General features: G+C 64.6%; 69 protein-coding genes and 1 tRNA gene (1 of these 70 only partly in view). 30 read left to right on the top strand and 40 right to left on the bottom strand.

Translation table 11 applies throughout. The features are described 5' to 3' along the window. Positions 1 to 78, bottom strand: partial view of a prolipoprotein diacylglyceryl transferase gene (gene lgt, locus FHR19_RS16905; RefSeq protein ID WP_184030981.1) — the beginning only. It extends 789 nt beyond the left edge of the window; the window shows 78 of its 867 coding nt (coding positions 1-78); its start codon is at positions 76 to 78; its stop codon lies beyond the left edge, outside the window. Positions 79 to 244: 166 nt separating this feature from the next. Here lgt and FHR19_RS17795 point away from each other — a divergent pair, with 166 nt between their 5' ends. Beyond that, a complete protein-coding gene (locus tag FHR19_RS17795; RefSeq protein ID WP_246359609.1) occupies positions 245 to 643 on the top strand; it encodes a winged helix-turn-helix domain-containing protein in 399 nt (132 codons plus the stop codon). 37 nt (positions 644 to 680) lie between these two features. After that, entirely contained in the window at positions 681 to 1,169 is a 489-nt protein-coding gene (locus FHR19_RS17790; RefSeq protein WP_343053321.1) for a restriction endonuclease, read from the top strand. 2 nt (positions 1,170 to 1,171) lie between these two features. On the opposite strand, the gene FHR19_RS16895 is transcribed toward FHR19_RS17790, so the two are convergent. Next, positions 1,172 to 1,735, bottom strand: coding sequence for a TlpA family protein disulfide reductase (locus FHR19_RS16895; protein WP_343053320.1), 564 nt, complete (start codon positions 1,733 to 1,735; stop codon positions 1,172 to 1,174). Between the two features lie 16 nt (positions 1,736 to 1,751). On the opposite strand from FHR19_RS16895, the gene argH reads away from it, so the two are divergent. Genes argH through FHR19_RS16875 form a run of 4 tightly spaced genes read left to right on the top strand, consistent with a single transcriptional unit; the run spans position 1,752 to position 5,422 of the window. Next, positions 1,752 to 3,125 carry an argininosuccinate lyase gene (gene argH, locus FHR19_RS16890; RefSeq protein WP_184030979.1) on the top strand — a complete coding sequence of 458 codons (1,374 nt, stop codon included), beginning with the start codon at positions 1,752 to 1,754 and terminating at the stop codon, positions 3,123 to 3,125. Further along, the gene (locus tag FHR19_RS16885) at positions 3,125 to 3,364 is read left to right on the top strand and encodes a hypothetical protein (protein ID WP_184030977.1); all 240 of its coding nucleotides are present in this window, start codon (positions 3,125 to 3,127) and stop codon (positions 3,362 to 3,364) included. The genes argH and FHR19_RS16885 overlap by 1 nt, the downstream gene beginning before the upstream one ends. Beyond that, on the top strand, positions 3,364 to 4,620 hold the full coding sequence (gene lysA, locus FHR19_RS16880) for a diaminopimelate decarboxylase (RefSeq protein WP_184030975.1): 1,257 nt from the start codon (positions 3,364 to 3,366) through the stop codon (positions 4,618 to 4,620). The genes FHR19_RS16885 and lysA overlap by 1 nt, the downstream gene beginning before the upstream one ends. Position 4,621: 1 nt before the next feature. Next, the gene (locus FHR19_RS16875) at positions 4,622 to 5,422 is read left to right on the top strand and encodes a precorrin-2 dehydrogenase/sirohydrochlorin ferrochelatase family protein (RefSeq protein ID WP_184030972.1); all 801 of its coding nucleotides are present in this window, start codon (positions 4,622 to 4,624) and stop codon (positions 5,420 to 5,422) included. On the opposite strand, the gene FHR19_RS16870 is transcribed toward FHR19_RS16875, so the two are convergent. The 7 genes from FHR19_RS16870 to FHR19_RS16840 all read right to left on the bottom strand — a co-directional run bounded on the left by FHR19_RS16870 (position 5,402) and on the right by FHR19_RS16840 (position 10,059). Then, positions 5,402 to 5,767 carry a hypothetical protein gene (locus tag FHR19_RS16870; RefSeq protein WP_184030970.1) on the bottom strand — a complete coding sequence of 122 codons (366 nt, stop codon included), beginning with the start codon at positions 5,765 to 5,767 and terminating at the stop codon, positions 5,402 to 5,404. The two genes, FHR19_RS16875 and FHR19_RS16870, sit on opposite strands and share 21 nt — an antisense overlap. A 70-nt stretch (positions 5,768 to 5,837) precedes the next feature. Beyond that, the gene (locus FHR19_RS16865) at positions 5,838 to 6,374 is read right to left on the bottom strand and encodes an NADPH-dependent FMN reductase (RefSeq protein ID WP_184030968.1); all 537 of its coding nucleotides are present in this window, start codon (positions 6,372 to 6,374) and stop codon (positions 5,838 to 5,840) included. Between the two features lie 10 nt (positions 6,375 to 6,384). Further along, positions 6,385 to 7,083: a lysophospholipid acyltransferase family protein gene (locus FHR19_RS16860; protein ID WP_184030966.1), complete on the bottom strand. Its 699-nt coding sequence runs from the start codon at positions 7,081 to 7,083 to the stop codon at positions 6,385 to 6,387. Next, positions 7,083 to 7,622, bottom strand: coding sequence for an ElyC/SanA/YdcF family protein (locus tag FHR19_RS16855; protein WP_184031105.1), 540 nt, complete (start codon positions 7,620 to 7,622; stop codon positions 7,083 to 7,085). The genes FHR19_RS16860 and FHR19_RS16855 overlap by 1 nt, the downstream gene beginning before the upstream one ends. Before the next feature lie 2 nt (positions 7,623 to 7,624). Then, a complete protein-coding gene (locus FHR19_RS16850) occupies positions 7,625 to 8,494 on the bottom strand; it encodes a cell division protein FtsX (protein WP_184030964.1) in 870 nt (289 codons plus the stop codon). Next, positions 8,491 to 9,198: a cell division ATP-binding protein FtsE gene (ftsE, locus tag FHR19_RS16845; RefSeq protein ID WP_184030962.1), complete on the bottom strand. Its 708-nt coding sequence runs from the start codon at positions 9,196 to 9,198 to the stop codon at positions 8,491 to 8,493. Before ftsE ends, FHR19_RS16850 begins: the two co-directional genes overlap by 4 nt. Before the next feature lie 81 nt (positions 9,199 to 9,279). Beyond that, complete coding sequence (locus tag FHR19_RS16840; RefSeq protein WP_184030960.1) at positions 9,280 to 10,059, bottom strand: DUF1134 domain-containing protein; 780 nt, start codon at positions 10,057 to 10,059, stop codon at positions 9,280 to 9,282. Between the two features lie 197 nt (positions 10,060 to 10,256). Here FHR19_RS16840 and FHR19_RS16835 point away from each other — a divergent pair. From FHR19_RS16835 to FHR19_RS16825, 3 genes are all read left to right on the top strand, one after another. Beyond that, positions 10,257 to 10,346 (top strand) — tRNA-Ser (locus tag FHR19_RS16835). A 187-nt stretch (positions 10,347 to 10,533) separates the two neighbouring features. Next, complete coding sequence (locus FHR19_RS16830) at positions 10,534 to 11,850, top strand: phage integrase central domain-containing protein (protein ID WP_184030958.1); 1,317 nt, start codon at positions 10,534 to 10,536, stop codon at positions 11,848 to 11,850. Positions 11,851 to 12,303: 453 nt separating this feature from the next. Then, positions 12,304 to 12,888, top strand: coding sequence for a hypothetical protein (locus tag FHR19_RS16825; protein ID WP_184030955.1), 585 nt, complete (start codon positions 12,304 to 12,306; stop codon positions 12,886 to 12,888). Positions 12,889 to 12,897: 9 nt separating this feature from the next. Here FHR19_RS16825 and FHR19_RS16820 read toward each other — a convergent pair whose 3' ends face one another. Then, on the bottom strand, positions 12,898 to 13,590 hold the full coding sequence (locus FHR19_RS16820; protein ID WP_184030952.1) for a helix-turn-helix transcriptional regulator: 693 nt from the start codon (positions 13,588 to 13,590) through the stop codon (positions 12,898 to 12,900). A gap of 63 nt (positions 13,591 to 13,653) precedes the next feature. Between FHR19_RS16820 and FHR19_RS16815 the strand changes: the two genes are divergently transcribed. Next, positions 13,654 to 14,097: a helix-turn-helix domain-containing protein gene (locus FHR19_RS16815; protein WP_184030950.1), complete on the top strand. Its 444-nt coding sequence runs from the start codon at positions 13,654 to 13,656 to the stop codon at positions 14,095 to 14,097. Between the two features lie 9 nt (positions 14,098 to 14,106). Here the strand turns inward: FHR19_RS16815 and FHR19_RS16810 are convergent, their stop codons facing one another. Both FHR19_RS16810 and FHR19_RS16805 read right to left on the bottom strand, forming a co-directional pair. Beyond that, positions 14,107 to 14,478 (bottom strand): hypothetical protein, encoded by a 372-nt coding sequence (locus tag FHR19_RS16810; RefSeq protein ID WP_184030948.1) that lies wholly within the window; start codon positions 14,476 to 14,478, stop codon positions 14,107 to 14,109. Then, positions 14,475 to 14,963, bottom strand: coding sequence for a hypothetical protein (locus tag FHR19_RS16805; protein WP_184030946.1), 489 nt, complete (start codon positions 14,961 to 14,963; stop codon positions 14,475 to 14,477). The genes FHR19_RS16810 and FHR19_RS16805 overlap by 4 nt, the downstream gene beginning before the upstream one ends. Positions 14,964 to 14,995: 32 nt before the next feature. On the opposite strand from FHR19_RS16805, the gene FHR19_RS16800 reads away from it, so the two are divergent. The 3 genes from FHR19_RS16800 (at position 14,996) to FHR19_RS16790 (ending at position 16,592) form a co-directional block, all read left to right on the top strand. Next, positions 14,996 to 15,388 (top strand): hypothetical protein, encoded by a 393-nt coding sequence (locus FHR19_RS16800; RefSeq protein WP_184030944.1) that lies wholly within the window; start codon positions 14,996 to 14,998, stop codon positions 15,386 to 15,388. Positions 15,389 to 15,392: 4 nt separating this feature from the next. After that, entirely contained in the window at positions 15,393 to 16,238 is an 846-nt protein-coding gene (locus FHR19_RS16795; protein WP_184030942.1) for a hypothetical protein, read from the top strand. A gap of 105 nt (positions 16,239 to 16,343) precedes the next feature. Further along, complete coding sequence (locus tag FHR19_RS16790; protein WP_184030940.1) at positions 16,344 to 16,592, top strand: hypothetical protein; 249 nt, start codon at positions 16,344 to 16,346, stop codon at positions 16,590 to 16,592. On the opposite strand, the gene FHR19_RS16785 is transcribed toward FHR19_RS16790, so the two are convergent. The 6 genes from FHR19_RS16785 to FHR19_RS16760 form a co-directional block, all read right to left on the bottom strand. Next, positions 16,593 to 16,967, bottom strand: a complete 375-nt coding sequence (locus tag FHR19_RS16785; protein ID WP_184030938.1) for a hypothetical protein — start codon at positions 16,965 to 16,967, stop codon at positions 16,593 to 16,595. It lies immediately after the preceding gene. Positions 16,968 to 17,041: 74 nt separating this feature from the next. After that, on the bottom strand, positions 17,042 to 17,470 hold the full coding sequence (locus FHR19_RS16780; RefSeq protein WP_184030936.1) for a M15 family metallopeptidase: 429 nt from the start codon (positions 17,468 to 17,470) through the stop codon (positions 17,042 to 17,044). Positions 17,471 to 17,473: 3 nt separating this feature from the next. Then, positions 17,474 to 17,968, bottom strand: coding sequence for a hypothetical protein (locus tag FHR19_RS16775; RefSeq protein WP_184030934.1), 495 nt, complete (start codon positions 17,966 to 17,968; stop codon positions 17,474 to 17,476). Continuing rightward, entirely contained in the window at positions 17,965 to 18,162 is a 198-nt protein-coding gene (locus FHR19_RS16770; protein WP_184030932.1) for a hypothetical protein, read from the bottom strand. The genes FHR19_RS16775 and FHR19_RS16770 overlap by 4 nt, the downstream gene beginning before the upstream one ends. 11 nt (positions 18,163 to 18,173) lie before the next feature. After that, positions 18,174 to 18,440: a hypothetical protein gene (locus tag FHR19_RS16765; RefSeq protein WP_184030930.1), complete on the bottom strand. Its 267-nt coding sequence runs from the start codon at positions 18,438 to 18,440 to the stop codon at positions 18,174 to 18,176. Then, a complete protein-coding gene (locus FHR19_RS16760) occupies positions 18,437 to 19,006 on the bottom strand; it encodes a hypothetical protein (protein ID WP_184030928.1) in 570 nt (189 codons plus the stop codon). Before FHR19_RS16760 ends, FHR19_RS16765 begins: the two co-directional genes overlap by 4 nt. Before the next feature lie 82 nt (positions 19,007 to 19,088). On the opposite strand from FHR19_RS16760, the gene FHR19_RS16755 reads away from it, so the two are divergent. Beyond that, a complete protein-coding gene (locus FHR19_RS16755; RefSeq protein WP_184030926.1) occupies positions 19,089 to 19,700 on the top strand; it encodes a hypothetical protein in 612 nt (203 codons plus the stop codon). Here the strand turns inward: FHR19_RS16755 and FHR19_RS16750 are convergent. Genes FHR19_RS16750 through FHR19_RS16740 form a run of 3 tightly spaced genes read right to left on the bottom strand, consistent with a single transcriptional unit; the run spans position 19,697 to position 21,470 of the window. Beyond that, positions 19,697 to 19,870, bottom strand: coding sequence for a hypothetical protein (locus FHR19_RS16750; protein WP_184030924.1), 174 nt, complete (start codon positions 19,868 to 19,870; stop codon positions 19,697 to 19,699). The two genes, FHR19_RS16755 and FHR19_RS16750, sit on opposite strands and share 4 nt — an antisense overlap. An 11-nt stretch (positions 19,871 to 19,881) precedes the next feature. After that, positions 19,882 to 21,111, bottom strand: a complete 1,230-nt coding sequence (locus FHR19_RS16745; protein ID WP_184030921.1) for a beta propeller repeat protein — start codon at positions 21,109 to 21,111, stop codon at positions 19,882 to 19,884. 2 nt (positions 21,112 to 21,113) lie between these two features. Continuing rightward, positions 21,114 to 21,470: a hypothetical protein gene (locus FHR19_RS16740; protein WP_184030920.1), complete on the bottom strand. Its 357-nt coding sequence runs from the start codon at positions 21,468 to 21,470 to the stop codon at positions 21,114 to 21,116. A gap of 102 nt (positions 21,471 to 21,572) precedes the next feature. Here FHR19_RS16740 and FHR19_RS16735 point away from each other — a divergent pair, with 102 nt between their 5' ends. Next, a complete protein-coding gene (locus FHR19_RS16735; protein WP_343053318.1) occupies positions 21,573 to 21,797 on the top strand; it encodes a DUF6771 family protein in 225 nt (74 codons plus the stop codon). Positions 21,798 to 21,822: 25 nt separating this feature from the next. Further along, positions 21,823 to 22,446, top strand: a complete 624-nt coding sequence (locus FHR19_RS16730; RefSeq protein ID WP_184030918.1) for a hypothetical protein — start codon at positions 21,823 to 21,825, stop codon at positions 22,444 to 22,446. A 13-nt stretch (positions 22,447 to 22,459) separates the two neighbouring features. Here FHR19_RS16730 and FHR19_RS16725 read toward each other — a convergent pair whose 3' ends face one another. From FHR19_RS16725 to FHR19_RS16665, 13 genes are all read right to left on the bottom strand, one after another. Beyond that, positions 22,460 to 24,445, bottom strand: coding sequence for a sigma-70 RNA polymerase sigma factor region 4 domain-containing protein (locus FHR19_RS16725; RefSeq protein ID WP_184030916.1), 1,986 nt, complete (start codon positions 24,443 to 24,445; stop codon positions 22,460 to 22,462). 116 nt (positions 24,446 to 24,561) lie between these two features. Then, complete coding sequence (locus FHR19_RS16720) at positions 24,562 to 25,377, bottom strand: hypothetical protein (protein WP_184030914.1); 816 nt, start codon at positions 25,375 to 25,377, stop codon at positions 24,562 to 24,564. After that, entirely contained in the window at positions 25,377 to 25,985 is a 609-nt protein-coding gene (locus tag FHR19_RS16715; protein WP_184030912.1) for a hypothetical protein, read from the bottom strand. Before FHR19_RS16715 ends, FHR19_RS16720 begins: the two co-directional genes overlap by 1 nt. Next, a complete protein-coding gene (locus FHR19_RS16710; protein WP_184030909.1) occupies positions 25,982 to 27,829 on the bottom strand; it encodes a hypothetical protein in 1,848 nt (615 codons plus the stop codon). Before FHR19_RS16710 ends, FHR19_RS16715 begins: the two co-directional genes overlap by 4 nt. Further along, positions 27,829 to 28,317: a hypothetical protein gene (locus tag FHR19_RS16705; RefSeq protein ID WP_184030907.1), complete on the bottom strand. Its 489-nt coding sequence runs from the start codon at positions 28,315 to 28,317 to the stop codon at positions 27,829 to 27,831. Before FHR19_RS16705 ends, FHR19_RS16710 begins: the two co-directional genes overlap by 1 nt. Next, entirely contained in the window at positions 28,317 to 31,115 is a 2,799-nt protein-coding gene (locus FHR19_RS16700; RefSeq protein WP_184030905.1) for a tape measure protein, read from the bottom strand. The genes FHR19_RS16705 and FHR19_RS16700 overlap by 1 nt, the downstream gene beginning before the upstream one ends. 28 nt (positions 31,116 to 31,143) lie before the next feature. Next, positions 31,144 to 31,455: a hypothetical protein gene (locus FHR19_RS16695; protein WP_184030903.1), complete on the bottom strand. Its 312-nt coding sequence runs from the start codon at positions 31,453 to 31,455 to the stop codon at positions 31,144 to 31,146. A 71-nt stretch (positions 31,456 to 31,526) separates the two neighbouring features. Beyond that, positions 31,527 to 31,982 (bottom strand): hypothetical protein, encoded by a 456-nt coding sequence (locus tag FHR19_RS16690; protein WP_184030901.1) that lies wholly within the window; start codon positions 31,980 to 31,982, stop codon positions 31,527 to 31,529. Between the two features lie 50 nt (positions 31,983 to 32,032). Then, positions 32,033 to 32,815, bottom strand: a complete 783-nt coding sequence (locus FHR19_RS16685) for a hypothetical protein (protein ID WP_184030899.1) — start codon at positions 32,813 to 32,815, stop codon at positions 32,033 to 32,035. A gap of 10 nt (positions 32,816 to 32,825) precedes the next feature. Beyond that, positions 32,826 to 33,281 carry a hypothetical protein gene (locus tag FHR19_RS16680; protein ID WP_184030896.1) on the bottom strand — a complete coding sequence of 152 codons (456 nt, stop codon included), beginning with the start codon at positions 33,279 to 33,281 and terminating at the stop codon, positions 32,826 to 32,828. 115 nt (positions 33,282 to 33,396) lie between these two features. After that, positions 33,397 to 33,729, bottom strand: coding sequence for a hypothetical protein (locus tag FHR19_RS16675; RefSeq protein ID WP_184030892.1), 333 nt, complete (start codon positions 33,727 to 33,729; stop codon positions 33,397 to 33,399). Between the two features lie 71 nt (positions 33,730 to 33,800). After that, on the bottom strand, positions 33,801 to 34,175 hold the full coding sequence (locus tag FHR19_RS16670) for a DUF2190 family protein (RefSeq protein WP_184030889.1): 375 nt from the start codon (positions 34,173 to 34,175) through the stop codon (positions 33,801 to 33,803). A 41-nt stretch (positions 34,176 to 34,216) separates the two neighbouring features. After that, positions 34,217 to 34,534: a hypothetical protein gene (locus FHR19_RS16665; protein ID WP_184030886.1), complete on the bottom strand. Its 318-nt coding sequence runs from the start codon at positions 34,532 to 34,534 to the stop codon at positions 34,217 to 34,219. A gap of 62 nt (positions 34,535 to 34,596) precedes the next feature. Between FHR19_RS16665 and FHR19_RS16660 the strand changes: the two genes are divergently transcribed. The 3 genes from FHR19_RS16660 to FHR19_RS16650 all read left to right on the top strand — a co-directional run bounded on the left by FHR19_RS16660 (position 34,597) and on the right by FHR19_RS16650 (position 35,906). Then, positions 34,597 to 34,911 carry a hypothetical protein gene (locus FHR19_RS16660; protein ID WP_184030883.1) on the top strand — a complete coding sequence of 105 codons (315 nt, stop codon included), beginning with the start codon at positions 34,597 to 34,599 and terminating at the stop codon, positions 34,909 to 34,911. 151 nt (positions 34,912 to 35,062) lie between these two features. Further along, a complete protein-coding gene (locus FHR19_RS16655) occupies positions 35,063 to 35,572 on the top strand; it encodes a hypothetical protein (protein ID WP_184030880.1) in 510 nt (169 codons plus the stop codon). A gap of 94 nt (positions 35,573 to 35,666) precedes the next feature. Continuing rightward, on the top strand, positions 35,667 to 35,906 hold the full coding sequence (locus tag FHR19_RS16650; RefSeq protein ID WP_184030877.1) for a hypothetical protein: 240 nt from the start codon (positions 35,667 to 35,669) through the stop codon (positions 35,904 to 35,906). Positions 35,907 to 35,948: 42 nt separating this feature from the next. Here FHR19_RS16650 and FHR19_RS16645 read toward each other — a convergent pair whose 3' ends face one another. Then, positions 35,949 to 36,341 (bottom strand): hypothetical protein, encoded by a 393-nt coding sequence (locus FHR19_RS16645; protein WP_184030874.1) that lies wholly within the window; start codon positions 36,339 to 36,341, stop codon positions 35,949 to 35,951. Positions 36,342 to 36,481: 140 nt separating this feature from the next. Between FHR19_RS16645 and FHR19_RS16640 the strand changes: the two genes are divergently transcribed. From FHR19_RS16640 to FHR19_RS16620, 5 genes are all read left to right on the top strand, one after another. Beyond that, positions 36,482 to 37,051 carry a hypothetical protein gene (locus tag FHR19_RS16640; protein ID WP_184030873.1) on the top strand — a complete coding sequence of 190 codons (570 nt, stop codon included), beginning with the start codon at positions 36,482 to 36,484 and terminating at the stop codon, positions 37,049 to 37,051. A 2-nt stretch (positions 37,052 to 37,053) separates the two neighbouring features. Further along, complete coding sequence (locus FHR19_RS16635) at positions 37,054 to 37,917, top strand: hypothetical protein (RefSeq protein WP_184030872.1); 864 nt, start codon at positions 37,054 to 37,056, stop codon at positions 37,915 to 37,917. A 32-nt stretch (positions 37,918 to 37,949) separates the two neighbouring features. Beyond that, positions 37,950 to 38,714: a DUF4145 domain-containing protein gene (locus FHR19_RS16630; protein WP_184030871.1), complete on the top strand. Its 765-nt coding sequence runs from the start codon at positions 37,950 to 37,952 to the stop codon at positions 38,712 to 38,714. A 73-nt stretch (positions 38,715 to 38,787) separates the two neighbouring features. Continuing rightward, positions 38,788 to 39,246: a hypothetical protein gene (locus tag FHR19_RS16625; RefSeq protein WP_184030870.1), complete on the top strand. Its 459-nt coding sequence runs from the start codon at positions 38,788 to 38,790 to the stop codon at positions 39,244 to 39,246. 72 nt (positions 39,247 to 39,318) lie between these two features. Further along, complete coding sequence (locus tag FHR19_RS16620; RefSeq protein WP_184030869.1) at positions 39,319 to 40,392, top strand: BsuBI/PstI family type II restriction endonuclease; 1,074 nt, start codon at positions 39,319 to 39,321, stop codon at positions 40,390 to 40,392. Here FHR19_RS16620 and FHR19_RS16615 read toward each other — a convergent pair. Further along, the gene (locus FHR19_RS16615; protein ID WP_184030868.1) at positions 40,303 to 41,811 is read right to left on the bottom strand and encodes an Eco57I restriction-modification methylase domain-containing protein; all 1,509 of its coding nucleotides are present in this window, start codon (positions 41,809 to 41,811) and stop codon (positions 40,303 to 40,305) included. The two genes, FHR19_RS16620 and FHR19_RS16615, sit on opposite strands and share 90 nt — an antisense overlap. 115 nt (positions 41,812 to 41,926) lie before the next feature. Between FHR19_RS16615 and FHR19_RS16610 the strand changes: the two genes are divergently transcribed. The 3 genes from FHR19_RS16610 (at position 41,927) to FHR19_RS16600 (ending at position 45,037) form a co-directional block, all read left to right on the top strand. Then, entirely contained in the window at positions 41,927 to 42,730 is an 804-nt protein-coding gene (locus tag FHR19_RS16610; RefSeq protein ID WP_184030867.1) for a DUF3800 domain-containing protein, read from the top strand. A 637-nt stretch (positions 42,731 to 43,367) separates the two neighbouring features. Beyond that, positions 43,368 to 44,465 (top strand): hypothetical protein, encoded by a 1,098-nt coding sequence (locus FHR19_RS16605; RefSeq protein ID WP_221228604.1) that lies wholly within the window; start codon positions 43,368 to 43,370, stop codon positions 44,463 to 44,465. A gap of 11 nt (positions 44,466 to 44,476) precedes the next feature. Next, positions 44,477 to 45,037 carry a hypothetical protein gene (locus FHR19_RS16600; protein ID WP_184030861.1) on the top strand — a complete coding sequence of 187 codons (561 nt, stop codon included), beginning with the start codon at positions 44,477 to 44,479 and terminating at the stop codon, positions 45,035 to 45,037. A gap of 195 nt (positions 45,038 to 45,232) precedes the next feature. On the opposite strand, the gene FHR19_RS16595 is transcribed toward FHR19_RS16600, so the two are convergent. From FHR19_RS16595 to FHR19_RS16580, 4 genes are read right to left on the bottom strand one after another with little or no spacing between them, the layout of a single operon-like run. Continuing rightward, a complete protein-coding gene (locus FHR19_RS16595; protein ID WP_184030858.1) occupies positions 45,233 to 45,709 on the bottom strand; it encodes a hypothetical protein in 477 nt (158 codons plus the stop codon). 2 nt (positions 45,710 to 45,711) lie between these two features. Then, positions 45,712 to 46,407, bottom strand: a complete 696-nt coding sequence (locus FHR19_RS16590) for a hypothetical protein (RefSeq protein ID WP_184030856.1) — start codon at positions 46,405 to 46,407, stop codon at positions 45,712 to 45,714. Continuing rightward, on the bottom strand, positions 46,400 to 46,687 hold the full coding sequence (locus tag FHR19_RS16585; protein ID WP_184030854.1) for a hypothetical protein: 288 nt from the start codon (positions 46,685 to 46,687) through the stop codon (positions 46,400 to 46,402). Before FHR19_RS16585 ends, FHR19_RS16590 begins: the two co-directional genes overlap by 8 nt. After that, positions 46,684 to 46,983, bottom strand: coding sequence for a hypothetical protein (locus tag FHR19_RS16580; RefSeq protein WP_221228603.1), 300 nt, complete (start codon positions 46,981 to 46,983; stop codon positions 46,684 to 46,686). The genes FHR19_RS16585 and FHR19_RS16580 overlap by 4 nt, the downstream gene beginning before the upstream one ends. Before the next feature lie 800 nt (positions 46,984 to 47,783). Between FHR19_RS16580 and FHR19_RS16575 the strand changes: the two genes are divergently transcribed. The 3 genes from FHR19_RS16575 to FHR19_RS16565 all read left to right on the top strand — a co-directional run bounded on the left by FHR19_RS16575 (position 47,784) and on the right by FHR19_RS16565 (position 52,868). Further along, positions 47,784 to 48,884 carry a calcium-binding protein gene (locus tag FHR19_RS16575; RefSeq protein ID WP_184030852.1) on the top strand — a complete coding sequence of 367 codons (1,101 nt, stop codon included), beginning with the start codon at positions 47,784 to 47,786 and terminating at the stop codon, positions 48,882 to 48,884. 90 nt (positions 48,885 to 48,974) lie between these two features. Then, positions 48,975 to 49,841: a hypothetical protein gene (locus FHR19_RS16570; protein WP_184030850.1), complete on the top strand. Its 867-nt coding sequence runs from the start codon at positions 48,975 to 48,977 to the stop codon at positions 49,839 to 49,841. A gap of 45 nt (positions 49,842 to 49,886) precedes the next feature. Continuing rightward, the gene (locus tag FHR19_RS16565; RefSeq protein WP_184030848.1) at positions 49,887 to 52,868 is read left to right on the top strand and encodes a peroxidase family protein; all 2,982 of its coding nucleotides are present in this window, start codon (positions 49,887 to 49,889) and stop codon (positions 52,866 to 52,868) included. Positions 52,869 to 53,085 lie beyond the last annotated feature (217 nt).

Below are 53,085 nucleotides of genomic sequence, written 5' to 3'. Positions count from 1 at the left end.
GTCGAGCGCCACCGGATCGAGCCCCAGCGACCGATAATCGAGATAGCCGCCGGCAGCGGCAAGCGTGGTTACTAGCAAGCGGCGGGTCCTTCGCGAGCGATGCGTGCGGAGGGTGCTTTAGGGGGAATGGGGGGGCGTGTCATGGGGGGATGGGTCACTGCTCGCGAACGGAAGTGCTTCGCGCCCGACGGATTTCGCTTATGACATACTGGCCCACGACCAAAGCACCTGCTGGAGCAAACAGTTGCCCATTCCCGACTATCAAGCGCTGATGCTGCCCGTCCTGAAGATTGCGGCAGCGGGCACAACGAGGGTTCCAGAAGCTGCGGATAAAATAGCAAGCGCTTTGGGACTGACCGAGGCCGAGCGTGAGGAGCTTTTACCCAGCGGTAAGCAGCGGGTCCTGCATAACCGTATCCACTGGGCGAAGTTTTACATGGGCAAGGCGGGCTTGATCGACAGCCCGACCCGCGGGAAGTTCGTTGCCAGTGAAGCTGGCTTGGCTCTTATCGGGAGCAATCCCGCAACTTTGAACGTCGAGCGCCTAAAGGCCTATCCCTCGTTCCTTGAGTTTTACGTCAAGAGCACGGACCTGACAGGAGCTTCTGAGCAGCCGGCTGCTCAGGCGGCAAAAAAGTTCTGAGATTACCCCGGAAGAGCAGATTGATGCCGCTTATGGCGTGCTGCATGCCGCCTTGAAGGCGGAGCTATTACAGCGGATTTTGAACCAGACCCCGGCATTCTTTGAGCGCGTCATAGTCGAGCTTCTAGTGGCGATGGGCTATGGGGGAAGCCACGATCAAGCAGCGCTCCAACTCGGCAAGAGTGGCGATGGCGGGGTTGATGGTGTGATCGACGAAGATCGTCTTGGTCTTGATCGCATCTATGTGCAAGCCAAGCGCTACGCCCCGCATGTCGCCGTCGGGAGGCCTGAGATACAGGGTTTCGTCGGGAGCCTAGTGGGTTTGGGCGCGACAAAGGGCGTATTCGTCACCACATCGACGTTCAGTTCGCCTGCGGTGGACTATGCTCGTCACCTGTCTCAACGAGTTATCCTGATAGACGGCGCGCGCCTAACCGAGCTCATGGTTGAGCATGGTGTTGGCGTCCGAGTGAACAGGACCGTGGCCGTCAAACGGTTGGACGAGGACTTCTTCATCGAAGAATAGGTTCAAACCTCCCCCAGCAACGCCTTCGCCTCCTCCCCCGTCCACTCCATCGCCCCGGCCACGCGCCACACCTCTTTCCCGTCCTTGTCGTAGAGAATCGTCGTCGGCAGGTTCACCCCCATGCCGGTGGTGAAGCGCAGGTCGCTTTCCGACCACGGCTCGATCTTCGTGAAGCCGGCCTTCTTGAAATAGGGCACCACCTTGGCCGGGCCGTCGAGGTCCTGCGAAATCGTCAGCACTTCGATCCGGCCGCTCTCGCGCTTGGCCAGCGCTTCCAGCGTCGGCATTTCCTTGATGCAGGGCGCGCACCAGGTGGCCCAGAGGTTCACTAGCACCGGCTTGCCCTTATAGTCGGCGAGCGTCTTCTTCACCCCCTCGGGATCGGCGAAAGGATAGTCGGGGGCGGCTTCGCCCTTGTGACTGCGGTCGACCTTGCCGCTGGCGGGGGTCGCGGCGGCGGTCGCGTTCGACGGGGCGGCGGCGTTGCCTTGCCCGTCCGCGGGGGTTTGCGTATCGCACGCGCCGACGATTGCCGCGAGCGGGAGAAGTACGATTAGCGAGCGCAAGGACAGCTCCAATCAGATGTGGGGCGGGCGGTTCGCCGAAGGCCCCTCCGCAGTGATGCGCGAGATTAACGCCTCGATCCCGTTCGACAAGCGGATGTGGCGCCAGGATATCGCCGCGTCGAAGGCGCATGCGGCGATGCTGGGCGCGCAAGGGATCGTCGCGGCTGAGGACGTAGCGGCGATCCTCGACGGGCTCGACGCGGTGGCGGCGGACTACGAACGCGACGGGCCGGCGAACGACCTCGCGCTCGAGGATATCCACATGCAGTCCGAAGCGCGGCTGGTCGACAAGATCGGGCCGGCCGCGGGAAGGCTGCATACCGCGCGCAGCCGCAACGATCAGGTCGCGACCGACTTCCGCCTGTGGACACGCGATGCGATCGACGAGGTGCTGGCGGCGCTGGCCGGGCTTCAGGACGCGCTGCTGGCGCGGGCGGAGGAGCACGCCGCCGACGTGATGCCGGGCTTCACACATCTCCAGTCCGCACAGCCGGTGACGCTCGGCCATCACCTGATGGCGTATCATGCGATGCTGGCGCGCGACTTCAGCCGCTTTACCGATGCGCGCGCGCGGATGAACGAATGCCCGCTGGGCTCGGCGGCGCTCGCCGGCACGGGCTTCCCGATCGACCGGGAGGCGACGGCGGCGGCGCTCGGCTTCGACCGGCCGATGGGCAATTCGCTGGACGGGGTGAGCGACCGCGACTTCGCGCTCGATTACCTGACCGCCGCGACACAATGCGCGCTGCACCTCAGCCGGCTGGCGGAGGAGTTCGTGCTCTGGGCCTCGCAGCCCTTCGGCTTCGTCGCCCTCAGCGATCAATGGTCGACGGGCAGCTCGATCATGCCGCAGAAGCGCAATCCCGACGCGGCCGAGCTGGTGCGCGGCCATGCGGGGCGGATCATGGGCTGCATGACCGCGCTGATGGTCACGATGAAGGGCCTGCCGCTCGCCTACTCGAAGGACATGCAGGACGACAAGCCGCCGGCGTTCGAGGCGCATGACCTGATCGGGCTGTGCCTCGCGGCGATGACGGGGATGGTGGAGAGCGCCACGTTCCGCACCGACCGGATGCGCGCGGTCGCCGATGCGGGGTTCGCGACCGCCACCGACCTGGCCGACTGGCTGGTGCGCGAGGGCGGACTGCCGTTCCGCGAGGCGCATCACGTCACCGGCCGGGTCGTGGCGCGGGCCGAGGCGCTGGGCGTGAAGCTGGAGGCGATGCCGATCGAGGAACTGACCGCGATCGACGCGCGGATCACGCCGGCAGTGTTCGACGTGCTCTCCATCGACGCCTCGGTCGCCAGCCGGCGCAGTTTCGGCGGGACGGCACCCGAACGCGTACGCGAGGCCATTGCCCGCGCCCGCGCAACAGGCGACAAGACGTGATGCGCGCGCTGATCCTCCCCGTCCTGATCCTGTCGCTGGCCGGTTGCGGCGCGCGGGGCAAATTGAAGCTGCCCGATGGCGAGGCGCCGCCGCCCCCCGCCTATGGCGCGACCGTCACGCCGACGCCCGAGGCACTGACGACGCCCACGACGCAGCAGCGCCCGCAGCGCAGCGACGAGATCCTGCGCAATTCGGAAGAGCGGCCGAACGACCCCTTCCAGTTGCCGCCCCAACACTGATGGACCATTTCCAGCACCGGAACGGCGCGCTGTTCGTCGAGGATGTGAGCGTCGAGGCGATCGCCGAGGCGGTCGGTACGCCCGTCTACATCTATTCGCGCGCGACGCTGGAGCGGCACGCCCAGGTGTTCCGCGAGGGGCTGTCGGGGGTTGCCGACAAGCACATCGCCTACGCGGTCAAGGCGAACCCCAACCTGGCCGTGCTGCGTGTGCTGGCGAAGGCGGGCTACGGCGCCGACGTGGTGTCCGGCGGCGAGATGGCGCGCGCGGTGGCGGCGGGGATGGCGCCGGGCGACGTCGTGTTCTCCGGCGTCGGTAAGACGCGTGCGGAACTCGTGCAGGGGCTGGAGACCGGCATCGGCCAGTTCAACCTCGAGCTCGAGGAGGAGGGTCATGTCCTCGCCGCGCTGGCGGCAGAACGGGGACTGAACGCGCCCGCGGTGCTGCGCGTCAACCCCGACGTGGATGCGGGCACGCATGCCAAGATCTCGACCGGCAAGGCGGAGAACAAGTTCGGCGTCGCGATCGGCGAGGCGCCGGGCATCTTCGCCCGCCTCGCCGGCAAGCCCGGCATCGAGCTGCGCGGGATCGCGGTGCATATCGGCAGCCAGCTCGGCGACCTCGCCCCGCTGGAGGCGGCATACCGGCGCGTGGGAGAGATGGTGGCGACGCTGCGCGCCGGCGGCCACCGGATCACGCATGTCGACCTGGGCGGCGGGCTCGGCGTCCCCTATCGCCCCGGTGAGACGATGCCGTCGCCCGCGGCGTTCGGTCAGATGGTGGCGCGCGTCACCGTGGGCTGGAACGTGAAACTGATGTTCGAGCCCGGGCGCGTCATCGCGGGCAATGCCGGTGTGCTGCTGACGCGCGTCGTCTGGGTCAAGCCGTCGGGCGGCAACCCCTGGGTGATCGTCGATGCGGCGATGAACGACCTTGCCCGTCCGGCGCTCTACGATGCGTATCACGATTTCGTCGCGGTGCGGCCGAGCGGGGATCGCATCGTTGCCAACATCGCCGGCCCAGTGTGCGAAAGCGGCGACACCTTTGCCAAGGCGCGCGAGATCGACGCGGTGGCGGCGGGTGACCTCGCCGTGTTCCGCACCGCTGGCGCGTACGGCGCGACGATGGCGAGCACCTACAACAGCCGGGCGAAGGTGCCCGAGGTGCTGGTCGACGGCGACCGCTTCGCATTGGTGTCCGACCGGATCGACCCCGCCGCGCAGATGGCGGGCGAGACGGTGCCGGACTGGCTCTGAAATGCGCGAGACCGGCCTGCCGGTCATCGTGCGGCTCGACGGGCGGCCCGTCATCCTGCTGGGCGACGGCGAAGCGGCGGAGGCCAAGCGCCGGCTGATCGAGCGCGCCGGGGCGGTGGCGGTGTCGGATCACCCCGACGCCCGCCTCGCCATCGTCGCGTTCGAGGACGAGCGCGAGGCCGTCGACGCGGCGCAGCGGCTGAAGACGCGCGGGCTGTTGGTCAACGTCGTCGATCGCCCGGCGCTGTGCGACTTCACGCTGCCCGCGATCGTCGATCGCTCGCCGGTGCTGATCGCAGTCGCGACGGGCGGCGCGTCGGCGGGCCTTGCCGCGGCGCTCCGCCAGCGGATCGAGGCCTGGCTGCCCGCGGGCGTCGGCAATCTGGCGCGCGCGCTGAGCGCGGCGCGCGGGGCGATGCGCGCGCGCTTTCCCGAGGGACCGGAGCGGCGGCGGGCACTGGCGCGGGCGCTGGAGCCGGGCGGCGTGCTCGATCCGCTCAGCGGGGCGGATGGCGCGAGCGTCGCGCGCTGGCTCGACCAGCCCAAGGCGGATAGCCGCGACCGTATGGAAACGATCGTCCTGACCTCACCCGACCCTGACGACCTCACCCTGCGCACCGCCCGCCTGCTCGCCAGCGCCGACCGCGTGTGTCACCGGGCGAACGTGCCGCCTGCGATCCTGGCACGCGCGCGCGCCGATGCAGAGCGGGTATTGTGTGAAATGGTGGAGCCGGCGCCGGGGCTGACGGTCGATCTGTCGATGGCGGGGTCGCGCGACCGCCTAGGCGAAATCGGGCAGTAGGCCGCCGAAGCACGCGATCACGGCCGTCAGATGCGCTGCCGCTGCGACGATCGCGGCGCGATCGGGACCCGTCTTCAAGGCGCGCGCGACCAGCACACCGTAGAGCGGAAACTGGAGCAGTCCCGCCATCATACCGAGGGGTCCCACGCCGCTGCCCTCGACCCACGACAGGAGCATCGAGAGCGGAAAGAGGAGCCGGGCCGCGATGTAGTCGCCGTGTCCGGCGCCTGCGGACATGATGGCTGTGACGAGCGCGGGAAGCGTGGCGAACGCGCCTGTGACGGCACCGATCAGCGAACTGTGATTTGCGCGGCCTATGCTGACAACTCGCCGATACACGCCCATCCTGGAGGTATCCGTTACCCTGCTCGCGACGACATGCGGCGGGCATCGGCGGCAAGTCTGCGCAAATCTCTCAGTTCCGCAAAAACCGTGCGATCTGGCCCATCATCAGGTCGATCTGCGGGGCGGCCTCCGCCACCACGTCGCCGCCGCCGGCTGAGTTGACCGCGATGCCGATCGGCGTCGGCCAGCCGCGCAGTGCGTGGACGATGCCGCGCAGCGCCTGAAGCGTTGTCACCGCCGCCTGCCACCCCGCCGCCGTCGCGACGAGCCCGACCGGCACGCCGTCGAAATAGACGCGGGCGTCCCCGTGGGTCATCTCGACATGGTCGAGCGCGTTCTTGACAAGGCCCGACAGCGTGCCGTGATAGCCGGGCGATCCGATCAGGATCGCGTCCGCCGAGCGGATGGTGGCGACGAAATGATCGACGCGCGCATTGGGCACGCTCGCCTCGGGATCGAAATTGGGGAAGTCGATCGCCTCGCCGGTGAGCAGCGTGGTGCGCGCGCCGGCGGCAGCGGCACGGTCGAGCGCGGCGGTCAGCAGCCGCGAGGTGGTGGAGGTGGGGCGAAGCGTCCCGCCCAGGCCGACGACGTGAAATCCCTGCATGGCCCCCGCGCTAGCCGATCCGGGCGGCAGGCTCCAGTGCATTGATGCCCGCATGGATACGGGCTTCGGCCTCTTCGCGCGACAGTGCGGGGTCCAGCGTCTCGCCGAAGCGGAAGGTGACGGTACCGGGCCGCTTCGGTCCCTTGCGCGGCCAGACGCGCGCGCTGTCGAGCGCGACGGGGACGGTGGGAAGCGCCAGCGTCTTGTAGAGCGCGGCGAAGCCGGCGCGGACGGGCGGTGCCTCGCCCGGCAGGACGCGCGTCCCCTCCGGGAAGATCAGCACCGACCGGCCCGCGGCGCGCGCGGCCTTTGCCTCGCGCAGCATCTGGCGCAAGGCCGTGGCCGAGCCCGAGCGATCGACGACGATCACGCCGTACTGCCGCGCGGCCCAGCCCCAGAGCGGAATTTCCGCCAGCTCCGCCTTCATCACGATGGCGGGTGCACGTAGGATCAGGGCGAGCTCGAACGTCTCGTAGAACGCCTGGTGCTTGGCCGCGTAGAAGCCCGGCTCGGCCAGCGGCGCCCCCTCGACCCGCGATCGCATCCCCATGATGCCGCGCGCGCACAGGCGATGCCACTTCAGCCAGCCCATCACGACGCCGAGCAGCGCGCGGCGGCTGAACCACGCAGCGACCGGCGCGGCGAGGACGAACCCCACCGACCCCCCGTAGAAGAACGCATCGAACAGCCAGGAACGCAGCCGGTTCATCATCCGTGATACCCGGCGATCAGCGCGACGCGGCGGATCAAGAGCTTGTTGTATTCGCTGAACAGCGTCGCGAAGCGGGCATTGGTGCGGACGGGATCACCGAAGATTTCGGTCTCGCTGCCCAGCGCGTTCTGAAGCTCGAGCTTGGCGCGCGCCATGTGCCAGTCCGACGTGACGAGGCGGACGGTGCGAAAGCGGTTGGTACGGACCCAGGCGGCGGTCTCGTCGGCGTTCGACCGCGTATCGATCGCTTCCTGCCCCAGGTCGACGCAGCAGTCGAAGATACGGCGCGGCGTCGTCTTGTAGATGGCGGCGAGTTCCCGCGGCCGCACGCTGGGATCGACGCCGGTCACGAGCATCCGCTTCGCCTCGCCCGCCTCGAGCAGGGCAAGCCCGCGGTCGATCCGCCCCGCGCCGCCGGTCGGCACGACGATCGCGTCGGTCTTCTGCCCCTCCAGCGGATGGCCGAGGCCGAGCAGGAACAGCGCGAAGCCGAGCGCATAGGCGAGCGCCACGAAGGCGACGACGCGCAGCAGCACGCTCACAGCCGCTTCGCCAGCGTGCGCAGCACGGCCGCGCGCGCCGCCAGCGCCGCCATCAGCGCGAACAGGAGCGGCAAAACCGCGAGCACCGCCCAGTCGCCTGCGCGCAGGCCGATGCCGGCGACGATCTCCGCCCCCAAGGCGCCTAGCCGGGTGCCGAGAAACGCGAGGAAACCCAGCGCCGCCAGCGTCCCGATCGCGCCGCCCATCAGCGTGTCGGTGGCGATCCGCCGCGCGAACAGCCGCGCGACCTGCACGTCGGTTGAGCCGAGCATGTGCAGCACCTCGATCGTCTCGGCATGGGTATCGAGCCCCGCGCGCGCTGCCAGCAGCACGACCGACGCGGTGGCCGCCGCGACGAGCAGGACGAGGCCCGCGGCCAGCCCGGCGAGCGTCGCGATGAACCCGCGCACGGGGGCCAGCCAGGTCGCGTGGCGGTCGATCCGTGCGGTCGGCGCTTCGGCCCGAACGACGCGCTCGACCGCGGCGACCTCGCCCGGATCGGTGAGATCCACGTCGATCATCGCCGGCATCGGCAGGTCGGCATCGAGCCCCGCCTCGCCCAGCCACGGTTCAAGGAGCGCGGCGAGGCGCGCGCGGTCGACTTCCTCAGCGCGCGCCACCTGTGGCAGCGCGCGCAGCTTCGCCGCGAGCGCCGGCCCGCCGCTGCCGTCGGTGATCTGCACCGTCAGCCGCCCGGCGAGCTCGGCATCGAGCGCGCGCGTCGCGGTCCAGGTGGCGAGGCCGAGCGCGGCGGCCAGCACGGTCAGGAACAGCATGATCGCCATGATCGATCGCATCGCCCGCATGGTGCGCGCATCGTCCAGCCAGCGATGCTCGGCGCCCGCGTGCTTCGTCGCCCGGCTCATCGCGCGGCCTCGGCCGGCGGGTGGCGCAGATTGCCGGTGGGGTCGACCAGCCGGCCCTTCTCGATCCGCATCATCTGCGCATCGGGTACGCGGCCGAGCAGATGCAGGTCGTGCGTCGCCACGACGACGGTGGTGCCAAGCTTGTTGAGACTGTCGAACAGGTGGAGCAGCCGGTCGGCCATGTCGGGATCGACGTTGCCGGTTGGTTCGTCGGCGACCAGCATCTCGGGCCGGTTGATGACCGCGCGCGCGATCGCGATCCGTTGCTGCTCGCCGCCCGAAAGCGTTGCGGGGCGCGCATCGGCACGGCCCGAAAGCCCGACCCAGGCGAGCATTTCCTGCACCGCTTCGTCCAGTTCCTGTTCGTCATGACCGGCAAGGCGCAGCGGCAGGGCGATGTTCTCGTAGGCGGTAAGGTGCGGGAGCAGGCGGAAATCCTGGAACACGACGCCGATCCGTCGCCGAAAGCCGGGCAGCCGCCCGCGCGGCAGCGTCACCGCATCCTCGCCGAACAGGCGGATGACCCCGCGGCTCGGCCGCTGGGCCAGATAGAGGAGGCGAAGCAGCGAGGTCTTCCCCGCGCCCGACGTCCCCGTCACGAAATAGAAGGCACCGGCGCGAAGGGCGAACGACAGGTCGGACAGCGTCTCGGGGCTCGATCCGTAGCGCAGGCCGACATTCTCGAACTGAACGATATTGGCCATGCCTGACGCTTGCGAGCCTCTTGAAGGCCGCGAGCCATCGCACGGCCCGCGCGCGGGCTCAAGTCAGGGTAAACCGTGCCCTCAGAACGGCAGCCACTTCGACTTCTCGGAAAAGCGCATATAGCCGACGTTCGCGCCCAGCCGCCAGCCGACGCCCAGCCGGATCGGGATCAGCACGACGTCGCCGCGGCGCAGGTAGGTCGCGGCGAAACCGCCGACGAAATAGACGCGCCCCTCGGCCGCGGGATAGCGGCGATAGAGTTCCTGCGAATCATAGAGGTTGTAGACGAGGACGAAGACCTTGTTCGCGTCGCCGCCCACGTCGAAGCCGAGCGACGGACCGGTCCAGTAGACCGGGCGCTGCCCCTCGATTTTGTGCGTCATCACGCCCGAGCCATAGCGGACGCCGACAACGAACGCGCCCGACGCCTCGCGCCCGGCGATATAGGCATTGGGGCGGCCCTGTTCGGACAGCACCTTCTCCAGCATCCCGGCAAGGCCCTGCGCGCCCTTGCCGAACACCCCCTCGGCCGCGCTCATCAGGTCGTCGCGGGCGAAGGTCTCTTCCGCAGCGGCGGTGCGCTCGGCAGTGACGGGGCCGGCCGGGGCGGCGGTCGTCGCGGTCGGTGCCGGGGCGGGAGCGGGGGGCGGTGCGGACTGCTCCACCGGATCCTGCGGGCCGGGGTCGACGGTCATCTCTTCCTGGCTCAGGCGATCCTGCGGCGCGGGGGCGCGCGGCGCGGCGCGTCCGTTCAGGTCGCCGTCGATCGCGGCGTTGGGGTCGATCGTCCGCACCTGCGCAGAGAGCGGCGCGGCTGCCAGCCCGACGCTCGCCAACGCGATCAGCCATTTACCCGACATTACGCTTCCCCCGGTCCCCGCGGCGCCCAGCCGCCCGTGTTTCGATACGATACACCGGGATCGCGTGAAGCGCCAATGAACGGACGGCGGATTGAGTCGATCGCGCGCCGGAACGAATCGCGTCGAAACCCGCACGGAAGCGGTTGATCGCCCCGATACCCCTCGCTATAGCCGCGCCTTCAGCGCCGATTGAACCCGGAGACGTGGGTGAGTGGCTGAAACCAACGCTTTGCTAAAGCGTCGTACGGGAAACTGTACCGAGGGTTCGAATCCCTCCGTCTCCGCCAGGTGCAGTTTCAGCACCGTCCGACAGCCTCCGATCTCCATTGTTTCGTAAGGGTTTCCGGGCGACAATCGTCCGATGAAGGCCGACGACATCCGACATCAGCCGGGGGCATCCGGGGGTATCGTGGGGGTACCCGCTCCTGGAGAGTGGGGGTATCCGGACGCCAGCGGACGATACTGGGGGTATCCGTGCTGACGGACACCGCCGCGCGCACGGCCACACCCCGCGACAAGGATTACAAGCTGGCAGATTCCGGCGGCTTGTATCTGTTCGTCACCGCCAAGGGCGCGAAGATCTGGCGCATGAAGTACCGGCACCTCGGCAAGGAGAAGGTGCTGGTGCTCGGGCCGTATCCGGCGACGACACTGAGGGTCGCGCGGACGATGCGCGACAAGGCGAAGGACGCGCTGGCTGCCGGGCGCGACCCGGTGCTCGAGGCGAAGCGCGTGAAGATGGTCGGCGAGGCGCGCGCGAACGACACGTTCGAGAAGCACGCGCGCGATTGGTTCGAGACGACGAAGGCACGCTGGCGCCCGGTGCACGCCGACGACGTGATCACCAGCATGGAGCGCGACCTGTTCCCCTCCATCGGCGCATACCCGGTGACCGACATCGACGAGCCGCTGATCCTCGCCGCGTTGAAGAAGGTGGAGAAGCGCGGGTCGATCGAGACGGCGCGGCGGCTGCGCCAGCGTGCCGAGCGCGTGTTCAAGTGGGCGAAGGCGCACGGTGCGGGCTGCGGCAATCCGGCGGCCGACGTGCGCGAGGCGATGGCGGCCGTGCCGAAGAAGCGAAAGTGGCCGGCGCTGACCGATCCCGCCGCGCTCCGCCAGCTGATCCAGGACGTCGATGCCGCCGGCGCGATGCCGACCACCAAGCTGGCGTCGCGGTTCATCGCGCTGACCGCGCAGCGCCCCGGGATGGTTCACCGAATGCCCTGGACCGAGCTGCACGGGATCGACTGGGCGAAGCCCGGCGAGCCGTCGCCCGCGGCGGTGTGGAAGGTGCCGAGCGCGCGCATGAAGCTCGAGTACGATCTGCGCGACAACGACGCGTACGACCACGAGATCCCGCTGTCGCAGGCGGCGGTCGATGCGCTGCATGCGGTGCAAGCGCTCACCGGGCGGGGCAAGATGGTGTTCCCGTCGGCATGGGATCCGTCCGACCCGATCAGCGAGAACGCGGTGTCGTTCCTCTACAAGCGCATCGGCTACAAGGGGCGACACGTGCCGCACGGGTGGCGCAGCGCGTTCTCGACGATCATGAACGGGCGCGTCGAACGCCAGGCGATGGGCGCGGAGCGGTACAACCTCGACCGTCTGATCGTGGACCTGATGCTGGCGCACAAGCCGGTCGGCATGTCGGCGGAGGAGTTCACGTACAACCGGTCGGCATACATGGAGCGGCGGCGCGAGCTGGCCGAGGACTGGGCGTCGATCATCATGGAAGGCGCGGTTCCGGCGGGCGAGGTGATGACCGGGAAGAGGCGGTCGACGTATCGCTAGCTCGTGACGATGCCGGGATCCGCTGCACTATTCTGGTACACAGGTGCCCGAGGAAATGCGGGGCTACTGACCCATGGGCCAATGCCATTAAGCCATACTAGGCAACGCCCTCCACCAAGCTCGATCGCCTCGTCCCGCGTCGGCTGATGGCGCATAATCTCGTCAATGATGAAATGACCGTTGCCGCGCTTCATACCGCTCCTCCTACGAAGAGGGCGGCGAAGCCGTCGCCTCGCCGCCATTCGTTCCGCGGTGGGCTATCGCCCTTGGCAGAGTACGCACCCGGGATGCGCTATCCAGTGGGCCGTCGCCCTTGGCAAAGCACGCAGCTGGATCTGCGTCGGTCCCCGATGCGGTGAACCTGACGGGCTACGCCCAAGCCGAATAATGGGTGATCGTCCAATCTTGTGCAACCGACTGGATGACGCGGCCCGCAGCGCATAGCATCCGGCCATGGTCGAGATCCCCGGCATCCGCGCGTTCCAGTTCGCCAGCGATATCGAGCAGATCCGGCTCGCGTTCGACGCGTCGATCGGTGCGATGGAGCAGGCGCATCGCGCTGCCGAGGAAGCGTATGATCGCTATGTCGAGAGCGGCGAAGACGACGACGAGTACGACGAGGACGGCGCGCTGATCGTCAGCACGCGCGGCGCGCTGCGGTGGGAAGCCATGAAGGCGTCGATGGCGCAGAAGGTGATCCGCGAGGCGTTCACGGGCAGCATCTTCCACTTCTGGGAGACGTCGGCGCGATATTGGACGGGCGACAACGACAGCGATTTCCGGGGGCTGCGTCGGGCGGTGCGCAAGCTCGGGTACGCAGTCGATGGCGACGGGCTGACGCTGCTGAACGAGGTCAACAACCTGCTGAAGCACGACAACATCGAGACGGGCGAGCGGGTGTTGAAGCGCGCGCCGCAGCTGTTCTGGAACGGCAAGCGACCGACGGGCAAGCACTGGCGCAGCTCGCTGCGGCTATCGAACGACGATGTCAGGCGATTCCTCGAAATCGTGCAGCGGTCGGGTCCGACCTATCCCTGACCGCCGGCGTCAGCGCGGATCCGCCAGCCAGGCCCGCACGTCGCTCTCGCGCCAAAGCGCCGGCCGCGAACCGGGGTCGATCTGGGGCGGGAATCGCTCATCCCGGATACGATCGTAGATCGTGCTGCGCTTGATCCCGACAATCCTCTCGACCTCGTCCAGCCGCAGGAACCGGTTTAGCTCGGGCGCGGACCTGGCGTCCGGACTCTCCGGGGGCGCGTCGTTCGATGGGTTTGCAGGGGCGCGCTGCGCGCGCGGTCGCGACAGGCCTTCGGGGGCGAACAAGCCGTAGATCGCGTCGATGGCGGCGTCGTCGACGAAGATGCTGTGCGTTGGGGTGGCGGTCGCGTCGAACGGCCGCCGGGGATCGATGGCGCAGGTCGCGAAGCGCAGCACGAAGTCGTCCAGTTCCCACGCACCCGCCGGAATCGCGACGGGCTCGCCGCCGCCGATCGGGCGGGCGTACGCCTTCATCCGTCCCTCTAGCAGCTGGCGACCGAGCAGGCGGATCGACGCCGCGACGACACCGCGTACGCGCTCGTCACCGGGATCGCCGAATGCCTCTGCGATCTGCGGGGCCCCGGTGCCATCCTGCAGCAGCGTGTATGTCGTTAGCACCTCGGCCAGCGAGACCCGGCCATGCGATCGCGGGAATGTTTCGGCGGTGTACGGGCACCAGGGCTGAACGGCGACAGCGATCATGACATTTGCAATACTGCAAGGATCGTCTTCCAGTTCTTAACGCGCCCGTGCAATCAAGTGGGCATGCCGCGTCTGACCAAGGATGATCCCGATTCGCTGATTGGCGGCGTGGAGTTTCGCGCCCGCCGGGCTGCGCTCGGTCTAGAGCGCCAGGTGATCATGGACCAGCTCGGCGTGAACCGGTCGTCGGTCGACAAGTGGACGCGTGGCGATGCCGCTGTGCCGCGGCAGGTACGCGAGTTGATCGAGCAGGTGGAGGACGAAGTCGAGGCGACGATCGAGTATCTCGCCGATACCGGATCGCATCTGTTGCTCGTCGAGCCGCAAAAGGGATGGCCTTGGGGTGAAGGACCTTGGCTTGTCGTCATCGCCAGCGCGCGTCGCCGTTTGGTTCAGGCCGGCGTACATGCAAAGATCGGTCCGGAGGTGGCTGTCCCCTCACCGGAGATTGGCAACATCGTGGACGTGGATTTCAGCAGGACAAATCGGTCCAGTCCAGACGCATAGTGAACAGGCTCATCGTGGCGGCACGGCTCGGCTGCGGACGTCCTCGACCTTGCGCCACACGCGCCGTGCGACGCCGAGCTTGTCTCGGCAGTCGGCACCCGCTTCGCGCAGATCGAGGATGTAGTTGGTGACCTGGCTCTCGCGCACCCGGGCGGCAGCGCCCTTCGGCGACGGCGCGCGCGGCTCGACATCGCAGGTCAGCTCGGCATCGGACATGGCCGGCAGCGTGGCGGCAGCCTGGCCAGCGGCGATCAGCGCGCGGTCGCGGGCGCCGGTGGTCGAGCAGCCTGCGAGCGCGAGCAAAATTAACACCGCAGCAAAAGCAACCGCCAATATGCCGCATTGGGCGAACCCTCTTTCGGCTTCTCTCAACGGGTTCACTTACCCTGCTCCTTCCGCAGATCGGCCAAGAAGTCATTCAGCCCGTCGCTGACCTCGGGATCGCCGGCCGCCTCGGCACGCGCTGCGGCGGCTTGGCGAATGACGGTGGTGCGCTCGATGCGCTCGACACGGGCCGTCGCTGCGGCATCCACCGCCGCCACCTTCTCGGCATCGATCTCGCGCTGCGCGGCGGCCTGCGCCTCGACCCGCTTCAGCGCATCCTCGGTCCGTTGCAGTTGGTCCGCCTGCGCCTTGATCTCGGCCCGCCGCAGTTCGATGCGCGGTGCCACGACGAGAAGCCAGAAGCCGACGATGACGCCGACCATCGCGGCGAGCGGCAGCACCCAGCGCATGGACGCGCGCAGGGCCTGCCAGCCTCCCCATGCACCGATCGTCGCCAACATCGCCGTGTCTCCCGTGACATGCGGACTGTGACGAATCGGCTCGAACTTATGCAATGCGTGCAGGCGGTTGCCCGTCAGCACGACCCGGCTATGGTCACGGCCGGGAGATCATCGTGGCAGGCAATCACAGCAAGGCGTTCGAGTACTTCGGGGTCGTACCTAAGAACATCAGGTGGAGCTGGTCAGGGCGCAGCCCTGACGGTTCGGCGGTGGCCGTGCGCCTGTGGCAGGACAAGTTCGAGGACAAGGGACGGCTGTACCGCAGTTGGTCGGACGACGAGCCGGGGGCGTGGAAGTCGCGGCCCGGATTCACCGAGCTGATCGAAAACCTGGCACACGCGCGCGACCATCTCGACGGCGTGGTCAGCGTGATCCTGCTGATCGCCAAGGACAAGGATGCCGTGCCCCGATCGATCGACCGCAGTTCGCCGGCGCCGAACCTTAAGATGCGCGTGGTCGAGCTCGACGAGACGGAGGGGACGTTCCTGCTCGAGCGCGTGGGCTAAGGGCGTGCTGGCTCTTGCCGACAACAACTTCGTCCAGCGAGACGGGCTACGCGAGTATCTCGACGCCTCCCCGGAAAACCGCGTCGCGATACCCCACACCGTCTTTGTCGAATGGCACAAGGGCGATGCCGCGAAGGTGACACGCCGGGTCCTTCAGCACGCGTGCGCGTATCCGAAGCGCATCGTCATCCTACGCGACACCCATTCGATCTTGCGAATGCGCGGTCAGCCCAAGCGCATCATGATGAAGCTGATCGACGAGCAGCAGACCCGCGACTTCCCGGCCTATTGCTCGGACTTCATCACCAGTCCGCTGACGCCCGACGTCGTCGCCAGCTTCGCCGCCCACGCGGAACGCGCGCGCAACGACGTCGACGCCTTGCAGGGTGAGGCGCACAAGATGCTCAAGCTGTTCGCAGCATGGGACGAGCGATTCACGCCACGCGAACTTCGCGAGCTCCACGGGCTCCTCGAGCGCGACAACCTTTTGTCCGACGGCTTGCAGATCAAGACATGGGCGATCGCCGAAGTTCTCGCCCGCCAGCTGCTGAAGGAACACGGGCTGGCCCGCATCGCCGACTATCCAGGGGAGCTCGTAAACACTTTGGCATTCCGATATGGCGCCACGACGATCGGGCTGTACGTTCGTATGCGGAACCGGCCCGGCGACTATCCGACCAAAGACCGCAAGGTATTGGCGCACCTGATGGACGTGAAGATCGCGGCGCAAGGCACGTACTTCGACGACTTCCTGACGCACGAGGATGGTCTGAAGCAGGCGTACGAGGTCGCGATGAGCCTGATCCGCGCGCTGGGCGGCTTTACCCGCTGCGGGCGACCAACCGGGTAGAACAGTGTTGATTTCCGACGGCCGTGGTAAAGGCGCCGACCATCTGGGAATGGCTCAGCTGGTAGGACAGCGATCTTATAATCGCGCAATCATGGGTTCGAATTTATGATTACCAAACAACAGGTCGCGAAGGCGAAGGAGGCGTTCGATCTCGCTTGGGGCGAGGCGGTAAAGTGTTCAGAGGAAGTCCAGCACGCGCTCGACATGGCGGAAATGACGCATGCCAGAGACGCCAGCGACACGTTCGTCAAGAAGGCGAAGCGCGCGCTCGAGGCGCACGACAACTGGTGCAGAGCCGCACAGAACGCCTCGAAACTGCTTCAGGGATATTTCGAGCAGTCGCAACCGAAGTGATCAGTCCGCCTCGCTGACCGGTGGTGCTGGCTGCGCCACCGTCGTCGTGGTCGTCACCTGCGCCACCGGCGCGCCGTCTCCTGCCGCGCTCGCCTCGAAGCTCGCCAGGCCGATGCCGCCCTTCAGCCGACCGACCGGGCCGCCGATCGCGAACGAGATGATCACAGCCAGCACGCCGGCCAGCATGCCGAGCAGCGCCCAGCCGAGGATCTCGAGCCGCTGCGCCTGCGTGTCGCTCGTCCAACCGCCAAGCCAGATGATCAGCACCATCGCGGCCGCGCCCGCCGTGCAGACGACGCCGGCGCCGAACAGCGCGATCGTCATCAGCCGGCGCAGACTCTCCGACTGGGGCGTCAGCTGCGGATTGATCGGCAACGGCGTACCCCCGTCGGTTTGAAGCGGCTGAGCGTCGATCCAGCGACGCAGGGTCGCGAAAACCCGCCCCGCCTTCACTTGGCCAGCTCGAAATGGGGATTGTCCGTCTCGCCCTTCTCGCGGCGCGCGCCATCCCCGTCCCAGTCCGCGCCATGGCGCAGCTTCACGCCCTTCTCGCGCGCGGCCTGCATCATCGCATCGGCGACCGCGTCGAACCCCCGCACGTCCTTCCAGTCGTAGGGCGCGGGCAGCAGGTCGACCGCTTCGCCCCACCCCGTCACGGGATTGCGCATGTGCCGCGAGATGCGGGTCCAGGTGACGATCTTGCCGGGCTTGGTGCGGCCCTGCGCGTACAGTTCGCTCTGCCGCGCCTGCGTGCGCACGCCTTCGACGACCATGAAGTCGACCTTCGTGATCTCGATCGCACGGCGCACGACCGCGACTAGGCGGGGATCGACGCCAACAAGCGCCGTCAGCGAGCGTTCGGACAGGGTGAAGGGCATGGGTCAGCCTCCGATGATCGTGGCGGTCGCGACGAACGCGACGGCACCGAGCGTGGTGAAGCGCCACAGGCGCGGGGACCGGCGCCAGGCGAGGAACAGGTGGCCGAGGCCCGCGACCATCGCGGTGATCACGGCAGTCGCGTTCACGACGAGCAGCCAGGTCGGCCAGTCGCCGCGGTCGACGGTCCAGAACACGAATCCGAACACCGCCGAGCAGATGAAGCTCATCGACACGAAGAAACGCAGCATGTGGCCGGCGTCGTAGTGGATGGGCGGCGGGGCATCGTCGGGCAGCGCCCGGAACGTCGCCATGCACGCGATGTCCCGGAGAGTGCACGCGATCAGCCAGCGGGGCACCGCCAGCCATTCGCCCAGCGCCGTCCGCCAGGATCCACCCTGCTCGCGCCAGGTCGTGTGCGCGATCGCACCGTAGTTGATCGCGACCAGCGCGCCGATCGTGCCCCAGGCGATGTAGAGGGCAATGAAGAACGCGATCACCGGAAATCCCCCGCACGCTCGGTCGCCTCGACGACGGAGCGGTGAACATCGTTGTGGCCGTCGATCGTGGCGGTGATGGTGGCGCCGACCAGCATCAGCCGATCGCCCGCCGCCCGCTTCTCGGCGATCGCGCGCCGCAGCTCGTCATGACCGCGAACCCGCGGCGTGAAGGCGCACCGAAGAACCCGACCCATCTCGCGCATGTTCACGACTGCCCTCCCGTCGCCGCCGGCAGGGCCTGCGGGTCGACGCCGACGGAGGGCGTCAGACCCATCTTCTGTTCAATGCGCTGGAGGGCGAGCGCGACGGCGTAGTCGGCCCTGGCCCCCTGGCGGGTGGCTTCGCCCTGCTCCTTCAGGATCTCGGCGAGCAGCTTGTCCTTCGCCAGATTGGCCCGAAGCAGGAAGGCGAAGGCCGTCCCGATGCCCGTCATGATGCCGCTGCTCAGGACAAGGGTGACGATGTCGGTCATGCACGCACCCGCGCCCGGTTCATCAGCGACCGGCCCCAGATCCGCTGCGCGCAGTCGTTGGGCGTTCCGTCATTGCGGAAGGTGTGGAAGACGTCGCTGTGCCACCCGTTGATGTCGGTGACGTCGGCCACGCCGTCGCGTTCGATCGTGCAGACGGTCGCGCCGAGGTCGATCAGGCGCTGCCCCTCTTCGGCGCGGCGCACGTCGTCGATGATGATCAGATGATCGAACATCGGCTCGATCTGGGCGTCTTCGATCACGGACGCGATCAGCTGCTCGAGCCAATAGGTCTGGCCGTATCGCTTGGCACGGTGCTCGCCGATCAGGATCAGGACCTGACGCGGGGACAGGCCGCCCAGCGCCTGCATCGGCACGTCCTTGTCATCACCCTTCGCATTCGCGGCCTCGTCGAAGCCAAGCCGGCGCGCCTCGACGCGGATCGCCCCGGCGATGGAGCGAACTCTGCCGGATGCTAGGCGCGCCAGCGCGGCCGCTACGGTCGACTTGCCCGAGCGCGGCCGTTCCGAATGCAGCCCGACGATGATGAGGTTTGCGGGAAGAAGCATGCGACGCAGTATCGCGTAACTCTGCTATCTTATGCAATTTGAAGTGACTGGCTCTTGGCACTTGGCCGGTTATAGTGCTGGCATGTCAAACGACCTCGAGCGCGAAATCCAACAGTCGGTGGCCTTGGGGCGTGCCTATTCGATGCAGGTCGCAAAAAGGCGCATCGACGAACTGTTCGCGCGCGTCGAAAAACAGCAGGCGCTCGATCCTGACGTCGAAGGTCCGTTCGATAACATCGTGCTCGAGGATTTGCGAACGAAGTTGATCGATACGGCGATGTATCGCGACGTCACCGAGGACGACCTGCTGAAGGCGAGCGGGCAGCACGAGAAGGAGTGGCTTGCCGAACTTCACGCGCAGACTGCGTTCTGGGATGCTTGCCGTGCGCAATCGGACAGCTTGCGCGTCTATTACGTCTACAACACTGCCGATCGAAAGCTGACCGTGCTTGCGAAAGATGCCAAATGCGCGAGGTTCTTCGCGCATCGGGCCGGCCATATCCTCGAGGAGAAGAACGGCAGCGTGATGGTCATGAAGCCCGAGGTCGAAGCTGCGCTTCGCCAGAGCGGGTCAGCCCTGGCGCGCGCGCTACGCGATGGTCACCCGGGCGTCGTCGAGACGCTGGGCAACAATGTGATCATGAAGGAATCCGAGCGCGTATTCACGCCGATGACGGTGGTACCGAAGCCCTAGTTCCCCGGGTCGGCTTCCTGCTGCGGGCAGAGGACGAAGCGGATCACGCCTTGCGCGAGGATCGCGGCCGCCTCGTCGGACGGCACCAAGATGCGCAGCCGGTCGCCCGAGGGCTTCATCACGCAGACGGACCGGTGCGGCACGCCGCCGATGTCGATGTCGTCATCCATCATGCTCTCCATCATGCGCGCGCGACAACGTACGCGGTCGCGAACGGACCGGCGTCGACGAACGGCAGGTAGATCTCGGTCGCGGGGTTGAACGCCAGCGCCTCGGTGATCGCGATGCCGACGTTGCTGACGACCGCGACGCGGCTGCCGTCAGTCGCCAGCGCGAGCAAGCTGGTTGGCATGGTCGCGCCGTCGATCAGTTCGGATCGCCAGTTCTCGAAATCGTCCGACACGCTGATGCGCCGGCGGTTGTCGAGTGCGGTCGCCGACGCGATCAGCACGTCGACGGTGCCGACGCGCACCATGCGCGCCGGGGTGGTCACGCCGTCTAGCGTGCGGGCCTTCGTCCAGTTGCGGCGATCGGTGCTCTTGAGCGTGCGACCGAGCGCGCCGACGACATGGACCTCGCCCGCGTCGGTCGCGGTGATGCAGTACAGCGCCTCGGTGACGCCCGAGTTGCGCGCGGTCCACCCCCCGGCAGCGAGCAGCGTCGGCGCGGTCTGGATGCCGCCGCCGTCGTGGATAGAAATGAACTCGCCGCCGGCCAAGGCGATGTTGTTCACGGGCGCTGCGACCGCACAGGCCGACAGGGTGAAGCTGACACCATCGTCGGTCGACCAGGCGAGATAGTCCCGGTTCGCCTGCCCGCCGCGGGTGCATCCGCCGAAGATGACCAGCGTGCCGTCGAAGGCCTTCATCCGCAGGCCGGAGACGGCAGTGGATCCGCCGATAGTAAGCATTCCGTCGTTGAGCTTGCCAGTGCTCGACCAGTTCTGACCATCGGTCGTTTGGAAGAGGCTGCACACGGTGGACAGGGTGTGCCGCACCATCAGGAACAACTTGGTCTGCGTAGCCGCGAATTCCGGGGTGCCGCTGATGGTGCTGCCCAGCGGCACAAAGCCCGTCGCAGGCTGCCAACTGCCGGGCGTTCCATCGGGTGAAACGTAGACGCGGAAGGTCGTGCCAGAACCGGTCAGCGAGCCATATCCGTACCACTTTCCCTGCCAGCGGATGGCCGCCGTCATATTCGTCGCCGCGAGCACGCTCGCGAAGTTCGACGCCGGTCGATTGACCGTCGCCATCCGCGCGGCGAGCTGCTCGTTCCCGGCGATCGGGATCACCCGGCGGTCGAGCTTCTCCAGCCCGACCAGGTCCGCGCCCGACGCGCCGTTCGCCAGCGTGACGAACTCGCCGATCCTGCGGCCCGTGCCGCTCGCGCCGCCTTCCAGTTCCGGTCCCATGGTCAGGCCTCCGCAGCGGTGTAGGGGATGCCGACGCTGTCGCCGGCGATGCTGACCGGGCCACGCGTAGGGATGCGCAGCACCGCGCCAGGCTTCAACGGCACGCTGCCAGGCGCGTTCTTCACCGCGTTCCCACCCAGGAAATTCACGTGCAGCGTGCCCGCGTCGCCAGCGTGGACGACGAAACGCGACAGAACCTTCTCATCGACCTGTTCGAACAGCGGCTGCGGGGTGTTGGCGACCGCGATCGATCCTGACCGGTCGGTCCATTTGCCGATGTTCACGTCGATCATCGGGTTCACGCGCACGCGCACGCCGTCACCCTGGACGTAGACAAGGTCGCTCTGGGCGTCGGCCATCTGGAAACTCCATGCACCACATGCGCAGCAAATCGCACGGAGATTAGCAGAGTTAAGTCATGATGTGCCACTCGACTGGCGTGCCGGCCCGATCTTACCTGCTTGTCGAATCGTTCCTACTATGTTCTGTTTAAGCGCATGGAGCGAATCGACACGACGCGGCTGCGGGCCGCCATCCTGCACGCCCCGGGCTGGGCGCGTGTTGGCATCACAATGCCGGACGAGCGGCTGCGCGAACGTGCGGCGACGGCGCTGGTCGAGGCGATAGTGGACGAGCTGGAGCCTGGTGAGCGGCGGGACCCCAGGCAGATTTCGCTGGCGCTATGAATCCGAAGGTCTCGAGCTAGGGTCTGTGCTGGAGGTCATTTTGCCACAGCCGATCAAGCTAAAGTCATGGAACCCGATGCCCGGCGCCGTCTTGCAGCGGCCCGAACACGCTATGCGCATCGCGGCGATTGCGGCTGAGTGGACGCAGATCGAGTTCAGCATGATCAACCTGCTCGCTGGGTCATATGGTCAGACGCTCTACAACGAGAGTGGACCGTACGAAGCCCAACACAATCCAGTTGCGGTCGCTGCAATGCAGGCGGCCGAGACGATCCGTTCGCGGCTGAAGCTCCTCGATCTCACGCTAGGCAAGATGGTGACGGGCACCTCGGTCGAGGCGGAATGGCTAGCAGTGCGCGACAACCTCCAGAAGCGCGCTCGCGAACGTAACAAGATCGTTCATGGTAGCTGGGGCATCATGATCAACGAGCCTGACGAACTCGTGATGCACACGTCCGACGGGTATTTCAAATGGACCGTACGGGACTTCGAGGACGTGCTTGAGCGATTGGTGACATTGCGCTGGGCCGTAGTCGATCTCACAAGCCAAATCACGGATGCCGTGCACGCAGGCGAGATTCCGCAGGGTATCATGGGTCCGATTACCGGCTGGCTTTCAGACCGCGCTGACGGATCAATGGAAGCCTAAGCTCAACGTCCCCTCAGGCGTGGAAGCGGCCCCCGTTCATGAACAGCAGCTGCCGCGAGCCGTCGACGTGCGTGATGATGTGCGCGACCGCCCAGCTCGACGGACCCTTGTTGTAGCCCATGTCGAGCGCGCAGGCGCCGGCCATCCACAGTCCATCACGCACCGCCGGGGCATGCCCGTGGCCGATGTTCATCTTCGGCGACATGCGGGACAGGTTCACCGCCGATCCGCGTGATCCGTTCGGCCCGAGATGTCCGTGCTGCGAGCATTCGATCCCACCGGCGATGACGTAGCTGTCGTCCTCGGTGATGAAGCGGACGCCGGCCAGGCCGTCCTTCACGAACCCGCGCAGGACGTCCTCGAAGATGTGCGGCTTGCGTCCGGCCTCAAGCGTGCGCTTGTAGAATTCGTGCTGCGTCTTGAGGAAAAACAGCACGTTCCGCTCGTTGTCCTCGGCGCGATAGTCGGCCTCGTCGAGCCACCGGGTGAGTGCGTTGTCGTGGTTCGACTGGATCACCACCGACGTGCAGTCGTCGCGGCGCGTTGCCTTCAGAAACCGCGCGCATCGCTCGAGCTCGCGTTCGACGTCGTCGCATCGCAGCCGCCGCATCAGCAGGCGCCACAGGTGGTCCTTGATGTTGTGGTGGTTGCGCGGCGCGAAGTCGGACAGGTCGTGGAAGAACTGGTGGCGCGGGCGAAGCCGCCCGACCAGGCTGTCGCGTTCCCACTTGCGGCGCACGCGACCTTCGACCGGATCGTACCCCCACGTCGCGCGGGCGACCTCGGGATCGAGCTTCTCGTGGTGGACGTCGCCGGCCTGGATCGCTTCGACCCTGTGTCCGCGCGAAACCAGACCATCCTCGACCAGCACGTCCAGATCGCGGAAGGTGCCGGTGTCATGGTCGGCTTCGATGTGGCGGGCCCAGCATCGCCCATCGGGCAGCATCTCGAGAATGACGCAGCCGATCGTGTGCCAGCTCTCCGCCTTCAGGCCCGCCTTCTTGCCGACGTAGTTCGGCAGGGTGCAGCACCCGGTCGTCATGGTTGCCTTGTATGGGGCATCTTTCATGCGCGGCACGCTGTCGAGCGCCTGTTTTGCGTGCGGGAAGATGCCCCACCTCGGCCCGGTGTAGGCGTGCATCCCGGAGAGCGGGGTGACCGCCGTCGGCAGCGTGTTCATCTCGCCGGCGAAGTCCATCGCGTCGCCGAACTGGACGCGGTTGTCGAAGAGGTGCGGTTCGACGTCGGGGTGCCAGAAGTTGCCGGCCTTCTCGTGCGACGAGTACAACGACTTGTTGTAGGTGAAGCCCGAGACGATCACCTCTGCGCCAAGGTCAATCGCGTACGCCTGAAGGTTGCGCCAGAACGGCTCGTGGATGTCGGTCGCGTCCTGCGCGCCGGTCAGCAACGCGCGGAAGACGCCACTCTCCGGGGGCGGAATGTGCCGCGGCTCGATGTTGCGGCGCCAGACAAAGGAGGGTGCGACCTCGTCTTCATCGTCACCCTCGTCGGCGGGCTCATCGTCATAGGTTTGCGGGAAGATGACGTGAACGTTGTCCAGGTCGCCCAACAGCTTGATCGAAGAGGGGCGACCACCCTTGTAGGTCGAGATGCGGCCCTGGCTCATCTCCTCGAGCGTCAACACCCGGGCGCCCTCGTCGCGCAGTCGGTTGCGCTCGTACTGGATCAGCTTCTCGCGCACCGTGACGGTCGACAGGCCGAGATGGCGGGCGACGGCGGACTGGCTGCCCATCTCGTCGAACAGCGCCTTCACCTCGCGCTGGCGCGGCGTGATGTGCGTGAAGGCCGGATCGTTCGCGGCGGTGCCGTCGGGCGGACGGTGCTCGATCGGCTTCTCGCCCATGATGCGACGGTACTGGCGCACGTGTTTCGACGCGGCGTTGTACGAGATGCCGAGGATCTCGCCCGCACGCTCGATCGAACCCACCTGTTCGGCGAGCTGCACGATCTCGCGCTGACGTTGCGTGACTTCCTTCAAGGCCGACCCCTTCCTGTTACGCGCCGGATCGCTGTAGCATCACATAGCTCTGCCAAACTCAAGAGGACGCTTGGGGCTTACTTTTCGAAGTCCCGGGATGGGACAGCCGCTACGCATCAGAATATGACCTCTGTCTGGACCGACGCCTCGGCCTCGGTGACCGGTCTGCCGATGTCGAAGAACGACCCGCCGGTATTGGTGAGAAGGATGGTGTTGATCCCATTCTGGCCGACGACGGTGTCGCCGCAGCTTCGATCCTTGCTGGTGATGGACAGGGTGAAACTGCCGACCGTGGCGGTGGTCGTGATCAGCGGATAGGCTGCGAGATCGCCGAACGCCGTGCCGGAGGGGACGGCCTGACCCTGCATCGTCTGGCCGTTTGCGATCAGCAGGTTCACGACCTTATGGCCGTCGCCGCTCACCCTGGTGCCCATGTCCGTCGGACTCGGGAAAATCGCTGTTTCGGTCCCGTAGAGAAGCGTCTGAGTCCCGGTTCGAATGCTGTTGGTAACAACCCCGTTGCGGACCTCGATCAAGAAGCTGTCGATCCGCTTGTTGTAGACACGGCGATGAATGTTGTTCGGGTTCTCTGCCGGTGTCGGGATGCGGAAATCGTACGCAGCCGTCGCATAGTCGGCGGTGAAGTAGGACGTCCCGCCCGAAGCGTAGAGGAACCAGGTCCGCTCGGGCGGCCTGCCATTCTCCGGAGGCAAGTTGCCGCCACCGCCTTGCGGTACGGGGAATGTCGCGCGCCGGGTGCCATCGTCGCGGCGAAAGATGTAGCCGGTCTGGCCAACTGCGACCGCGTTCAGGCGCCCGACCGGATAGGTGGGGGGATTGCCGGGATCGCCGCCGCCGGGACCTTCGCCGCCGCCGTTTTCCTGCTCATCGCGGACGATGGCGCTCGTGCGCCGCTGCATCTGCCCGAGCATCAGGTCTGCGGCCTGGGCGGCAGGATGATCGGATAGCCGCGAACCTTGGCCGTGTTCGCCCCCGGATAGTGCCGATACGCGAAGCCGAACTCGTAATAACCGGCTGCCGTGGTGTCGGGTGCGGACCCGCGAGGCGCCCAGACGCTCACCTCGAAGCCAAGTGAGCCGGTGCCCTTCGTGATCATCAGCGTCACCGGGATGTCGACGCCGGTCGGCGGGCTGCCCGAGCGTTCGTAGGCGAGCGTCGGCCAATCGCCGAGGCCGAACGAGATCGCGGTCTGCCCGACGATGTTCATCTCGAACACGTTTGCCAACGAGACGTCGATCTGCAGGTTGCCCTGCACGCCGCCCAGATCGATCACCGTCTCGCCGTACGATCGCATCTCCGGGTGGTTGAACGGCATGCCCTGCATGTCCGCGCCGAGCCCGAGCGTCATCGCGCCGGACCGCTTCATCACGGCGTTCTCGTACCGCTGAAAGTCGGTGTCGGCGGCGGGGGTGCGCGTCGTCGCGCCGATCGCGGGCGCGCCGCTTCGCCCATTGCGGGGCAGAACGTCGCCGGGTTTGGGCGACCGCGCCTGTAGCCGCTTTAGGTCGCGTTCAATCATGGGTTCAGGTCCACCATTCGATCGGTGCTGAAGGGATATTCGCCGAGATGTCGCGTCACCTCGAAATCCGGCGTGCCTGACGTCGGAGCCATCTCGAGCGTGAAGCTGGTCTGCATCTGCTCGGCCATGCGCGCGAGGTCGTACTGTGCCGGCAGTTCGTACTGCGTGAGCAGCTGCTCCTGCACGTTGTACGGCTTGTCGACCGACGCGGCGACGATGCCCATCGTGGTCAGCGGTCGCACGGCGTACGACGGCGGGAAGATGGCGGGTTCCAGCCGCTGCGTACCGGGCGCGGCCGCGATGGTGATGCGCGCGACGCCGCGCACGAGGTCCGCCTCGATCGCCACGACCTTGCCGACCATCGATCCGCCGGGGATCGAATCGTCGGCGATGCGCATGCGCTCGCGCCCGGTGATCGTGCGCACGTCCTCCCACGGCACGTCGAACGACGCGCGGATGATGCGCACCCCGCTGATCAGCTTCGCACGCGCCTGAAGCATGCCGTATCGGATCGCGCGCACTCCCGGCGTGGGTGAGCGCGTCACCGTCTGAATATTTCCCTGCGGGGTGGTGACGGTCAGCTGCTGCGTCGCGCCAAAGAAAATCCCCATCGCCGGTCCGCCCGACGGGCTGTAGTCGAGAAGGAGCGGGGCCCATTTGCCGAAGTCGGAATAGAGCGACGCCCCGGTGATGTGCGCCGCGGTGCAGACCCAGATCGCACCGTCGAACTCGCACCGCTGACCGGCCCCTACCGCGACACCGGCAACCCATGCGGGGGGCGTGCCGCTGACCAGATCGCGGCGCAGGTTTCGGCACTCGAGCTCGACCGTCTCGGTCGTGCCCTGATATCCGGCGATCTCCTGCCCCTCCCACACCAGGCTGAATGTCACGGACTCGCGGCGATTGGCCGTCAGGACGGTCGTCGCCAGCAGGTCGACATCGAAGAACATGCGCCGGAAGCGCAGCTGGGTCGGGGTGCGCGCCTTCGCGGCGTCAAGACTGCGGTTGCCACCGGCGACGCCGGTGAAGACGCGGCTCAACTCGTTGACCCCTGCGGGCGGGCTGCGCGGTTCGACCGACGACTGGATTACCGTCCAGTCGCCGATGCTCTCGCCGACCTTGGGGAAGTCGCCCCAATCCGGCGACGAGATCGTGCCGAAATACCCCTCGTTGCCGAGCGCGTTCGCCAGGTTCGCGACCACCGGGAAGCTCTGCTGCCACTCGGCCTTGATCGTCACATCGACCCGACTGATCGGCTGCGCGGGCTGCTCGAACTCAAGCGAACCCTCGACGAACCCGCTGCCGATGTCGATGAAGCCGGAACCCTCGATCAGGTCGACCAGCACCGGGGGCAGATCGGACCTGCCCCAGTGCAGCAACGCCGAGCGGCTCGCGAGGACGAGATCCGCCGTGCGCTTGTCGGTCGGGTCGGAGAATAGCCACCACGGATCGTCGTTGATACCCGCGAGCGCCGCGATCTCGATCTGCTCGGCGCTCGACGCCACTTGGCCCTGCTCGGTGTACGTCAGCGCCGGCTTGCACATCACCGTCAGCGTGACCGTGCGGCCCGCCGGACCGATCGGCCAGCCCTCGATCCGCCCGATGAAGGACAGCTGCACGACGCCGGCGACCATTTCGGAGATGAAGACCTTGCGGCGACCGCCGGGCGAGAAAACGCCGCCGGGCGTGGTCACGACCTCGCATTCGATCGACCAGAAGTCGGTTTCGGTCCAGCGGGGCCGTGCGTCGACCAGGTCGAAGTCGTTGCGCGCGTGCAAGACCGGATCGAAGACGTCGGCCTCGTCCACCAGCGCGATGAAAATGTTACCAAGCGTCGGTTCCATCAGCGCTCCTCCCCCGTGAGCGACCAGCTGACGTTGGCGTTGGCGACGTCCTCGGTGACGTCGAGATCATCGACGATCACGGTCAGGATCGGGCGGAACGCCGTGACCATCACGCCAGCGGCTCCGTGCGCCAGCTGGACCAGCATGCCGTCCACTTCGCCGAAGCGCAGGATCGAGCCGGGCATCGCCGGGCGTGGCAGGTTCGCGTCGGCGACGTCACCAGCCAGGTCGATGTGTCCCGGCCAGCCGATCACCACGGTATCGCCTTTGCGAATGCCATCGAGTGCAGGTTTGCGGGCGGCTTCGCCGGACAGCGTAAACCGATACTTGTCGAATTGACGCCGGCGCAGCGAACGGCGGGTGCCATTGGCTAGGCGCACGATCTCTCCGCCCGTCTCGATGAAGGAGAGTTGAGCGCGCACGTTGCGCGTCGTGCGGTCGAGCGGCTTGGCGCCGTTGATGGTCAGCCAGGTCCAGGGGATCGTCATCACTGACTCCAGGCCGGCGACGGGCCGGTGCGGTTCTTCGCGGTGCGGGCCGCGAGGTTGTCGAGGGTGGGGTCGTCGGCGCGGCCGCGCAGTTCGACCTGGCCCCCCTCGGAGAGCATGATCACGACGGGGCGCTTGAACTGGCCGTTCGCATCCGCGCCGCCGCCCGCCTCGAGCGCGGCACGGCGCAGGTCGGCGTCGAACCTGCGGCCATCGTCCTTGGGCGCGCCTTGGGCAGCGATCTGCTCGAGCGTCTTGTTCGTTTCGTCTTGCTTCGCGCCGAAGCTCGAGAACGTGCCGGCGAACCCGCTGTCCTTGAACCAGTCGAAGGCGCCGCGCGGGCCGTTCTCGAACGGATCCTTGCCGCCGTTGCGCTTCTTGCGCGCTTCGGTCGCGGCCATGCTGTCGCGAACGGCCTGAACGCGGTTGTCGTCGGCGTACATATCGTAGTTGGACGCCGCCGCGTTGGCCTTCTCTTCGAGCCAGCCACCGACGCCAGGAATCTTCGCGAGCAGCGACGCGATGCTGCGCAGGAACGACGCGAGCGCGTTCTGGATTCCGGCTTTCAGCAACTTGCCGATGTTGCCGATCTCGTCGCCCATCAATTCCCAATTCTCGACGAGGGTCAGGACGAGGAAGGTGATCAGGCCAATGATGGCGGCGATAACCAGGAACTGGGGGACCGACAGGAAGAGGAACGCGGCCATGCTCTTCACCAGGCCGCCGATCGCCGCGAAAACCTTCCAGATCGTCTGCACGACGCCGAGCGCCCGATCCATGACGAGGAGGAATCCGATCGTGTAGGCCAGAAGTTCGGCGAAGCTGCTGAAGTCGAAGTAGCTTGCGAGATCACGACCAACGGCGACGACTGCCTTGCCCACCGGGCCGAGACGGTCGGCAAGGGCTGCGAGCTTGTCGCCGATCCAGTCGATGATCGAGCCGAGCAGCTCAATCGTGCCCCGGACGACGGCGAAGCCGTCCACGATCCCGTCGAACAGCGCGCCGATGGCACCGCGATTATCCCACAAGAAATTGACCAGCTTCGTCAACATGTCGCGGACCGCGAACAGCGGCGCGAACTGCTCGGGGTCGTATAGCGTCTCGCCCTTCTCGTTGATGCGCGCGCGGTTCTCGCGGCCCGACACCAGGTCGCCGAGCGCGTCCCGCTTCGCGAACATCTTCTGCGTGTCGATGTCGGCACCCTTCGGCGCGCCCTTGCCCGATAGCAGCGCGTAGGCCTGCTTGATCGATGCGATCAGCTGGCGAACCCTATCGATCGCCTGCACGAGGTTCACCAGAATGCCTTCGCCGGTTTCGTCCAGAACGGAACTGACCTGGCCAGAGGCCAGCGTCGTGATGGCGGCCGCCGCCTGATTCAGCCAATGTGCAATCGCCGCGAAGGACTGTTCGAGCGTCCTGACACCCGGACCGACCTTCGGTGCGATGAGGCGGCCGATCGCGAACACGCATGCCTCGATCAGCGCGTACATCGATACGAAGAAGTCGAGGAACCCGTTGCCGGTGAAATTGCGGGTGCGGATGGCGTTTGTTACCATCAATACGCGGTCGAAGATCCCGACCAGCACGTCGCTGATCTTCGGCAGCTGGACGCCATACCCGGCAAATACGGCGCGCATGTTGCCAACCGCATCGGTTAGGCGCACCGCAGCGCGCACCACGCCGATGAAAATGTCCACCAGGAATTTGGCGGCGCGCGCGATGGCATTCAGCACCCGCTCGAAATCATAGCCGCCATCGACGGCCTGCTCGAAGCGATCGGCAAGCGGGCGGATCGCAGCTGCCAGGTTGGCACCGAATCGGGTGAACGCGCCGTTCGCGTTGAGCGTGCGCAGGAGGAGCGTCGCGGCGTTGACGATGCGACGGAAGGCCTCGTCGAGCTCCCCGTTGCCGATAGACACCTTGGCGAGGAAGAACGCGTTCGACAGCCGGCCGAGCGCGACGCGGGTCGTATTCGACGCCTCGAGCGCCGCGTCGGCATACTGCTGATTCAGCGCGCGACCGAAGCGGTCGATGAATTCCTTTGAATCGATCTGCGCGTCGCCGACCGCTTTCAGGAACGCCTCGACCGATATCCCGTACGCTTCGGCGGCGAGCGGGATCGCGCCATCGACGGCTTCGGCCAACTGCCCCTTGAGGTCTTCGGACGTGACCGCTGATTTTCCGGCGATCTGGTTCAAAGCCGTGAAAGCGCGGCCCAGCTTCTCGTCGTCGATGCCGAGCACGACGGCCGCGTTGCCCAAGCCGGTGAACAGTTCGCGCACCTGTTCGAGCGGCACGCCGACTTTGCCGGCGGACGCCTGCAGACCGATGTACTGCTGCGCCAGGTTCTTGATCGACGTGCCTGCGTCGTCCGCGACCTTCTGGACGAAGGCCAGATCGTCGGCGGTCTGGCGGGCCGATCCGGCGTTGACGTCGCTCAGCTTGCCATCGGCCGACCCCCTGAACAGCGGCTGCCCCTTGGCATTCCCGATTTCGCCGTTGATGGCACGCAGCGCGAGAACGATGCTCGTCAGTTCGGCGGAGCTGTCGGTGGTGTCCTTGATACCCTTGGCAAGCGCGCCGAGGCCGACCGCACCTACCAGGCTGAGCGTGCGCGCCAGTTCGCGCGCCTGACGTCCGGCGTCGCCGATCGCATCACCGATCCCACGCCCGGCATTCGCGAGCCTGCCCGTTGCGGAGCCTGCGGCGTTGCCCAGGTCGCGCAGTTCCCGGCGCACCCGGTCGGAACCGAGCACGCGGAAGAACACTTCGATGTTGGACCGCTGCGTGCTCGCCATCTGCAAAGATTAGCAGAACACTGTCACCTTATGCGACGTACGCCCCGCCCGTGCGATGACGTTCGAACATCTCGCGTACCGCAGCCTGCTCGGCTTCACGTTCCGCCCGCTCGACGTCGGATGCGGCAGCCTGGTCGGCGATGGCGCGCTTGCCCATGGCCACGATCTCCGACAGGCCGATCGGGCGGCCAGCGGGCTGTGCCGGATCGCCGTCCGCGCCGTTCGCGAGCCGCTCGTAGAACTTCTGCAGATGCCCGCCCTTGTCGCCACCGAATCCGGCCGCCGACGCGACGAAGCGCGCATGCGTGTCGAGCGCGACCTTGCGGTCGTGCGCCGCCATCACGTCGGCGTGGAGTTCGCTGATCTGACGGGGGCACAGGCGTTCCGGGCACGGGTGGTGCCCGTACACCCTCAGGTCTGCGGCTTTGCGCCACCAGCCTTCGAGCGGGCGCCGCGACGCTGCTGCCGGTTCGGCTTCACCGGCTCCGCCAAAACGTTTCCCTCCTCGTCCACTACCGCCTTGGCGATCTTCGGGAAGGAGCTGGTCATGATCGTGCGCATCAGATCCACGCGCTCTCCGGCATCGATGTTGCGGGCCGATCCTTCGACGGTCCGGCGCTGTTCGGGCGATGCGTCAGGCGCGATCGAGGCGGCGATCATCGCGTTTGCGACGCGCAGCATTTCAGACTTGGGTACGGTGTCCATGTCGACCTTCTCGCCCTTCATCTGACTGCCGAACCAGGCGTAGCGCTCGCCGAGTTCGTCCAGCTCCTCGAGGTCGACGGCGTAGCCGGTCACCTCGGTGCCGTTGATGGTCAGCGGGATCGTCTTGCGCTTCACGAACGCGAGCGGATTCTGGAAGGTCACGAAATTCTCCCCGGTGGATGGGCGGGGCGGACGAGGCCGCCCCGCGATGATCAGGCCGCCTCGACGAACGTCTCGACGAAGCCGAGCTGCTGGCCGACGGGCTTGGTCGTGTCGGCGACCACCTTGCCCTTCACGGTGATGCCCTTCGGATCCGCGCTGTCGCCGATCAGGGTCATGTCGCCGTCCGGACGCCACAGCACGCGGTGGTAGCAGTGGTACTCGGGCGACATTTCGCTGCCGGGCTTCACCGCTTCGAGGAATTCGAACTTCGCCTCGATGCTGCCGAGCTCGCCGATATTGAACCGGACGGCCTTCGCCGCGGCGGCGTCGAACGTGACGGTGATGTCGTCGGTCGCGCCCACGGGCTTGGCCAGGATGCTGACGAATCCGAAGCCGCGCTCGCCGCCATGCACCGTGTAGTGGATGCCCTCGATGAACTCGACGCCGGCGCTGTCCTCGACGATGTGCCCGCTGGTGATCCGCTTCTCGAGCGGCACGATCACCGGAAACTCCTTGTCCGCCAGATCGTACTCGATGACGACGCCGGGCGCGGCGGCCTGGGCGACGGCGTGATAGTCCGACAGGTTCGCGAGCATCAGCGCGAGGCGGCTGACCTGATAGAAGGTCAGCGTCAGCTCGCACGTCATCTCGTCGATCTGCGAATCGAGCAGCGTCTTCACGTAGAACTCGTTCGTGTTCACGTCCTGGTCGGTGACGGTGATGTTCCGCGCCAGATCGGAGTGACCGACCACCTGCGTCACGCCGGCGATGGTCATCAGCGACTGACCGCGCGAGCGGTGCAGCAGGCCGGGCGAGAGCGATGCGACAGCCATGGTCTTCTCCTTAGAGCGCCTTGCCGGGCGCGCCGGCTGCGGTGGTGTAGGTGAGCTTCCAGGCCAGGGTGGCCTCGATGGTCTGGGTGCGTCCGTCCTGCGCGGGTTCCCACTGGGTCGCGTAGAGGAACAGGTCGTCGGCGATGCCGGCGAGCTCGGGGCTTCTCGTGATCGCGACCTCGATCGGACCGAGCACGTCGGATTCGAACACCTTCGCGTCCATCTTCCCGGGAACGGCCGCTTCGACACGCGCGGCGACGATCAGCGGGCGACGGATCACGACCTCATTCGGCCAATCGCCACCGATCTTCTCGTTCGGGCCTTCCTCGGCGAAACCGATTTCGACCATCACCTTGCCGCTTGGCGGGTTCAGGACAGCGGGCTGCGTGTAGACGGCCGCGACGATCGGAATGGCGTCGATGGCCGTTTCGAAGGAGGTCAGGATATCGGCTCGAACGTGCGACATGAGACGGATAGTAGCTAATCGCTGTGATCTTATGCCACTGCCCGGGAATTGGGTTTGCAGGGCGGCGCTGCGCGCCGGTGCGTGACGTTGTGCCGGGGTGGATCGACGATCGCGATCAGCGGCGCGGGCCCCGGTCGTCGACGTACAGGTCGGTCCATCCCGATGCCCGCGTCAGCGCGCCGTTCACGTACCACTCGACGTCGTCGGTCCCGGTGATCCAGTCGCCGACCACGTCGTCCTCGGACCAGGGCAGATTCTGCACCCGCATCACCGGGATGCGCTGGCGCTTGGTCGGGCGGCCGATCGGGTCGTTCTCGTCGCTCTTCCACTTCAGGAATCCGACGACGGTGGTGTCGGTGCCGGTCGCGGTGTGGTGGTACGCCAGCTCGTCGCCGAGATGCGGCGCCATCACGTCGGCGATGCGACCGAGGTATCGTTTGAGGCCCATGGAAGTCTCCTACGCAAAGGGCCGGCCACACGAGGATGACCGGCCCGCTGCGCTCTGGGGTTATTGGTGGATCAGGCTGCGACGTGCAGCCGCTTGTCGATGAACACCTCAATCTCGCGGACCTGGCCCACAGGCACATCGGCCTCGAGATCTAGCGCAGCGAATCCAACGAGGATGCCGCCGGCGTCCGTTTCGTCATTGTGCAGCTCAGCGTCGGCGCGGCCCGCCTCGAAATAGATCGCGGAGCCAGCGGTGACCGGTTCGCCGACTGCTTCGACCTTGAGGAAATAACCGCCCTCGCGTTCGATGACCCCGCGCTCGCCTGCCGCAACGGTCGCAATGGCAACGCCAAACACGGCGCCGAACTTGTAGGGGTTGCCGCCGATCAGGCCGGCGTGACGGGTGGCACCGATGCGCTTGGCTTCGTCGTGACGCTTGTTGTTCATGACCTAAACTCCTGATGAGGAAGGGCAGTCGAGATCGCCGATCAGGCGATCTCGATCTTGACCCAGCCCTTGTCGTTGACGCCCTTGGCGGCGAAGTCGTTGTAGGCGCAGAAGCCCACCGCCTGGCGACGCGGGTCGTCGAGCGGGATGATCTTCAGGCCCGGATCCGACAGCAGGCGCAGCGTGGCGATGATTGCCGCGAGCTCCTTCCGGTCGGTCAGGAACGCCGTCTTGTCCGGCAGGCCGTTGATCACGATGATCTTCAGGCCCAGCTTCGCATTGACGTTCACGTCCCCGGCGACGGTTGCGGCGATCACGCTCGTCAGCTTCTCGGCGTCCTCGGCGAGGTCTGCCGACACGACGAGGTAGCGCGGCGTGTATCCACCTGCTGCGCCTGCACGTCCGCAACAATCGGGTGGCGATGGCGGCGACTGCCGAGGCGGTGCGAGCCAATGCCGCACGGGCCGAGGACGAGGCGCGCATGCAAGCGATCCGCGCGTACCTGCTCCACGACGATTTCGGCCCGCTCGAGCGGTTCGCCGCTGCGCGTCGCACGCCCGAGGAGAGCGCGCAACTCGAACGCATCGTCGCTAATCGTTACGTCACGATGCGACGAGGCGTCGAGACGATCGAGAGCGACGACGTCTATTCGTGGCGGATGCGCATGCGTCGCGAAGCCGTCGCCGCGGCACGCGCGCGCGGGGCGACGGTGACCGGTCTGGCGGACGCTGCGTAGCCGAGGCGGTGACGTGGACGGTTCCAATCTGGGACAGATCAGATTAGGCTATTGCAAGCTATGAAATGCGTGCGTAGCAAAAGGACGCCTCGGACATACTTTATCCGAGGGATCTTTGAAAACGTCCGTCCACGTCACGAAAGGGGAGACGATGGCCCACCCGCAGAAATCCGCACCGTCCGGTGCCGCGACCACCGATGCGACGACAGCGACGCGCGAACGCCGGCCCGAAGTGGACGACGTCTTCATCCAGTCGATCAATGCCAGACGCTCGTCGATGCGCGCGGAGTTTGCGAAAAATCTGGCCAGCGTCCTCGACCAGCGCATGATGAAGCAGTCGAAGCTGGTCGACCTGCTGAACGACCATTTCAAGCGCAACAAGATCGAGAACAAAGCGGGCGAGATCCGCGAGACGGCGGCCTGGGAAGTGTCCCGGTGGGCGAAAGGGGCCAATCTGCCCGACAGCGACGTGGTCGACGCGCTGGTCGCCATCCTCGACGTCAAGCATGACGATCTGGTGGTCGGGCTGGACGCGCCACTCAAGAACCGCCTCGAGGTGATCCATCGCGAGGTCGCCGATGGGCGATACCTCTGGGAACTTCGCGGTGTGGTCGACCGCGCCACGCACTCGAAGCTGCTGCGAGCCCTCGCCGACGATTGATCCCGTTTCGTTCCGACCATTTCCCAAGGATGACCCCATCATCCTATACACCTAGGCCAAGCGCGGATCGGCCGCGCCCGGGCAGGGAAATGGTATGAGTACGACCGAACCGAACGCCACGATCTCGCGCATTCTGAAGGACGGCGGCGAGGCCATCATCATCGACGCGCAGCTGCGCACCCACTACGTCCAGGTTGCCGATGACGGATCGCTCGACGCGCACCGTCGCTACGGCGGCAACCCCGGAGACGTGATCCCGGCGCTCGCGGCCGCGATCGAGCGCGGTGAAGATCTGGGCCGCATCGCCGGCGTCACCGGCGTCGACATGATGTGACGCGCCAGGGGCGGCACGACCCTGCGCCGCGCCGCCCCGCCGTCACCCCCGATATTCCCAGATTCGCTCGCCCATCGACCCGATGCGGAACGAGCGCTGCCCCGCGCATCGCACCAGCGGTTGATCCTCGATCCATGCGCGCCCGGCTTCCTTTCGGATCCAGACCGCAGCTGCCGCACGCGCAGCGCCGAAGTCGACACCGCGCGCCGCCATCTCCTCGAGCGCGACCAGGATGGCTTCGGTGCCGTACCGCTCGACCACCCACCACAGGCATCGCGCCTCGCGCGCGCCAGCGCGCACCCATGCAAACATCGCGGTCGACGGCCCGTCAGGGTCGGCGTCCGCAAACGGCCAGGCGGTGCCGCCCGATCGCCCGGCGTAGGCGCGGTCCATCGTCGCCAACGCCTCGTCGTCGACGTCCAGTCTATGCATCATCGCGGCTCTCCCGCACGCGATTCCAGCGGATCCGGCGGCGATCGGCAACCGATCTTTGTGCTTGTCCCGCGCGTGACGATCGCCAACAATAGGACGCTTGAGGCGTCCTTATGGATGCCCCGCCGGAGGGAGATCGAGACATGTGCACGACCGCGCTGCGTAGCTATGAGCCATTCCGCCGCGAGAAGGCGGGCTGGGCGGACGGGCCCTGGCGCGACGAGGCGGACAAGCAGCAGTGGATCGACGAGTCGACCGGCCTGGACGCGATGTACCGGCGCTGCACCGACGGCGGCTATCTCTGCGGATACGTCGGGGTCGAGCAGGGCCACCCGCTGTTCGGGTGGCGCCACGACGCGATCCCGACGGAACTCGGCGTCACCGCGCATCGCGGCATCGACGAAAGCGGCATCTGCGAGGGCGGCGACGAGGCGATGGCGCGCTGCCATGTGCCGGAGGCTGGTCGCCCCGATGACGTGTGGTGGCTCGGCTTCCGCTGCAATCATCGGGGCGACCTCAGCCCGATGGATGCGCATCGCGATGCGACCGGCGCGATCTATGCCGACGTGCCGTACGTGAAGGCCCAGGTCGGCCGCCTCGCGCGCGCCCTGGCCGACGTCGCCGCACCTCCGCCGCAGCTGGCACTGCCCGCCCCGATGATCGCGCTGCCCGCACCCTCGTTCGAACGGTCGGTTGAACCGGCGAGGGCGTGATCGTGCAGCCACCGCCACCCCCGCTGATCCTGACGGACTATTGCCGCGAGCGTGATCCCGACTTGCCGTGGGGATACTGGCTGCGAGTGAAGCCGCAGCTCTCCGGGGTGTTCGACGAGCAGGATCGACGCTGGGCGTCGGTGCGCGACGCACTGTGGGAAGGCCGCTTCGGCTTCGCGAAGGCTGCGGTGAAGGCGTTCCAGTACGATGCGCAGTTCGACATGATACACACTGTGCTGGCGGCGCACGGACGCGGCCAGTCGCCGTCGATCTTCGAGCTGGCGCGCGAGGTGATGGGCGACGAGGGCGGGTTCGGCGCTTCGCATTACATCGCGTGGCTGGTGTCGCAGCGGCTGCTCGCGACGCACGGCGAGCCGGCGACGTTCGGGTCGGCGACGATCCGGCTGACCGACGAAGGGCTGGCCGTGATGCGGATGATCCGCGCGACGCGCCCGCCGGCCGCCACGTCGGCGCCGCGCATCAAGGGGCGCAGCGAGATGGCCGCGCCTAGCGATCCGCCCGACGGCGCCAACCCGCACATCGATCTCGGAGAGCTGCGGTATGTGGTCGAGTGCGAGGACGTCGCCCGCGACGCGGCGGTCGTGCTGATCGACCGGCACCCGAACGCGGGCCGCATGCCCACCCAGGAGACGATCTGGTCGATGACGTTCGCCCGGCGGGACGAGCGGGACGCGTTCTTCGCGTGGATGCTGGCGCGCAGCGACCGGTGGGAATCATGGGGTGAGATGGCATACTACGAGGGTCGGCTGTCGGCGCATCTGCTGGCGTCGATGTTCGCGATGAGGGCGCGCGAGGAGCCTGACCCGGTGGGATCCCAGGAAATGCCCTGGAATACGGGGCCATAGCGCGCCCTCAATATCTGGCGTAGCGTTTGGTCATGACGATCCATCGCCCCCTCTGGCACCGCACCGTCGCGAAGAAGCGACTGCCCGGTCTGCCTTGCCCGCAATGCACCCCCGGCAAGCTGAAGCTGGTCAAGGACGGCCTGAGCGTACGTGAGCCGAAGTACTCGTCGGAATGGCGTGACAAGCATTGGGACGATTGGGAACCTGACCACAACGTCGAGCGGTGGTCCGCCGAGATGCGGTGTGACGAACCCGGCTGCGGCGAGATCGTCCACATGATCGGTGACGTCGAGGTTGTGCAGGCTGAGCTCGACCTGCCGGACGGTAAGACCGTGTGGGGCCTTGAAGACGTGTTGCGGATCCAGGCCGTGTTCCCCGCGCCCGCGCTGTTTCGCCTCTCGGAGAACGTGCCGCGACCGGTCGCGAAGGAACTGGGCGTCGCATTCCGCATGTACTGGACGGACACCGCCGCGTGCGTCGCCAGGCTGCGGACTGCGGTCGAGCGCCTGCTAGACGACCAAGGTGTTCCCACCGAGAAGACGACGAAGAAGGGCAAGATTCTACGCATGGACCTGAAGGAGCGGATCGACGCCTTCGCCAGCGGCGCGGTGCACGCCGATCAGCTGCAGGGCCTGCGCGTCATCGGCAATCTGGGGACGCATGGCGGCGACGACGTCACTAGCGAGGATTTGTTCGACGCGGTCGACGTGCTCGAGTTCGTCGTGACCGGCATCTATGACACCAAGGTGATCAACGCGAAGGCCGCCAAGCTGAAGGGGAAGACCAAGGGGGCATGATCTCAGGTGCGAGAAACTGCTTGCACTACTTTTTCTACTGAAATAACTGAGTCGCGAGCAATGGAGGCGACTCATGGAACACCGTACGATCGAGATCGATTTCGACGTTCATAAGCGTATCGAAGCTGAGCGTAGCAGTTTCGCGGAGACGCCGAACGAGGTGCTGCGACGCCTGCTTGGCATCACCGACGAGGCGGTGCCGAAGCGTATTAGCCCGGTGGCTGAGGGGCGCGCCTGGACAGGTAAAGGTGTGACGCTGCCCGCTGGAACTCAGGTTCGCATGCGTTACAATGGTCGTGCACTCAGCGGCATTATCGTTGACGGCAGCTGGGTGGTGGAAGGCCAGCGCTATTCATCACCGTCGAGCGCCGCGAGCGAGTCCTGCACGACGAAGAGCGGAGCCAGAACGTCGCTCGACGGATGGAAATATTGGGAAGCCAAGCGGCCCGGTGACGAGCAATGGCGCTCGATTAGCAGCATGCGCCCCGAACCGGCACGACTCATTGAGGATGCTGTTGCCTCGTTCCGGTGATCGCGCGCGGCGTTCATCGTTTTGATTTTCCGCTGCTAAGTATCTTGTAGACGATGCGAATCGGGGGAGCGGATGGCGAAGATCGAGGACGTCGTGCAGGAACTGCGCGAGAGGCGGATCAGAAAGAACGGGTATCCCGTGCCTGATGCCTATCAGGGCGTCACGCGTGACAAGGTGCGGGAGGTGCTCAGCCGCATTTCGCTGAGCGGCAACGCCGACCTGGTCGATGCCGTCTTCGCAATGCTCGATGACGAGACTGCAAGCTGGATGCCCAACCTGGCGCCCAGCGGCGCGAAGTTTGCCGATGGCGCGACCACGGCGCACATCGCCTGCCATGTCGGCATCCTCCAGCGCGGCAGGACGAAGCTCGATCGCGAAGGCCGTGATTACTGGATCAAGCCGCTCCGCGACCTCGGCGGGTTCGAAGCGATCTATTTGCATCAAGGCCAATTCATCGCTGGTCACCCAAAACCCAAATCTCCTTCGTCGGCGTACAGGCTCGAGGATGCGTTCAAGGCGATCTTGGTCGCCGATGACGGCGTCTGGCAGAACATGCTCTCCGAATGGGCGAGCAAGGATGCGGCGCGACAGCGGCTCGAATTCCAGGCGGAAATCGCCGAACGTGCAAAAGGTCTCGTCGACAACAATCACGGCGAACTGATCAAAGCGAGCGTCGATCTCTACGCCGCGAAGTTCCTACCCGGGTACGAGGCGCTGTACATCGACGACAGCGACGGCGATCGCGTCAGCGCGAAGGAGAAGGCGGCGATGGCGCGGGCGGGCGTGAAGCTCGAGCTCGGCGACGCCATGCCGGACGTGCTGCTCTGGAATCCTGAGACCGATCACCTGTGGGTGATCGAGGCGGTAACCAGCGATGGCGAAGTCGACATCACCAAGGTGACGAAGATGACCGAGTTCGCTCAGCGCCACGGCAAGTCGGGGGTGGGCTTCACCACCACCTATCTGACCTGGAAGGACGCGGCCGGCAGGCAGGGGACGCATCGAAACATCGCAATCGACACGTACATCTGGATTCAAGGCGACCCGTCGAAACAGCTATTCGTCGGTTCCTACGACACCACGTGCGAGGATACGTCCGACCGCGTCGTCCAGTGCGGTCCAATCGCCAAGGGTGACGCGGCCTAGCTGCTCAAGCTCGACCCGCGTGGGATAGTGCAGGTTCCGCAAGTCGGTCGCGTTCACCTGCGTGTGCCCGGAGAACAGGCGGAAATAGTCGTCGACGGCCGTCGAATTGAGGAAGGCCGCCAAGCCGATCGCCAGATCCGCCGGTAGGCCGGCGCCCGCCTCGTGGAAGTAATTGAGGTGGTTCTCGATGCCCGCCGGTTCGGTCGCCTCGTACACCGATGCCACGATGCGCCGGCGCTCCTCCTTCGCCGAGAAGCGCTTCGTCAGCACGTAGCGCCCTGAAGGGACGAGCTGCGACCGCGTATGGTCATCGATCAGAATGGCGTTGTGCTTCTTGAAGTCGGCGATCGGCCACACGACGCCGCCGTCCTTCATGTGCCCGGGGTAGATCAAAGGCGCAGTGCCCTCGCCGGCGTCCTTCCTCAGTTGCTCCTTGGCGCGGAAGTCGACCACGCGACCCGTAGAAACCTTGATGCCCAGCTCGGCGAGGGTGCACGGCAGCGCCTGCACCTTCTCCGCCAGCGCAGCATCGTCGTTCGAGATGGCCAGCCGGATGAAGGCATTTGGATCACCCGGTCGCACGACTTCGGCAATGGGCACGTCTCGCGTGCAGCCCAGATCAGTCTCGAGCCGAACGGCGATCGGCTGTGCGTCGTCCCTGCGAACGTGGAAGATCACGTTCTCCTGAAGCACATCGTCGTCGGCAAACGCCTTCTTTCGCGATTCGAACACCAGCAACTTCAGGAGCGCGGTGTTGGCGAGCAGGTGCCGACGGAAGGGCTCGTAGTAGGGGCCGTTGCAGAACGACCGCGGGGTAATCGCGACCAGTTCGCCGCCGTGGTCGAGCTGGTTCACGGCTAGCGCCACAAACGCCGAGTACAGGTTGACCGTCTCGATGCCGGCAGATCGCAAGGCAAGGCGCCAGGGCGAAGTCGTGTTTATCTTGGCGTAGGGCGGATTGAGGATCGCCCGATTGAACGACCAGGCGCGGGCTAACAGTGGTTCGGCTGACGCGAGGACATAGTCGTCTCGCACGATCTCGGACTGGAACGCCACGTCGCGTTGGGCACACGCAACCGCACAATCGTGCAATGTACGAGCCAGGTGCGCCGCCATGGCCTCGTCGACTTCGAAGCACGTCACGGTGATCGATCTGGGCACTTCGTTCCGTGCCAACGCCTCTGTCACGAATGCAGCGGTAAGCGCCCCGATCCCGGCGCCTGCGTCGAGAAGGCGAACGTCCCGCGGCATCGGACCGAACATCTGCGCCATCCGGCTTGCGATCGGTGCCGGCGTCATGAATTGGCCGAGTTTGCTGCGCCGGGCGACGTCGAGACCAGGGGAAATCTCAAGGCGGGTCTGGTCGGCGCGGGCGGAGGCGGTGATGTTCGTGTCGTCGATGGTATCGGCAGGCTGCATCCATGGATTCTAGGCCGGGTAGGACGGATCGCCAAGCATCGCCGATCGAGCTCGTGCTGGAGATGCGCGACACAGGTCGTTGACTCTAGGCACGTACTTACTTTCCAATCGGGCGATGGCGCATTCCTTCATTGCCTATATCGACGAAGCGGGCGACGACGGCCTGAACCCCGACAGGTACCGGGTGCCCGGTCGCGGCGGTGGCTCTTCGCACTGGCTGACCATCGGTGCGACGGTCTGGCGCCAGTCCCGCGACCTGGACGCTGTGCGTTGGGCGAAGGAGATCCGCGAGCAGCTGCCGCAGCAGAAGAAGCACAAGCCGCTTCACTACAAAGACTTCGACCACGCGCAGCGTGTCATGGCGATCACCGGCCTGTGCGATCGACCGATGCGCGCGACCGCGGTGATCGCGAACAAGCCGATCATCCCGGCCGGCATGTACGAGCAGAAGAACCAGCTGTACCATTACATGTGCCGCTACCTGCTTGAGCGACTATCCTGGCTCTGCCGGGATATGCGACCGATGGTCCCCGAGGGCGACGGCCGCGTGAAGATCGTTTTCTCACGCCGGCGCGCGATGAACTACGACGACTTTCAGCACTACATCCAGCGGCTGAAGGATGCGGCCGATCCCGAGATCCGCATCCACTGGCCGGTGATCGACATTTCCGCCATCGAAGCCGAGGATCATGGCAGCCGCTTCGGCCTCCAGATCGCCGACCTCGTCATGTCGGGGCTGACGGCCGCGCTGGAGCCGGACTTCTACGGCAACGTCGAACCGCGCTTCGCCCGCATGCTGAAGCCGATCGTGTATAGCCGAGGCGGCAACTATCTCAGCTACGGCGCCAAGATCGTACCCAACGCCGACACGATTCCCCTGACGGAGCAGCAGCGCGAGTTCCTGGCAATCTTCGGGTAGGGTGGGACGACCCCCCGGCCCATGGTGACCTTGCGGCCTGCAACCTCATCGGATGCTCTGGGTAGTTCCGGCGATGGTCGCCCCGTGGAATCCTAGCTGAGTTTGCGAGGATCGCAATACAAGGTGTATTGTCGAACGCGCGATCGGAGGTGAGAACCGCCACCTCACACACGGCTATGGCTGGATAGGAACCAGCATCGGGGCTTAGGCCCAGGGGTCATGCGATATGCGGGCCGGCAGTAGATTAGGTCGGGACCGCCCGGCCGAAGAGATCCCGGTGTGGCATCCGGGCCGATCGCGACTTTGACCGGCACGATCAGGATTCGGGGGTATCCCAGGGGGTATCCCAACACTCATCTGTCGCGAAAACCGAAAATTCCCACTGTGCCGGACCGCCGGAGTTCGAGTCCCTCCGTCTCCGCCAACTTCCGAGTGAAATCAACGACTTAGCGCCTTGTTGGCGGCTGCGGCCAACATGCCGGCCATCTTCGTGGCGGTATACAATCGACGCTTCGTCAATCGTTAGCCGTTATGGTATCGCACTCACCTGGCGGCCTAGCATGCCGTTTTTCGGGAGAGACACGGTAGTATGTCGGACGGCGGCCACAGCGTCATTGTGATCGATATCGCGACTCGCATGATCGGCGATAACGAGGATATGTTCGTTATCCGTCCCGGCGCATCGTTCTCCCTGTACGATGATTTCCAGCGAGAGAATGCGGTATTCCTGGATTTTCCGGATTTGCCGCTTTCCCTCGATACGAAGCCAAAGACGACCGTCGCGCTTCGCGAGATTGTAGCGCGTTCGATCGAGATTCGGGATTGGCATCTTGGTAAGCGCTCAAGCGAGCCATCGCGCGATCCGGCTGATTACAAGGGCAAGGCGTCTAATCGGCGCATCGGCAAATATGTCGGCGCAATTCAGCGGCTGTATTATGATCTGCCTGTTGGTGCCGTTCTAATTATCCCCAGCAAAACCTATATCGGTGATGTTCTATTCGCAGAAATCACCGGCCCAGTAGAGCGAAGGAAGGCTGTTCGCGCCTATCCGGGTGAAGATATGATGGTCAGGCCGGTTCGTTGGCTTGGCCGAAAACAGAAAGCGTCCCTCACTGCTGACCTTCGCGGTGCCGTAGGTCGCCCAACGCCCGTCATGCAACTCGATCGAAGTCTCCGAGAAGAAGTGGCAAAGGCTGCCTTTAAGCAGTTCGTATTCGACGGTACAAATAGCACAAAATTACTTACCACCGAAGACGACTTTAGCACTTTAGATGATCTGAATATACAGTTATTCAATAACTATGTAGCTGGATTATTAGCTGCTGAAGAAGCCAAAGTTAAGGCGGGGGCGTGTTTACAAATTGCCGAGGCGTTGCGCTATCTTCGTCAACGGCGAGATTTGGTACCAGAACTAGATCAGAGCATATCTTCGCCAGGCTTTCAGCGGATCTACAATGGGCACATTGCGCCACTGGTCATCGGCGCCCTGATGACAGCAGCCCTATCAGGGGCAGCTATCGGGCAAACTACAGAGATTCGGATAAAAAACTCTGCTATGTTGAAAAATGATCCGTGCGCGGTGGAGGTTCAAGAGCGTATCATCGGATCAATGAAATTGGCGCATTTCGGAGAGTTTCGCGAAATGTGTGACGCTTTGCTTGAAACAAAAGCGGATACTGGTCTTAAGACCTCGATGAAGGCTCGATCTCGAATAGTTAAGAAGAAAAAGAAGTGAATAGCGCTGCTATGAACTCCGATCTACCGCCGCAGACAGCCAAGCTATCCGGATGGGATCGCTTGCTTATGGTGGGAGGTTTTCTCGCTACAACAATATGCACCAGCTATTTCGGCTTTGTGGCGCAGGATCGTACTGCAGAGTGTCAATCTATTCGAACTCAGCGCCTCGGAGACGTTGAACGCTTTCGTACAGTCGCGGCTGAGTTTGAGGCCCTTGTACCTAATTATATGCAAGCTGCGTTGCGCGGCAAAGATACTACCGCTTCGAGAACGGCAGTGTTGCTTAATCTTCGTCAGCAGCGCGCCAAGCTAGCCTTTGTAGTGCCATATCTGGATGCAGACGGTAAGGAGAGCGCTCGTCGATTTGATGAGGCGGTTGTCAACTTCGTTGTAGAGGCTGACAAGAACCCGACGGGGGTAAACGTCGGCCCTCTATATCAGGAACTCAGCTATATATTCGAGAATAGCCAAGACCTAATCGCGGCTTCAAATCGAGCGACTGGAATGGATAATATTCAGGTAACTACTGGACGCTTTTGGAAGCGAACGCTTACGTGTTCGGACTCCTGACCATGGCGGATATAGGTTCCGCCTAGATTGCGGCCAACTCGTTGACGTTGCTGTGTATTCTGAAGCTGCGGTTGGCTTCGGCCATCAATGCGGCCAACATCAAAGCTAAAATCATCCCCCGGCGCATCGGGCGTGGGCACTACACGTAGCGCCGGGGGATGACGCCCGCCGTCGCGCGGCGACGGGCTGGCACGGCTAAGGGAAGGACGCCAACCTCGCCGTGATCGATGCGCTATCCCATGCCGACAATGCCCACAGGGGCACGCCTAGCAGCGGGAGGCGGTCTAAGTCGGTATCCGTGGCCCCTGCGCGCTCCATTGCCTCCCGCAGCGTCTCCCGTCCGTCTGGGAGGGGCACGAAGCGGCAGGGCGGGAGCGCGCCCGCCTGAACCTTCCAAAGCAGGTGTTCTAGCCGTTCTTTCATCCGATCCTGTGAAGCTGGCGCTTCCTTGTCGATCGGCGGCAGCGCCAGCCCTTCGCATTGCGCCTTCGGCGCGAATAGCGGCAGCGCGTTCGCTGCAAAGCCGGGCGTTAGCGGCGCGTCGAGTTCGGAGGGCACGATCACCGCGAACGGCCCGACGATCGTAGGATCGTTGAGCGGTGTTCGTCGGGGAGCGCTCGAAATCTGTATCCACTTCAGCACTTCGCCAATCCGCTGTTGAGCGAGCGTCATGGCTAACCGAACTCCACCCGAAGCTTCGCTTGAGCCGCCATTTGCGGATTGTAGAAGCTGCGCCGAACAGCCTTCCCTAATTGGCTGTAGCGTATCGCGAGCGCACGTAAATCATCGGCCTGGGCGACCTTCTCCCCCGCCTTCGGAACGTGCTTTTCGATCGCATCCGAAAGCAATCGGTCGCGCGCTTCGGACGCGAGGCCGAGCAGGAAGTGCTGCCGCTGAAAAATGACTGCCGCGATTTCGGCGTCGGCTGCCATTTCCTTGCGGATCGTCTGCAACCCGCCTTCGACTTTGGCCGTCTGCCTTATCCATTCCCGGATTTCGGCATGGATGCCAATGCGCTTTTCGTCGATCGCAAAGGCATCGGCGATGGCTTCGTTTGCCTGATTGGCAAGCGCCGCCGATACCGATCGGAAGACAGATGCCGATTGCTCTAGCGTTCCGACTACGTGGTTCGCCACCCGCTCGGCAACTTCGTGCTTCACTACTTCGGTTTTGGTGGGGTCTTTGACCAGCTTAGCGATGGTGCCGAGGCCTTCCGCGAGGGCGGTATGCGCTCGTTGGATAGAATTATAGGCGTCACCATGAAAGTTTGAAGCGTCGCCAAGGCTCGCATTGCGGCGCGCCTGAATTTGATGGCTCTCAACCCATTCGAGCGCGAACGGATCGTTCGTCAAACAGACGTTGCTACCCATTGCTCAAGTCCTTCGTGCTCGACTTCGCATCCGCCACCAACCGAGTTTGGTGCGCGAAAAAGCGATCTTTGAAATCCGCCTCTGCTTCCGCGCCTTCGATTCGAGCGGGCAGCACAAGCACGGTATGGTAGGGCTTCAGCTTACGGGCGTGCTGCCGCTTGAAAGCCGCAATAGCTTCGATCGAAGTGCCCCCCGTGGGAACTATGACGACATGCGGGACGCGCTGCGGAATGATGCGCGGCTCAAGCTTGGCGATGCGGCGCGCGAGCGATGCGCTCATGCCGACGCCTCCAACTTCGCAAGGCGCGCTTCTAAGTCCGTCGTTTCGTGAATGCGGGCGATCAGGCTCAGAATATGGGCGAGTTTCGAGGCGTCGCCGGTATCGAGCAAGTTCGACCGGGCTTCGCGATAGACCCGCTGAATTTCCCGGTTCACGTCGGCTACGGTCGAAAGCTTGGCCCGATACCGCTTCGGCTTGGCAGGGGGAGGGGTTAAGGCCGAAAGCCCCTGATTTGCGGGCAATCCCCAAGCTTCACCTGACATTTTTCCGCCACCTGTGACCATATAGAGGGACATAGGGCGTGAATTAAGAGCAAAGTAAAGAAGCGATGTCGCAAATCTATAGTTGCGCTATCGCGGATCGGGTTTCGATACGGATTTCGACGGAGTCTATAAGGCTACAATGAAGACTTCCGCCCATTCTTCGGATCTCGCGCTCGGCGTCATCCTTGGCCCCATGTAGGTATGCAGCGGCCAAACGAGTTAGGCCGTGATACTCTACTTCATCAGCCGAAGATGCAGTTCTAAGCATTCTGAGATATTCAATTCGTAGAATAGGGACAAAGTTCGGAAAATAGACCGTAGCGAATTCGGTTAGCTGCGCGGAAATGCCCACGGGTATCGAACCCGATTTCTGCTTGGTTCGTCGCCACAGCCTTTGCAAAAAGACACCAGCGGAGACACGCTCCTCATTCCGTAAAAAACGGGGAGTGTATGCGAGTTGGGTCCGATGCGTATCGATGAATTCAAGCGTTAGCAGTTCGTGCGCAGCTATGCCGTCGCATAAGCCCTGGCGCTCCAATCGACCTTGCTCTTGATTGAACAGTCGGCTTAGCGCCACGTGCGCCCGATCGTCCCATATCGGTTGCGGCATCGGCTTCGGGTTCAGCTTCGATGTTGGCCGTGATGTTGGCCGCGTAGAAGGCTTCGACATAGAATCCTCGCAAGTGCGCTGTTCGATGGCGGAGTTTACATCCGCTTGCCGCAGTTGGCTTAGGCTGGCCCGCCTTCAGGGGCGGGCTTCCAGCCGCCTAGGGGTATGGGGTGACTGGAAGGAACATGTTGGAAGAAGTCGGAACTACGGTTTTATGCGGAGTTTGAAGAACCCGGAAACCGCCGGCAGCGTGCTAGCGTCGCTGAGCCTCGCACCGCAGGGTGATTTCGCTTTTACGCTGCTTCCGGGAAGCACTCCGGGATTTGCCGTCAACGCTGCAAATCAGCTGGTCGCGACAACGGCGCCTGTCGTTGGCAGCACCTCCGTGCTTCTGGTCCATGCCACGGGCACGCTTGGAACCTTCGATACGACGATCACCGTGCGGAACGGCACTACGGCCTCGAACACCATCTCCGGCGATGCCACGCGCGATATCGCCTACGGTAACGCCGGCAACGACACCATCGATGGCGCCGGCGGCAATGACGTTCTTTACGGCCAGGCCGGACGGGACACGATCAATGGTGGCGACGGCAACGATATCATCGATGGAGGCGTCGCGAACGATACCCTGTTCGGCGGAGCCGGTGCTGATCGCTTTCGTTACGTGGCCGGCGACGGGGTCGACGTCATTGACGGCGGCGATGGGCTGGACCGGCTTGAATTGATCGGAACCGCTGCGGCGAACAGCCATGTCGTCACCTGGGATGGTGCGCAGCTTGCCGTGACGGGCCAAACGCTAATCAGCGTGGAAGAAGTCTCGGTCGATCTGGCAGGCGGTGTCGATCGGATCACCTACCTTATTCCACTGGGCTTCGGCATCGATATCGATATGGCGGCGCCAACGCTGCCCGGGTTCAAGTCGGTTGCGAACGTCGAGGAAGTCGTGACGGCTGCGGGCGATGATCGCTTCCATGACGCAGCCGGATCACAACTCCTGGACGGGCGCGCCGGCAATGACCTTTTCGTTGTCGTTGCCGACAACGCCGCCGATCGCTTCAATGGATCAGTCGGCCTGGATACCGTCGATTATTCCGGCTTTTCGAGCAATTTGTCATTTAACTTGGCGCTGCCGACGCTCGTGATTGGCTCCGGCGCTACGTCTGCAACTAGTGATACGCTTGACGCCATCGACAACGTGGTTTCGGGGTCGGGTAACGACCAGATCACTGGATCGGCGGGTATCAACAACCTTATCGGTGGCGCCGGCGATGACGTCATTTCGGCAGGAAACCAGAACGACCTTCTGACCGGTGGCGCTTGAAACGACGTTCTGAACGGCGACGGCGCAGTTGATCTTGCGATTTACGCAGGTCGCGCCGGCGCATTTCAGTTCGGCAGCGCTGGCACGACAATGCTTCTCACTGATAAGGTTGGGAACGAGGGCAGCGATCAACTCAACTCTATCGAGCAGATTCGGTTCGGAACCGCAACTTACGCGGTGGTGAGCGGAACCGCGCTGGCCAATAACAATCTCAACGGTGCTGCGGGCGCAGCAGGATCGCAGATCGTCTTTGGTTTCGGCGGCGTCGACCGGATCAACGGTGGCGGCGGCGATGACATCATCGTTGCCGGCGAGGGCGACGATTTTATTACCCAGTTCGCAGCAATTGGAGGGCGCGACATCGTCGCCGGTGGCGCGGGCAGCGACACGTTCATTTTGAACGGCGACGCTACTGCTGAATCCTTCGCCATCTATGCGCGTGCTGCTGCTGTAGCAGCCGGTCTGGGCGCCGACCTGGCGAACGAGACCGAAATCGTCATCACCCGTAACGGAACCATCGTCGCCGAACTGGACGAGGTCGAGGAGCTGCAGATCAACACCCTCGCCGTGACCGCCAATAATGGCAATGGTGTCCCAGACGGTGGAAGCAGCGCTGGAGACACGATTGTGGTCGTTGGCGATTTCTCTGCTCCGTTCACCAGCCTGGATTACAACACCATCAGGGTTTCTGGTAGTGGGGCGACCGACATTGTCGATATTACCGCTCTATCTTCAGATCATCGCGTTGTTTTTGATACGAACGGCGGCGATGATCGTATCATCGGATCGAGTCGTCCCCAAGACATCATCGACTCGTTAAGCTCCGTTTTTAGTTACAAGGCTGGCATATCAGCCTACACCTATGATGAAAGCTTGAGCGAAAAGGGCGATAGCTACGCAAGCATTTTCAGGAGCTGGTGGGACAATTCCGGATCATACTTTCATCCTATTGTATAGAATCTTAGACAACATATTGTCGATACTTCTCATACATTTTAAGGAATGGATTTTGAGATGGAAAACTTTACTTTGAGCACGATGGACATTGATCGCCTGTACGCATTGGTCAACGGCGATGCCGTGGGGGAGGCTGTACCCGGCGTTCGTAATCTCAGTGGTAGGGGTAATAACCTGTTGAATCAGACCTTTGGTCAGGCCGATACCCCATTTATCCGTTTGACGGAAAGTCGGTACGCGGCTCACGGCGAGACAGATCAGACCACAGGCAATCGCGGGATCAATCCCATATTCGCCGATCTTGATCCACGCGCGATCAGCAATCTCGTCGGTGCACAGGAACAGGGTCAACTGCGCGCCGCCAGTGGGGCCAACACGCTATTCACCGCCTTTGGCCAATATTTCGATCATGGCCTGGATTTCATCAAGAAAGGCGGCAGCGGGACCATCGAAATCGGTGGGGCAGGGATCAACTTTGCGCCATCGTCAAACAACCCCGCGAATCTGACGCGTGCTACCGTTTCCGGGTTTGATGCGGCCGGTGATCCGGTTCACATCAATAATACGGCAGCCTTTGTCGATCAAAATCAAGCTTATGGATCCAATGTTCTTGTAGGGATCTTTTTGCGGGAACCAGATGGGGTGGGTGGGGTCGGCTCGCATCTCTCGATGGGAGCAGAGGACCCGTCGGCGCCCGGATATTACCTGCTGCCGACCCTTCGCCAATTGATCGCCGAACATTGGGGCAACGACACTCGTTTCCACGTCGATGGCGGAACGACGACATTTCGTACCTATTACGCCGGTCTTGTCGACGCGGACGGAAGGATCGACAGCGCGATCGTGGCGGGTATGGCGCGCGACTTCATGGGCAGCGGTCAACCGTTATTGCTCGATACAAACCCCTACATAAACCTGCTGGACCACGTAGTTTCCGGGGACGGCCGCGTCAACGAGAACATTTCGCTTACCGCGATGCATACGATTTGGGCCAGAAATCACAACTTCCATGTCGACAACCTTTTGGCTTCCGGATTTTCCGGTGGCGAGCATGCGTTGTTTGAAGCAGCGAAAATCATCAACGAAGCCGAATATCAGCGTGTCGTCTTTACGGAGTTTGCAGAAACATTACTTGGCGGCATGCGAGGGCTCGGCTCGCACGGTTGGAACGGCTATCAGGCCGATACCAATGTCGCGATTTCGGAAGAGTTCGCTTCGGCTGCCTATCGGTTCGGCCATTCCATGGTCGGTGACACGCTTCGGCTGATGACTGCGAGCGGGACCACGCGCGATGTGCAGCTCCTCGACGCATTCCTGAACCCCAGCAACGAAGCCTCAGTCTTCACTGCTCCGATCGAGCTGTTACGCAGCTATGGCTATGATCCGCAGCCTGGCTATGCTCAGATTGGTGTTGGATCGATCCTGGGTGGAATCTCGCGCCAAGCCGCCGAGGAGGTGGATGGCCAAGTTGTCGATGCAGTGCGCAACGACCTTGTGCGTCAGCCGGCGGATCTCTTCAGTTTCAACGTGGCGCGCGGCAGGGACGTAGGCCTTGGCACGTTGAATCAGGTGCGGGCGCAGTTGTCGGCGTCGACCGATCGTTATGTTTCGGAAGCGGTGGGCTTCGCCGGCAACCTCTCCCCCTACGGTTCGTGGGAGGATTTTCAAATTCGGAACGGACTGTCCGATAAAGTGATCTCGCAACTGCGACTAGCTTATCCCGATCTGACACTGACCGGCCCGGACGAGATAGCCGCATTCGTGTCGGCCAATCCCGACATCGCGCTACGCCCGGGCAATGTCGTTGCCGGAATTGACCGGCTGGATTTGTGGCTGGGCGGGATGCTCGAATCCCACGTGAACGGCGGTGTGGTCGGACAGACGTTCTGGGTGATCCTTCACGAGCAGCTCGATAGGCTGCAAGAGGGAGATCGCTTCTACTACCTCGATCGGCTAGACGACTTTGAATTGTATAACGTCAACATCGACGCCGACACTTTTGGGTTCGCGACGATCGTCGAACGGAACACGGGCGAGGCGATCGCTGGAAACGATGCGTTTCACGTTCCTTGGAAGGTCAACACCGCGCCAGTCATCGACCGTGGCGTGGCAGACCGGCAAATCGTCGAGACTCAGGCATTCTCTTTCACGGTTCCGGCGGATGCGTTTCGTGAGCGGGACGACGGCGATACGCTGATCTGGGAGGCGACGCTTGCCAGTGGCGAGGCGCTGCCGTCCTGGTTGCACTTCGATCCTGCCAGCCGGACGTTCAGCGGCGCGCCGCCCGTCAGTCAATCCCAAGCGACGCCCATCTCGATCTCGATCACGGTGACCGTGGTTGACACATTCAATGCCGCTGCCAGCGACACGTTCGACCTCATCATCCAACCGTATCTTAATCGTATAATGGGCACCCCTGGTGCAAACAAGCTGGTCGGTACCAGCCGGCCCGATCTGATCATGGGGCTAGACGGGGCCGACAAGATCGACGGTCGTGCCGGTGACGACCTACTCGACGGCGGGGGCGGCAACGACGATCTTGCCGGCGGCGATGGCGCAGATTTGCTTACCGGTGGTACAGGCGACGACAAGTTGTCCGGGGGTGCAGGTAGTGATGCGCTGCGAGGCGAGGACGGTCGCGATACGATTTCTGGCGGGGATGGTGACGATATCATCATCGGCGGCGCGGCGGCCGACCAATTGACCGGCGGGCTCGGCTCGGACATCTTCGTGTTCGAAAATGCAAGTGATGCGCCGCGCCGGGTGGGCAGTTCGGCGCGAGACGGCATCACCGATTTCGACGCGGCAGCCGATCGTATCGACCTTTCCATGATCGACGCGAATTCGAATGTGACTGGCGATCAGGATTTCGACTTTATAGGCGCGAGCAGCTTTACGCGAGAAGCAGGACAGGTTCGCTATGCATCCGGTATCCTGGCTGGCGATACAAACGGGGACGGTATCGCCGATTTCGAAATACAGCTGTCGACAAGGCCAATCTTAACCGCTGACAGCCTGATCCTATAGGTTTCGCGGTCATGAGTTCGCGATATGACCAAGACCCGCCAACGACTGCGCTGGCGTTCCGAGCAAGCTGATCGACGCCCTGCTCCAAATCGCAGCGATTGAGAGGTGCGCCCGTGATGCTAAGGGTCAGGACTCGTTGATTACAGCCAGAAGATGACGGTGGCAGCGAGGGCGACGGCGGAGAAGAACGCGGTGGGGCAGCGGTCGTAGCGGGTGG

This window comes from Sphingomonas yantingensis, from assembly GCF_014199325.1.
In the GTDB taxonomy this organism is placed as follows: Bacteria; Pseudomonadota; Alphaproteobacteria; order Sphingomonadales; family Sphingomonadaceae; genus Sphingomonas; species Sphingomonas yantingensis.
The sequence above is the reverse complement of the archived record's forward strand: the minus strand, read 5'-3'. Positions and strand labels throughout refer to the sequence as shown.

Coding starts and splice junctions, on each gene's coding strand:
- argH (WP_184030979.1), top strand. CDS start 1,752: ATGTGGGGCGGGCGGTTCGCCGAAGGCCCCTCCGCAGTGATGCGCGAG.
- FHR19_RS16885 (WP_184030977.1), top strand. CDS start 3,125: ATGCGCGCGCTGATCCTCCCCGTCCTGATCCTGTCGCTGGCCGGTTGC.
- lysA (WP_184030975.1), top strand. CDS start 3,364: ATGGACCATTTCCAGCACCGGAACGGCGCGCTGTTCGTCGAGGATGTG.
- FHR19_RS16875 (WP_184030972.1), top strand. CDS start 4,622: ATGCGCGAGACCGGCCTGCCGGTCATCGTGCGGCTCGACGGGCGGCCC.
- FHR19_RS16870 (WP_184030970.1), bottom strand. CDS start 5,767: ATGGGCGTGTATCGGCGAGTTGTCAGCATAGGCCGCGCAAATCACAGT.
- FHR19_RS16865 (WP_184030968.1), bottom strand. CDS start 6,374: ATGCAGGGATTTCACGTCGTCGGCCTGGGCGGGACGCTTCGCCCCACC.
- FHR19_RS16860 (WP_184030966.1), bottom strand. CDS start 7,083: ATGAACCGGCTGCGTTCCTGGCTGTTCGATGCGTTCTTCTACGGGGGG.
- FHR19_RS16850 (WP_184030964.1), bottom strand. CDS start 8,494: ATGAGCCGGGCGACGAAGCACGCGGGCGCCGAGCATCGCTGGCTGGAC.
- ftsE (WP_184030962.1), bottom strand. CDS start 9,198: ATGGCCAATATCGTTCAGTTCGAGAATGTCGGCCTGCGCTACGGATCG.
- FHR19_RS16840 (WP_184030960.1), bottom strand. CDS start 10,059: ATGTCGGGTAAATGGCTGATCGCGTTGGCGAGCGTCGGGCTGGCAGCC.
- FHR19_RS16825 (WP_184030955.1), top strand. CDS start 12,304: ATGGTCGAGATCCCCGGCATCCGCGCGTTCCAGTTCGCCAGCGATATC.
- FHR19_RS16820 (WP_184030952.1), bottom strand. CDS start 13,590: ATGATCGCTGTCGCCGTTCAGCCCTGGTGCCCGTACACCGCCGAAACA.
- FHR19_RS16815 (WP_184030950.1), top strand. CDS start 13,654: ATGCCGCGTCTGACCAAGGATGATCCCGATTCGCTGATTGGCGGCGTG.
- FHR19_RS16790 (WP_184030940.1), top strand. CDS start 16,344: ATGATTACCAAACAACAGGTCGCGAAGGCGAAGGAGGCGTTCGATCTC.
- FHR19_RS16780 (WP_184030936.1), bottom strand. CDS start 17,470: ATGCCCTTCACCCTGTCCGAACGCTCGCTGACGGCGCTTGTTGGCGTC.
- FHR19_RS16770 (WP_184030932.1), bottom strand. CDS start 18,162: ATGGGTCGGGTTCTTCGGTGCGCCTTCACGCCGCGGGTTCGCGGTCAT.
- FHR19_RS16765 (WP_184030930.1), bottom strand. CDS start 18,440: ATGACCGACATCGTCACCCTTGTCCTGAGCAGCGGCATCATGACGGGC.
- FHR19_RS16760 (WP_184030928.1), bottom strand. CDS start 19,006: ATGCTTCTTCCCGCAAACCTCATCATCGTCGGGCTGCATTCGGAACGG.
- FHR19_RS16755 (WP_184030926.1), top strand. CDS start 19,089: ATGTCAAACGACCTCGAGCGCGAAATCCAACAGTCGGTGGCCTTGGGG.
- FHR19_RS16750 (WP_184030924.1), bottom strand. CDS start 19,870: ATGGATGACGACATCGACATCGGCGGCGTGCCGCACCGGTCCGTCTGC.
- FHR19_RS16745 (WP_184030921.1), bottom strand. CDS start 21,111: ATGGGACCGGAACTGGAAGGCGGCGCGAGCGGCACGGGCCGCAGGATC.
- FHR19_RS16740 (WP_184030920.1), bottom strand. CDS start 21,470: ATGGCCGACGCCCAGAGCGACCTTGTCTACGTCCAGGGTGACGGCGTG.
- FHR19_RS16720 (WP_184030914.1), bottom strand. CDS start 25,377: ATGCTCGGGCAGATGCAGCGGCGCACGAGCGCCATCGTCCGCGATGAG.
- FHR19_RS16715 (WP_184030912.1), bottom strand. CDS start 25,985: ATGATTGAACGCGACCTAAAGCGGCTACAGGCGCGGTCGCCCAAACCC.
- FHR19_RS16710 (WP_184030909.1), bottom strand. CDS start 27,829: ATGGAACCGACGCTTGGTAACATTTTCATCGCGCTGGTGGACGAGGCC.
- FHR19_RS16705 (WP_184030907.1), bottom strand. CDS start 28,317: ATGACGATCCCCTGGACCTGGCTGACCATCAACGGCGCCAAGCCGCTC.
- FHR19_RS16700 (WP_184030905.1), bottom strand. CDS start 31,115: ATGGCGAGCACGCAGCGGTCCAACATCGAAGTGTTCTTCCGCGTGCTC.
- FHR19_RS16695 (WP_184030903.1), bottom strand. CDS start 31,455: ATGGCGGCGCACGACCGCAAGGTCGCGCTCGACACGCATGCGCGCTTC.
- FHR19_RS16685 (WP_184030899.1), bottom strand. CDS start 32,815: ATGGCTGTCGCATCGCTCTCGCCCGGCCTGCTGCACCGCTCGCGCGGT.
- FHR19_RS16680 (WP_184030896.1), bottom strand. CDS start 33,281: ATGTCGCACGTTCGAGCCGATATCCTGACCTCCTTCGAAACGGCCATC.
- FHR19_RS16675 (WP_184030892.1), bottom strand. CDS start 33,729: ATGGGCCTCAAACGATACCTCGGTCGCATCGCCGACGTGATGGCGCCG.
- FHR19_RS16670 (WP_184030889.1), bottom strand. CDS start 34,175: ATGAACAACAAGCGTCACGACGAAGCCAAGCGCATCGGTGCCACCCGT.
- FHR19_RS16660 (WP_184030883.1), top strand. CDS start 34,597: ATGGCGGCGACTGCCGAGGCGGTGCGAGCCAATGCCGCACGGGCCGAG.
- FHR19_RS16655 (WP_184030880.1), top strand. CDS start 35,063: ATGGCCCACCCGCAGAAATCCGCACCGTCCGGTGCCGCGACCACCGAT.
- FHR19_RS16650 (WP_184030877.1), top strand. CDS start 35,667: ATGAGTACGACCGAACCGAACGCCACGATCTCGCGCATTCTGAAGGAC.
- FHR19_RS16645 (WP_184030874.1), bottom strand. CDS start 36,341: ATGATGCATAGACTGGACGTCGACGACGAGGCGTTGGCGACGATGGAC.
- FHR19_RS16640 (WP_184030873.1), top strand. CDS start 36,482: ATGTGCACGACCGCGCTGCGTAGCTATGAGCCATTCCGCCGCGAGAAG.
- FHR19_RS16630 (WP_184030871.1), top strand. CDS start 37,950: ATGACGATCCATCGCCCCCTCTGGCACCGCACCGTCGCGAAGAAGCGA.
- FHR19_RS16625 (WP_184030870.1), top strand. CDS start 38,788: ATGGAACACCGTACGATCGAGATCGATTTCGACGTTCATAAGCGTATC.
- FHR19_RS16620 (WP_184030869.1), top strand. CDS start 39,319: ATGGCGAAGATCGAGGACGTCGTGCAGGAACTGCGCGAGAGGCGGATC.
- FHR19_RS16615 (WP_184030868.1), bottom strand. CDS start 41,811: ATGCAGCCTGCCGATACCATCGACGACACGAACATCACCGCCTCCGCC.
- FHR19_RS16610 (WP_184030867.1), top strand. CDS start 41,927: ATGGCGCATTCCTTCATTGCCTATATCGACGAAGCGGGCGACGACGGC.
- FHR19_RS16605 (WP_221228604.1), top strand. CDS start 43,368: ATGATCGGCGATAACGAGGATATGTTCGTTATCCGTCCCGGCGCATCG.
- FHR19_RS16600 (WP_184030861.1), top strand. CDS start 44,477: ATGAACTCCGATCTACCGCCGCAGACAGCCAAGCTATCCGGATGGGAT.
- FHR19_RS16595 (WP_184030858.1), bottom strand. CDS start 45,709: ATGACGCTCGCTCAACAGCGGATTGGCGAAGTGCTGAAGTGGATACAG.
- FHR19_RS16590 (WP_184030856.1), bottom strand. CDS start 46,407: ATGGGTAGCAACGTCTGTTTGACGAACGATCCGTTCGCGCTCGAATGG.
- FHR19_RS16585 (WP_184030854.1), bottom strand. CDS start 46,687: ATGAGCGCATCGCTCGCGCGCCGCATCGCCAAGCTTGAGCCGCGCATC.
- FHR19_RS16580 (WP_221228603.1), bottom strand. CDS start 46,983: ATGTCCCTCTATATGGTCACAGGTGGCGGAAAAATGTCAGGTGAAGCT.
- FHR19_RS16570 (WP_184030850.1), top strand. CDS start 48,975: ATGCTTCTCACTGATAAGGTTGGGAACGAGGGCAGCGATCAACTCAAC.
- FHR19_RS16565 (WP_184030848.1), top strand. CDS start 49,887: ATGGATTTTGAGATGGAAAACTTTACTTTGAGCACGATGGACATTGAT.